At 46.2% G+C, this 56,655-nt stretch carries 56 protein-coding genes and 1 pseudogene; 27 read left to right on the plus strand and 30 right to left on the minus strand.

All coding sequences use genetic code 11. From position 1 onward, the window contains the following. Window positions 1-7 precede the first annotated feature (7 nt). The 5 genes from ACQ4M5_RS33375 to groES form a co-directional block, all read right to left on the minus strand. Window positions 8-697, minus strand: a complete 690-nt coding sequence (locus ACQ4M5_RS33375) for a hypothetical protein (RefSeq protein ID WP_430680127.1) — start codon at window positions 695-697, stop codon at window positions 8-10. A gap of 298 nt (window positions 698-995) precedes the next feature. Further along, window positions 996-1,658: a DUF3226 domain-containing protein gene (locus ACQ4M5_RS33380; protein WP_430680128.1), complete on the minus strand. Its 663-nt coding sequence runs from the start codon at window positions 1,656-1,658 to the stop codon at window positions 996-998. Window positions 1,659-1,660: 2 nt separating this feature from the next. Beyond that, entirely contained in the window at window positions 1,661-2,773 is a 1,113-nt protein-coding gene (locus ACQ4M5_RS33385) for an AAA family ATPase (RefSeq protein WP_430680129.1), read from the minus strand. A gap of 115 nt (window positions 2,774-2,888) precedes the next feature. Further along, complete coding sequence (gene groL, locus ACQ4M5_RS33390; RefSeq protein ID WP_430680130.1) at window positions 2,889-4,529, minus strand: chaperonin GroEL; 1,641 nt, start codon at window positions 4,527-4,529, stop codon at window positions 2,889-2,891. Window positions 4,530-4,572: 43 nt separating this feature from the next. Continuing rightward, complete coding sequence (groES, locus tag ACQ4M5_RS33395) at window positions 4,573-4,884, minus strand: co-chaperone GroES (RefSeq protein ID WP_430680131.1); 312 nt, start codon at window positions 4,882-4,884, stop codon at window positions 4,573-4,575. Window positions 4,885-5,154: 270 nt separating this feature from the next. Here groES and ACQ4M5_RS33400 point away from each other — a divergent pair, with 270 nt between their 5' ends. The 4 genes and pseudogenes from ACQ4M5_RS33400 to ACQ4M5_RS33415 form a co-directional block, all read left to right on the plus strand. Continuing rightward, window positions 5,155-5,799: an HNH endonuclease gene (locus tag ACQ4M5_RS33400; protein WP_430680132.1), complete on the plus strand. Its 645-nt coding sequence runs from the start codon at window positions 5,155-5,157 to the stop codon at window positions 5,797-5,799. Between the two features lie 46 nt (window positions 5,800-5,845). Next, window positions 5,846-6,346 (plus strand): GNAT family N-acetyltransferase, encoded by a 501-nt coding sequence (locus tag ACQ4M5_RS33405; RefSeq protein ID WP_430680133.1) that lies wholly within the window; start codon window positions 5,846-5,848, stop codon window positions 6,344-6,346. Between the two features lie 70 nt (window positions 6,347-6,416). Continuing rightward, window positions 6,417-6,698: a transposase gene (locus ACQ4M5_RS33410; RefSeq protein ID WP_430680186.1), complete on the plus strand. Its 282-nt coding sequence runs from the start codon at window positions 6,417-6,419 to the stop codon at window positions 6,696-6,698. Beyond that, window positions 6,659-7,156 (plus strand): annotated as a pseudogene (locus ACQ4M5_RS33415) (RNA-guided endonuclease TnpB family protein); the annotation flags it as partial. The gene ACQ4M5_RS33410 and the pseudogene ACQ4M5_RS33415, both read left to right, overlap by 40 nt. On the opposite strand, the gene ACQ4M5_RS33420 reads toward ACQ4M5_RS33415, so the two are convergent. Next, a protein-coding gene (locus tag ACQ4M5_RS33420; protein ID WP_430674732.1) for an IS5 family transposase occupies window positions 7,107-7,933 on the minus strand; the annotation gives its coding sequence in 2 pieces (ribosomal slippage) (window positions 7,107-7,546 and window positions 7,546-7,933; 828 coding nt in all). The pseudogene ACQ4M5_RS33415 and the gene ACQ4M5_RS33420 overlap by 50 nt on opposite strands. 577 nt (window positions 7,934-8,510) lie before the next feature. On the opposite strand from ACQ4M5_RS33420, the gene ACQ4M5_RS33425 reads away from it, so the two are divergent. Both ACQ4M5_RS33425 and dcd read left to right on the plus strand, forming a co-directional pair. Beyond that, on the plus strand, window positions 8,511-9,047 hold the full coding sequence (locus ACQ4M5_RS33425) for a P-loop NTPase family protein (RefSeq protein WP_430680134.1): 537 nt from the start codon (window positions 8,511-8,513) through the stop codon (window positions 9,045-9,047). A gap of 15 nt (window positions 9,048-9,062) precedes the next feature. Then, a complete protein-coding gene (gene dcd, locus ACQ4M5_RS33430) occupies window positions 9,063-9,644 on the plus strand; it encodes a dCTP deaminase (RefSeq protein ID WP_430680135.1) in 582 nt (193 codons plus the stop codon). A 41-nt stretch (window positions 9,645-9,685) separates the two neighbouring features. On the opposite strand, the gene ACQ4M5_RS33435 is transcribed toward dcd, so the two are convergent. Beyond that, window positions 9,686-10,387 carry a potassium channel family protein gene (locus tag ACQ4M5_RS33435; RefSeq protein ID WP_430680136.1) on the minus strand — a complete coding sequence of 234 codons (702 nt, stop codon included), beginning with the start codon at window positions 10,385-10,387 and terminating at the stop codon, window positions 9,686-9,688. A 51-nt stretch (window positions 10,388-10,438) separates the two neighbouring features. After that, entirely contained in the window at window positions 10,439-11,779 is a 1,341-nt protein-coding gene (locus ACQ4M5_RS33440) for a TrkH family potassium uptake protein (RefSeq protein ID WP_430680137.1), read from the minus strand. A gap of 283 nt (window positions 11,780-12,062) precedes the next feature. On the opposite strand from ACQ4M5_RS33440, the gene ACQ4M5_RS33445 reads away from it, so the two are divergent. Then, window positions 12,063-12,293, plus strand: coding sequence for a hypothetical protein (locus ACQ4M5_RS33445; protein ID WP_430680138.1), 231 nt, complete (start codon window positions 12,063-12,065; stop codon window positions 12,291-12,293). Between the two features lie 51 nt (window positions 12,294-12,344). Here ACQ4M5_RS33445 and urtE read toward each other — a convergent pair whose 3' ends face one another. The 6 genes from urtE to ureG form a co-directional block, all read right to left on the minus strand. Beyond that, entirely contained in the window at window positions 12,345-13,097 is a 753-nt protein-coding gene (urtE, locus tag ACQ4M5_RS33450; protein ID WP_430680139.1) for an urea ABC transporter ATP-binding subunit UrtE, read from the minus strand. 6 nt (window positions 13,098-13,103) lie between these two features. Further along, window positions 13,104-13,859, minus strand: a complete 756-nt coding sequence (gene urtD, locus ACQ4M5_RS33455) for an urea ABC transporter ATP-binding protein UrtD (RefSeq protein WP_430680140.1) — start codon at window positions 13,857-13,859, stop codon at window positions 13,104-13,106. Continuing rightward, window positions 13,819-14,994 carry an urea ABC transporter permease subunit UrtC gene (urtC, locus tag ACQ4M5_RS33460; protein ID WP_430680141.1) on the minus strand — a complete coding sequence of 392 codons (1,176 nt, stop codon included), beginning with the start codon at window positions 14,992-14,994 and terminating at the stop codon, window positions 13,819-13,821. The genes urtD and urtC overlap by 41 nt, the downstream gene beginning before the upstream one ends. 12 nt (window positions 14,995-15,006) lie before the next feature. Continuing rightward, window positions 15,007-16,161, minus strand: coding sequence for an urea ABC transporter permease subunit UrtB (gene urtB / locus ACQ4M5_RS33465; RefSeq protein ID WP_430680142.1), 1,155 nt, complete (start codon window positions 16,159-16,161; stop codon window positions 15,007-15,009). A gap of 98 nt (window positions 16,162-16,259) precedes the next feature. After that, window positions 16,260-17,582 carry an urea ABC transporter substrate-binding protein gene (gene urtA / locus ACQ4M5_RS33470; protein WP_430680143.1) on the minus strand — a complete coding sequence of 441 codons (1,323 nt, stop codon included), beginning with the start codon at window positions 17,580-17,582 and terminating at the stop codon, window positions 16,260-16,262. A 185-nt stretch (window positions 17,583-17,767) separates the two neighbouring features. Further along, window positions 17,768-18,400: an urease accessory protein UreG gene (gene ureG / locus ACQ4M5_RS33475; RefSeq protein WP_430680144.1), complete on the minus strand. Its 633-nt coding sequence runs from the start codon at window positions 18,398-18,400 to the stop codon at window positions 17,768-17,770. Window positions 18,401-18,485: 85 nt separating this feature from the next. Between ureG and ACQ4M5_RS33480 the strand changes: the two genes are divergently transcribed. From ACQ4M5_RS33480 to ACQ4M5_RS33490, 3 genes are all read left to right on the plus strand, one after another. Next, the gene (locus ACQ4M5_RS33480; RefSeq protein ID WP_430680145.1) at window positions 18,486-19,361 is read left to right on the plus strand and encodes a helix-turn-helix domain-containing protein; all 876 of its coding nucleotides are present in this window, start codon (window positions 18,486-18,488) and stop codon (window positions 19,359-19,361) included. Window positions 19,362-19,446: 85 nt separating this feature from the next. Next, window positions 19,447-20,631 carry an NAD(P)H-quinone oxidoreductase subunit H gene (locus tag ACQ4M5_RS33485; RefSeq protein ID WP_430680146.1) on the plus strand — a complete coding sequence of 395 codons (1,185 nt, stop codon included), beginning with the start codon at window positions 19,447-19,449 and terminating at the stop codon, window positions 20,629-20,631. 94 nt (window positions 20,632-20,725) lie between these two features. After that, on the plus strand, window positions 20,726-21,091 hold the full coding sequence (locus tag ACQ4M5_RS33490; protein ID WP_430680147.1) for a hypothetical protein: 366 nt from the start codon (window positions 20,726-20,728) through the stop codon (window positions 21,089-21,091). A gap of 448 nt (window positions 21,092-21,539) precedes the next feature. Here the strand turns inward: ACQ4M5_RS33490 and ACQ4M5_RS33495 are convergent, their stop codons facing one another. Together ACQ4M5_RS33495 and ACQ4M5_RS33500 are read right to left on the minus strand one after the other, a co-directional pair. Further along, a complete protein-coding gene (locus tag ACQ4M5_RS33495) occupies window positions 21,540-24,068 on the minus strand; it encodes a type I secretion system permease/ATPase (protein WP_430680148.1) in 2,529 nt (842 codons plus the stop codon). Window positions 24,069-24,115: 47 nt separating this feature from the next. Further along, window positions 24,116-24,877 carry a peptidylprolyl isomerase gene (locus ACQ4M5_RS33500; RefSeq protein ID WP_430680149.1) on the minus strand — a complete coding sequence of 254 codons (762 nt, stop codon included), beginning with the start codon at window positions 24,875-24,877 and terminating at the stop codon, window positions 24,116-24,118. 370 nt (window positions 24,878-25,247) lie between these two features. Here ACQ4M5_RS33500 and ACQ4M5_RS33505 point away from each other — a divergent pair, with 370 nt between their 5' ends. After that, on the plus strand, window positions 25,248-25,889 hold the full coding sequence (locus tag ACQ4M5_RS33505; protein ID WP_430680150.1) for a peroxiredoxin: 642 nt from the start codon (window positions 25,248-25,250) through the stop codon (window positions 25,887-25,889). Between the two features lie 276 nt (window positions 25,890-26,165). Here the strand turns inward: ACQ4M5_RS33505 and ACQ4M5_RS33510 are convergent, their stop codons facing one another. The 3 genes from ACQ4M5_RS33510 to ACQ4M5_RS33520 all read right to left on the minus strand — a co-directional run bounded on the left by ACQ4M5_RS33510 (window position 26,166) and on the right by ACQ4M5_RS33520 (window position 32,737). Further along, entirely contained in the window at window positions 26,166-27,755 is a 1,590-nt protein-coding gene (locus ACQ4M5_RS33510; RefSeq protein ID WP_430680151.1) for an esterase/lipase family protein, read from the minus strand. 123 nt (window positions 27,756-27,878) lie between these two features. Further along, window positions 27,879-31,403, minus strand: coding sequence for an AAA-like domain-containing protein (locus tag ACQ4M5_RS33515; protein WP_430680152.1), 3,525 nt, complete (start codon window positions 31,401-31,403; stop codon window positions 27,879-27,881). Beyond that, window positions 31,400-32,737 (minus strand): AAA-like domain-containing protein, encoded by a 1,338-nt coding sequence (locus ACQ4M5_RS33520; RefSeq protein ID WP_430680153.1) that lies wholly within the window; start codon window positions 32,735-32,737, stop codon window positions 31,400-31,402. The genes ACQ4M5_RS33515 and ACQ4M5_RS33520 overlap by 4 nt, the downstream gene beginning before the upstream one ends. Window positions 32,738-33,842: 1,105 nt before the next feature. On the opposite strand from ACQ4M5_RS33520, the gene ACQ4M5_RS33525 reads away from it, so the two are divergent. Further along, the gene (locus ACQ4M5_RS33525) at window positions 33,843-35,567 is read left to right on the plus strand and encodes an EAL domain-containing response regulator (protein WP_430680154.1); all 1,725 of its coding nucleotides are present in this window, start codon (window positions 33,843-33,845) and stop codon (window positions 35,565-35,567) included. Between the two features lie 208 nt (window positions 35,568-35,775). Here the strand turns inward: ACQ4M5_RS33525 and ACQ4M5_RS33530 are convergent, their stop codons facing one another. Then, the gene (locus ACQ4M5_RS33530; RefSeq protein ID WP_430680155.1) at window positions 35,776-37,665 is read right to left on the minus strand and encodes an ABC-F family ATP-binding cassette domain-containing protein; all 1,890 of its coding nucleotides are present in this window, start codon (window positions 37,663-37,665) and stop codon (window positions 35,776-35,778) included. A gap of 124 nt (window positions 37,666-37,789) precedes the next feature. Beyond that, window positions 37,790-38,071 carry an HU family DNA-binding protein gene (locus ACQ4M5_RS33535; protein ID WP_430680156.1) on the minus strand — a complete coding sequence of 94 codons (282 nt, stop codon included), beginning with the start codon at window positions 38,069-38,071 and terminating at the stop codon, window positions 37,790-37,792. 15 nt (window positions 38,072-38,086) lie between these two features. Between ACQ4M5_RS33535 and ACQ4M5_RS33540 the strand changes: the two genes are divergently transcribed. The 4 genes from ACQ4M5_RS33540 to ACQ4M5_RS33555 are packed head-to-tail and all read left to right on the plus strand — an operon-like array spanning window position 38,087 to window position 41,169. Beyond that, window positions 38,087-38,215 carry a hypothetical protein gene (locus ACQ4M5_RS33540; protein ID WP_430680157.1) on the plus strand — a complete coding sequence of 43 codons (129 nt, stop codon included), beginning with the start codon at window positions 38,087-38,089 and terminating at the stop codon, window positions 38,213-38,215. A 31-nt stretch (window positions 38,216-38,246) separates the two neighbouring features. Further along, a complete protein-coding gene (locus tag ACQ4M5_RS33545) occupies window positions 38,247-39,611 on the plus strand; it encodes a glycoside hydrolase family 76 protein (RefSeq protein ID WP_430680158.1) in 1,365 nt (454 codons plus the stop codon). Then, entirely contained in the window at window positions 39,608-40,288 is a 681-nt protein-coding gene (locus tag ACQ4M5_RS33550) for an SGNH/GDSL hydrolase family protein (RefSeq protein WP_430680159.1), read from the plus strand. The genes ACQ4M5_RS33545 and ACQ4M5_RS33550 overlap by 4 nt, the downstream gene beginning before the upstream one ends. After that, the gene (locus tag ACQ4M5_RS33555) at window positions 40,285-41,169 is read left to right on the plus strand and encodes a 50S ribosomal protein L11 methyltransferase (RefSeq protein WP_430680160.1); all 885 of its coding nucleotides are present in this window, start codon (window positions 40,285-40,287) and stop codon (window positions 41,167-41,169) included. Before ACQ4M5_RS33550 ends, ACQ4M5_RS33555 begins: the two co-directional genes overlap by 4 nt. Here ACQ4M5_RS33555 and ACQ4M5_RS33560 read toward each other — a convergent pair. Then, window positions 41,147-41,293 (minus strand): hypothetical protein, encoded by a 147-nt coding sequence (locus ACQ4M5_RS33560; protein WP_192843621.1) that lies wholly within the window; start codon window positions 41,291-41,293, stop codon window positions 41,147-41,149. The two genes, ACQ4M5_RS33555 and ACQ4M5_RS33560, sit on opposite strands and share 23 nt — an antisense overlap. Before the next feature lie 134 nt (window positions 41,294-41,427). On the opposite strand from ACQ4M5_RS33560, the gene ACQ4M5_RS33565 reads away from it, so the two are divergent. Both ACQ4M5_RS33565 and ACQ4M5_RS33570 read left to right on the plus strand, forming a co-directional pair. Then, window positions 41,428-42,408: an ABC transporter ATP-binding protein gene (locus ACQ4M5_RS33565; RefSeq protein ID WP_430680161.1), complete on the plus strand. Its 981-nt coding sequence runs from the start codon at window positions 41,428-41,430 to the stop codon at window positions 42,406-42,408. A 130-nt stretch (window positions 42,409-42,538) separates the two neighbouring features. After that, on the plus strand, window positions 42,539-43,696 hold the full coding sequence (locus ACQ4M5_RS33570) for a WD40 repeat domain-containing protein (protein ID WP_430680162.1): 1,158 nt from the start codon (window positions 42,539-42,541) through the stop codon (window positions 43,694-43,696). Between the two features lie 249 nt (window positions 43,697-43,945). On the opposite strand, the gene xseB is transcribed toward ACQ4M5_RS33570, so the two are convergent. Continuing rightward, complete coding sequence (xseB, locus tag ACQ4M5_RS33575; protein ID WP_430680163.1) at window positions 43,946-44,197, minus strand: exodeoxyribonuclease VII small subunit; 252 nt, start codon at window positions 44,195-44,197, stop codon at window positions 43,946-43,948. A gap of 25 nt (window positions 44,198-44,222) precedes the next feature. After that, the gene (gene xseA / locus ACQ4M5_RS33580; RefSeq protein ID WP_430680164.1) at window positions 44,223-45,473 is read right to left on the minus strand and encodes an exodeoxyribonuclease VII large subunit; all 1,251 of its coding nucleotides are present in this window, start codon (window positions 45,471-45,473) and stop codon (window positions 44,223-44,225) included. Between the two features lie 162 nt (window positions 45,474-45,635). On the opposite strand from xseA, the gene recA reads away from it, so the two are divergent. The 7 genes from recA (at window position 45,636) to ACQ4M5_RS33615 (ending at window position 50,109) form a co-directional block, all read left to right on the plus strand. After that, on the plus strand, window positions 45,636-46,715 hold the full coding sequence (recA, locus tag ACQ4M5_RS33585; RefSeq protein ID WP_430680165.1) for a recombinase RecA: 1,080 nt from the start codon (window positions 45,636-45,638) through the stop codon (window positions 46,713-46,715). A gap of 145 nt (window positions 46,716-46,860) precedes the next feature. Further along, a complete protein-coding gene (locus ACQ4M5_RS33590) occupies window positions 46,861-47,736 on the plus strand; it encodes a restriction endonuclease (protein WP_430680166.1) in 876 nt (291 codons plus the stop codon). Window positions 47,737-47,889: 153 nt separating this feature from the next. After that, a complete protein-coding gene (locus ACQ4M5_RS33595; RefSeq protein WP_430680167.1) occupies window positions 47,890-48,102 on the plus strand; it encodes a hypothetical protein in 213 nt (70 codons plus the stop codon). 8 nt (window positions 48,103-48,110) lie between these two features. Continuing rightward, window positions 48,111-48,533: a type II toxin-antitoxin system VapC family toxin gene (locus tag ACQ4M5_RS33600; RefSeq protein WP_430680168.1), complete on the plus strand. Its 423-nt coding sequence runs from the start codon at window positions 48,111-48,113 to the stop codon at window positions 48,531-48,533. Between the two features lie 119 nt (window positions 48,534-48,652). Further along, entirely contained in the window at window positions 48,653-48,901 is a 249-nt protein-coding gene (locus ACQ4M5_RS33605) for a UPF0175 family protein (protein ID WP_430680169.1), read from the plus strand. Window positions 48,902-49,055: 154 nt separating this feature from the next. Next, window positions 49,056-49,397 (plus strand): nuclear transport factor 2 family protein, encoded by a 342-nt coding sequence (locus ACQ4M5_RS33610; protein WP_430680170.1) that lies wholly within the window; start codon window positions 49,056-49,058, stop codon window positions 49,395-49,397. Window positions 49,398-49,545: 148 nt separating this feature from the next. After that, on the plus strand, window positions 49,546-50,109 hold the full coding sequence (locus tag ACQ4M5_RS33615) for a Uma2 family endonuclease (protein WP_430680171.1): 564 nt from the start codon (window positions 49,546-49,548) through the stop codon (window positions 50,107-50,109). 15 nt (window positions 50,110-50,124) lie between these two features. Here the strand turns inward: ACQ4M5_RS33615 and ACQ4M5_RS33620 are convergent, their stop codons facing one another. The 4 genes from ACQ4M5_RS33620 to ACQ4M5_RS33635 all read right to left on the minus strand — a co-directional run bounded on the left by ACQ4M5_RS33620 (window position 50,125) and on the right by ACQ4M5_RS33635 (window position 53,928). Then, window positions 50,125-51,282: an NAD(P)/FAD-dependent oxidoreductase gene (locus tag ACQ4M5_RS33620; RefSeq protein WP_430680172.1), complete on the minus strand. Its 1,158-nt coding sequence runs from the start codon at window positions 51,280-51,282 to the stop codon at window positions 50,125-50,127. Window positions 51,283-51,308: 26 nt separating this feature from the next. After that, the gene (locus ACQ4M5_RS33625; RefSeq protein WP_430680173.1) at window positions 51,309-51,668 is read right to left on the minus strand and encodes a HepT-like ribonuclease domain-containing protein; all 360 of its coding nucleotides are present in this window, start codon (window positions 51,666-51,668) and stop codon (window positions 51,309-51,311) included. Continuing rightward, complete coding sequence (locus tag ACQ4M5_RS33630; RefSeq protein ID WP_430680174.1) at window positions 51,658-51,948, minus strand: nucleotidyltransferase family protein; 291 nt, start codon at window positions 51,946-51,948, stop codon at window positions 51,658-51,660. The genes ACQ4M5_RS33625 and ACQ4M5_RS33630 overlap by 11 nt, the downstream gene beginning before the upstream one ends. Window positions 51,949-52,272: 324 nt before the next feature. Next, window positions 52,273-53,928, minus strand: coding sequence for an FAD-dependent oxidoreductase (locus ACQ4M5_RS33635; protein ID WP_430680175.1), 1,656 nt, complete (start codon window positions 53,926-53,928; stop codon window positions 52,273-52,275). An 84-nt stretch (window positions 53,929-54,012) separates the two neighbouring features. Here ACQ4M5_RS33635 and ACQ4M5_RS33640 point away from each other — a divergent pair, with 84 nt between their 5' ends. Beyond that, window positions 54,013-55,416, plus strand: coding sequence for a sensor histidine kinase (locus ACQ4M5_RS33640; protein ID WP_430680176.1), 1,404 nt, complete (start codon window positions 54,013-54,015; stop codon window positions 55,414-55,416). A 15-nt stretch (window positions 55,417-55,431) separates the two neighbouring features. Here the strand turns inward: ACQ4M5_RS33640 and ACQ4M5_RS33645 are convergent, their stop codons facing one another. Next, window positions 55,432-55,629, minus strand: coding sequence for a hypothetical protein (locus ACQ4M5_RS33645; RefSeq protein WP_430680177.1), 198 nt, complete (start codon window positions 55,627-55,629; stop codon window positions 55,432-55,434). A gap of 13 nt (window positions 55,630-55,642) precedes the next feature. Further along, a complete protein-coding gene (locus ACQ4M5_RS33650) occupies window positions 55,643-55,858 on the minus strand; it encodes a hypothetical protein (RefSeq protein WP_430680178.1) in 216 nt (71 codons plus the stop codon). A gap of 299 nt (window positions 55,859-56,157) precedes the next feature. Here ACQ4M5_RS33650 and ACQ4M5_RS33655 point away from each other — a divergent pair, with 299 nt between their 5' ends. Beyond that, entirely contained in the window at window positions 56,158-56,574 is a 417-nt protein-coding gene (locus ACQ4M5_RS33655) for a YjdF family protein (protein ID WP_430680179.1), read from the plus strand. Window positions 56,575-56,655: the final 81 nt, after the last annotated feature.

A 56,655-nucleotide genomic window follows, 5' to 3' on the forward strand; every position in this document is an offset into this window, starting at 1 on the left:
GTGGATCTCACGACTCTGAATCCCTTACAGCAACGAATTCTACAGTTGATGAACTTCCCGACGGAGATTTATACCCGCTTAGGTCCGCAATCTGACGACCCTCCCTGAAAATGAGCGAACCGTAAGTATACAGTTCCCAATTATAAACCTCTCCTCTTTCGCGGTCATTCGCGTTCATCAATCCGCACATCTCGTCTATGCCGCACAACAACTCGCGGGCATCTGTAAACAATTGCTTAAATAAAGCTTTGGAATCTACTGATATTTTAAGTTCATCAAATACAGGGTGGTTGCTATGAACGTCTTCAACCTCATTCCAGTAAGCTTCCATTTCTTTCTTAAGAAGATAGGCAATACTTAAATCAACCTCGAAAGGGTTCTCTGCAAACTGTGATTCATGCTGATATTTAATATCCTTTAAACGCTGTACAGGATATTCATCAATATTGTCGGTTTCGACATGATGTCGATGGCACAAAAATAGTAAATTGTCATATCCATTTCGTTCCTCGTCAGTTTGCTTGGAATTATATCTTTGCCCCTCAGGTGAGACAGCTTCAATATGACATAGTTGAGCCACTAAGTTGTGTTTTTCATCAATGATTGGATGCTTGCACCCAGGAAATGCACAACGATTCCCCGATTGTGCTAGGAGGGGTCTCCAAACCTTTGTTGAAATTGATTTTCGCTTTGCCATTGTATGTAAAAAGTCGGAAGAACGCTAATCGAGTCCTTTAAGAAAATTCAGTATCTTGAATCTGATTTTAGTTAAAAATTAGTTGATTTTTGCACTATCAAAATGTGAATAAGCAATAATTTCAGCGAATTCCTTAAAAAATGCGATCGCTCCTTTTCAGAAACGATCGCGCTTTCACTTTTTAGAAACTCAGATTAGTAATCGAAGTCGCCCATACCATCGCCAGCACCCGCGCCAGCAACAGCACCGTCTTTCGGTTCAGGCTTGTCCACAACGATAGTCAGAACCATTGCTGCGATCAGACGTTATACAAATCTTTAAACCAGGTGACAAATGCCTGAGCCGTTGGATGCTCTGGTTTCAAAATTCGTTCTTGGATTGCTTGATGAAGTTGTCTTCCAGGTGGAGCTTGCCAAGCAAGCCAAGTATAGAGATTGGCTTTATCTGTGTGCATTTGTTTGAAAGGAGCAGCTTTAGTTCTTGCGATGCCTGCTGCTTCTTGAGCGTATTGCCAAAGTTCTTGCTGCTCAGTTTCGATCAAATTAGCGAGAAAAGTTTCAAGCATTCCCTGTAATCGATTATCGGGCATCATCCAAATGCCGAATTTGATTGGAACATCAATAGAATTTTGTGTTTGATGAATCAATCCAGTATCTGGGAGATCATCAGGAATATCTGGAATGCTTTTACGAACAGCATTTTTGATACTTTGCCAACGAGAGTTGGGCTGTTCATCTGCATCAATCACAATTCCAAGTATTTGCAATCCAGATTTATCGATTTGTGCCTCAATGACACTTGGATCTGTAAGTTGCTCGTATCCGCCAAGGGCTTCAATTTTTACAATCGGATTGTGCCTATCTCCCCATTCAATTCCATTTTTTTCAATTAGTTCTGGAATCACTCGCTTATCTTCTTCGCCTTCCACAAGAAGCCATCTCGGAGAATATGATCTTGCCACGTTTAGCGAACCTCAATCTCTTGTTCAGCCGCAACAACCAGTTTGCGTCCACTGAATATGACTGAGCGATTGCGTCCCCGTTCAATTCGATGAATCATCATTTCGTCTTCATCACAATTTTCCAATCGTGCAACTTCAGCTAAACTTTCCCAACAATCTCGGCTGTGAGTGGTGGCGAAAACTTGTACATTAAGTCTTCTAGCTGTCATCAAGAGCATCCTCCACATATCAATCATTGTGGTGAAATGTAAGCCAGCATCGATCTCATCAACCAACAAGATACCTTTCTTTGCACTAACAATAGATAGAGCAAGTCCGAGCATTCTCCATATTCCATCGCCCATGCTGCCGATTGGCACTCGTTGATTAATTCCTGATAGCTTTACTAAGAATCCAGCCCGTGAACCAGAGCGAGAATAATCATTTTTCCTAGAGCTTTGAGGAGCAATACGTTCGATCTTAGGATCTATACTATGCAGTGCTTTATTGATGACTTCTTCTTCCGGTGTCAAAACAATGTTATCCTCAAACATCTCAATCATCTTATCTGTTGAGAGCGAGAGAGGTGTAATGAATTGGCTGTTAACTGATACGATTTTTGAATCTCTTCTTAAATGCAGAATGTCATCTGTGTGAAGTTTCAAATCAAAGGAGAGTGGAAAGCGCCGATTTTCTGCTTCTCGTTCTTCTCCTTGCCGTTTATCTATTTGCTCAATCGCTAGTACAAGTCGCCCATCATTGAAGAGTCCTGGTTGATTGTCAATGGAATTATCATATTCATGCAAGCTCATAGTAATTTTTTCATCCACTCCATCATACAAGCCTGAAAGAGTAAGACTATTACCAAGATTGGTGTTGTGATTGTAGAAAATATTATGAATATCAAGAGAAAACTGGCGTTGACGGAGATCAGCTTTATCGTCATATTCACCTCGATTAATCATGATTTCGACTAATGGATCGAGGTTTGTGCCAGCACAGAGAAGCTGAATTGCTTCTAGGATAGAAGTCTTGCCACTATTATTTAGACCAACAAACAGATTGATTCTGCCAAGTTGCTGAAGCTCGAAGGATTTAAAGCCCCGGAAGTTTTCAATTTTTAATGACTTCAGCATAGTTCAACAGTGAGTTTCTATTGTTATCAGGATAAGCGATCGTACAATTTTCCGCTAAAAAAGCGCGATCGCTCCTTTTCGGAAACGATCGCGCTTTCAATTTTAGAGACTCAGATTAGTAATCGAAGTCACCCATACCGCCGCCAGCACCCGCGCCAGCCGCAGCACCATCTTTCGGTTCAGGCTTGTCCACAACGATACACTCGGTGGTCAGAACCATTGCTGCGATCGATGCCGCATTCTGAAGTGCAGAACGAGTCACTTTCGCAGGGTCAACGATTCCAGCTTCGAGCATATCAACGAATTCGCCCGTAGCTGCGTTGTAGCCCACGTTGAATTCTTTCTCTTTCACGCGCTCAGCAATCACCGCACCGTTTTGACCTGCATTTTCAGCAATTCTCTTCAGAGGAGCCGTCAACGCACGAGCTACGATTTGTGCTCCGATCAGTTCTTCACCGCTGAGATTGCTAGAAGCCCAAGATTCGAGTTCGGGAGCTAAGTGAGCCAAGGTTGTGCCACCACCCGGAACGATACCTTCTTCAACAGCAGCTTTGGTTGCGTTGATCGCATCTTCCAGACGGAGCTTACGATCCTTCATTTCGGTTTCGGTTGCAGCACCGACTTTGATCACTGCAACACCACCAGCCAATTTAGCCAAGCGCTCTTGCAGCTTTTCCTTGTCATAGGAAGAATCGGTTTCATCCATTTGACGGCGGATTTGCTCAACGCGGCTCTTCACCTGCGCTTCATTGCCTTCTGCAACGATCGTCGTGCTGTCCTTGGTGATTGTGACGCGACGCGCTTTGCCTAATGAATCAAGCTTAGCAGTATCGAGCTTCAGACCTGCATCTTCGGTGATCAACTGTCCACCTGTCAGAACTGCGATGTCTTCAAGCATTGCCTTACGACGATCGCCAAATCCAGGAGCTTTCACCGCAGCAACGTTGAGAACGCCACGCAGACGGTTCACAACCAAGGTCGCGAGAGCTTCTTTCTCGATGTCTTCTGCAATGATGATCAGCGGACGACCTGCACGAGCGACTTGTTCGAGAACCGGAACGAGGTCTTGAACCAAGTTGATCTTCTTGTCGGTAATGAGGATGAAAGGCTCTTCCATAACCGCTTCCATACGCTCGGTATCGGTTGCGAAGTAGGGCGAGATGTAACCTTTATCAAAGCGCATCCCTTCGGTGACTTCGAGTTCGGTCGTCATCGACTTGCCTTCTTCCAGCGAGATTACGCCCTCTTTGCCGACTTTATCCATTGCAGAAGCGATCATTTGACCGACTTCTTCATCGTTTCCAGCCGAAATGGTTCCAACTTGTGCGATCGCTTTCGAGTCTTCAACTTGACGAGCGTGAGCCGCAATCTTCTCTACCAAGAAGTTCGTCGCTTTGTCCATTCCGCGCTTCAGAAGAATCGCGTTTGCACCAGCGGCAACGTTCCGCATTCCTTCTTTGACGATCGCGTGTGCCAAAACGGTTGCAGTCGTGGTTCCGTCTCCAGCAGCGTCATTCGTTTTAGAAGCGGCTTGACGAATCAAAGCAACGCCTGTGTTTTCGACGTGGTCTTCGAGTTCGATTTCTTTTGCGATCGTCACTCCGTCATTGACGATCTGAGGAGCGCCGAACTTCTTCTCTAGCACCACGTTGCGACCTTTCGGACCCAAAGTAACTGCAACTGCTTCAGCCAGGATGTCCATACCGCGCTCTAGAGCACGACGGGCATTTTCGTTGTAAATGATGCGCTTAGCCATAGTGTGTTGAAAGCTTTGTGAGGTTTACAGAGAGTTGAGAGAGCTATGAGACGACTGCGAGAATGTCTTTTTCAGACAGCAATACATAATCGTCGCCACCAAGTTTGATATCGGTTCCTGCGTACTTCGAGTACAGAACCTTGTTACCGATTTGAACTTCCATCGGTTGACGATCGCCTTTTTCGTTGAGCTTGCCGGAACCAACCGAGACGATTTCGCCAACTTGAGGCTTTTCTTTCGCGTTGTCGGGCAAAATGATGCCGCCTGCGGTTTTTTCTTCAGCTTCGCTGACTTTCACAAATACGCGATCGCCCAACGGTTTCACGGTGGACACGGTAAGAGAGATGGCTGCCATTTACAAATCCTCCAACAATCTAGATAAGCAAGAAACGATCAAATACTTGCGGCTGGAATGGGGTTCCAACCGGATCGCCTGCTGGTATTTTTTCAACGTTTACCAGTCTACAGGCTTTTGGAGCGTTAAGTTAGCACTCTCGTCTCCTGAGTGCTAATTTAACGGAGTCAGCGGCTGAATGCAACTTTAGAAAGAGTACGGCTTACCGAACGGGGGACTTGCGGAGAAAAGTGCTGGGCATCTTAAGGCTGAAAATCATACCGCGCCACTATGAGTTTAGAAGCAGAATTGCATGAGGAAATGATCGCCGTTTACGATCGCGTCGGTCGAGAAACAGGCTATTGGGCAAATCGTTATCTGCAAAAAGTAAAGCAAGTGGGTGGTTTACAAGCCGCGAAAGATTGGCTTAAACCTGAAAGTGAGCCAACAAAAGGGCTACAGAAGTTGACAGAAATCGATCGACTTGATTTATCTTTAGAGGCTTTAGTTCTGGAAGCGCGTTGGTCTTCTCTTTTCACTCGCGAAGAATTGCAGGTTGCTCAAACTCACATCAATGTTGCCTCTAGTTCTCGCCTATCTGAGGAAGTTGTGAGCAATCAAAAGCTGATCGAAGGTTCGGTTCATCAAGTGATGCTTAATGCTTATGAGCGTAACTCTGAAGCTCGTAGACGCTGTATCGAGCATCATGGCGCAATTTGTGGAGTGTGTAAATTCAATTTTGAGAAAAAGTACGGATTAGTTGCTCAAGGATTTATTCATGTACATCATCTGAAACCACTTTCAAAAATTCAGGAAGAGTACGAAGTTGACCCAATTACTGATCTTCTTCCTGTTTGTCCTAACTGCCATGCGGTCATTCATCTGGGTGGGAAAACTAGAAATATTGAAGAGGTGAAATCATACCTACGGAGTTGAAAATCTGCGATCGCGCTATCCTGATATCGCCGCAATTCTCAAGGTCATGGAAATTCGAGCCGAGAAGCCAGAAGATATCGAAACTGTACGTAGAGTTAATACTGCGGCATTTGGTCGATCGAGTGAAGCTCATTTAGTCGATCGATTACGCAACACTCCTTCAACACTTTCTCTCGTTGCAGTTTCATTGGATCAAATTGTTGGACATCTCTTCTTTAGTCCAGTGACGATCGATAACTGCTCACTATTCATGCTCGGACTTGCACCTGTCGCAGTTCTTCCTAACTATCAGCGACAAGGAATCGGAAGTTTACTTATTCAGCAAGGTTTGAAAGAGTGCGATCGACAAGGCTGCAAAGCGGTTGTTGTGCTAGGTTCGCCCGAATACTATTCGCGCTTTAGGTTTATTACCGCTAAGACGAAGGGATTGAAATGTGAGTACACAGTGCCCGATGAGGCATTTATGGTGCTGGAGTTGGAAAGCGGTACGTTGGATGGCTGTAGCGGGATTGTGAAATATCGATCGGAGTTTAATGATCTAGAATAAGCTGGGGACTGTGAAGGCGAAAATCCATCGGGACTGTGTTGGGAAACTAAAAACTGTCACCGTATCGAGAATGTCGGATGGTCGGTACTTTGCCTCATTGCTGCTCGATGATGGCGTTGAAAAGCCTGAGTCAATCAGTCAGGGCAAAGCGGTCGGGATTGATTTGGGATTGATTGATTTTGCGGTCACGTCTGACGGCTCCAAATTCAACAACCCGAAACATCTTAAGAAGCACGAACGCAACTTGAAACGCAAGCAAAGAAAGCTTTCTCGCAAGAAAGACAAAAGACCCACAAGCGGCGTAAAGCCAAGCTTGCACTGGCAAGAGTACATAGCAAGATTTCCAGAGTAAGAGAAGATTTTCTACACAAGCTATCCCGCAAGATAGTGAACGAGAACCAAGTGATTGTCGTAGAAGATCTAGCAGTCAAAAACATGGTGAAGAATCACAACCTAGCTAAGTCAATCTCTGACGCAGGTTGGGGAATGTTTCAAACCCTGCTGAAGTACAAAGCAGAGCAGGAAGGAAAGATCTACCTTGAAATCGGTCGGTTCTTCCCATCGTCGCATCTGTGCAATACAACACTGCTACCGATGCCAAAGATGGATCTCTCCGTCCGTTCTTTTCTCTGCCCTCACTGCCAGAAGCATCACGATAGAGATGTGAATGCGGCATTGAACATCCGAGATGAAGGCTTGCGGATTTTGGCGTTGGGAACCAGCGCTACTGCCCTTGGAGGCAATAGACCTCCTGCACGAATCAAATTGGATGAGCAAGCTCATAGTTCAGCAAGCCTGCGATCAAGTTGAACCGTAGCCCAAATCGCCTGCGACGGTTACGGTAGCGCTCCGATAAGATGCGAAAAATCTTCAACTTGCGAAAGGTATGCTCCACCGTGATACGAACTTGCGCTAATTGTCGATTAAACTGACGTTCTTGCTTGGAGAGCGGACGCTTGCGCGATTTTTTGTAGGGCGTACAACTGTAAGCATGAAGTCTGGCGATGCCTTGATAGCCTCGGTCTGCCACCCAGAGTTGCTCAAGTTGGGTCGGCAACTGCGAGTCCTTGAACAAGCGGAAATCATGCTTGCGCCCTTTGCCAAATGCGGTGCAGACAATTTGACCGCTGAAATAGTCTACGACGACTTGCGCTTTTAGTGTGTGCCATTTTTGCTTACCACTGTAGTAAGGTCGCTGTTTTTTTTTGGACGTTCAATCGGACTTTCGCTGACATCAACTAACAGGAGGTTCCACCCTGCATCAGGCGAGTGCAGCGCCTTCTTGCCCGGAAGCCGAAATTCGCCCGACCGAATCAAACTGTTCTCAACTTTCCGCACAATGCGCCCCACGGTCGTTTCATGAATCCCCCAACTTTGTCCGATGTGGAACTGAGTCCGATACTCGCGCCAATATTCCATCGCAATCAAGAGTTGATCTTCGACTCCAAACTTGCCTTGTCCGCCTCGTTTGCCTTTTCGGATCAGCTTGGGTTTGAGAATTTCAACCATTTTCTCGAAGGTTTCACGCTTCACTCCGCACTTGCGTTTGAACGATTTTGGTGGCAGGTGTTGAATGCGATCGTACATTTGATCAGTCTCCTGAGTGGCATCTAGTCCTCTTTTCAGGAGTTCAAATCTGTGATCAGGATTCGTGCAGGAGGTCTAATGTAAGACCAAAGCGGTATGGGCGCAAGTCTACGACCGCAGAGGCAATTGCTGATGAATTGGGAAGCCTACACCATACTGCGTAGCGGTTGGTGTAGGTAGTTCACGGATGGTTTGCCCGTCGCAGAATTTACACATCATGCAGTCTTTATTTTGTCTTGGGTATGAGAAGAAAGATAGCGAGCGCGATCGTGGATCTTCTTCCGAATTTGCTCAATGCTTACTATTCCAACTTCTTGCACTGCCTCAGTAGTAACAGGATACATGCTTCACGATCGACAAACTCTAATAATTTTCTCCTCAGAACACCTGTACTTTTGAGCAGTTCTTTTGTATCGTATTGGCATTCAGGGAAAAATCATTTGCTAGTCAGAGGCAAGATCTAGCGCGATTCGCCAAAATGATCTTGACGCTTTTCTACATCTAGTGTTTCATAGTGAAGCGACTCAAACAGAGACGCTACATCTAAACAGTGAATTGCCCTATCTGAGACAGTCCTATGGTTTCGCAAGTTGAAACGCCTGTGTTTGATGCTCCCCGCTCTCGTAATCTCAGCGTAGAAGGATTAGTGCAGGTGTTTACCTCGTTCCACCGCAGTTTCTTCACAGGTGTGATGGCTCAGGCGATGCGGATTGCGGCACAAGGAACACCCGTTTTAGTGGTGCAGTTCCTCAAAGGCGGGATTGGTCAAGGATACGATCGACCCATGCAACTGAGCCAAAATCTCGATTGGATTCGGTGCAGTATCGATCGCTGTATTGATACGCCAGAGATCAGTGAAGAAGAAGCTCGATCGTTGTTGGCTCTCTGGCAACATACGCGCCGTGTGGTCGAGCAGAATCGATACGATCTGGTCGTGCTGGACGAACTGAGTTTGGCGATTCACTGGGGATTGATTCCGGAGGTGGAAGTGTTGGAATTTCTGCGATCGCGTCCGCGTCATGTGGATGTGATTCTTACAGGTCCCGATATGCCTGAAGCGATCTTAGATGTAGCGGATCAAATTACGGAACTTCGTCGCACTCACCAACCCTAAAACACGCAAAACATCATGATCAAGAACGATACCTGGATTACGCAGATGGCACAGCAGGGCATGGTTGCGCCATTTGAGCCTCAGCTTGTACGCCGGATTCATGGTTTGCCTGTGATCTCGTATGGGTTGAGCAGTTATGGTTACGATTTGCGCCTGTCTCCTTCTGAGTTTCGCATCTTCAAACACATTCCTGGAACAGTGGTTGACCCGAAAAACTTTAGCGATGCAAACTTAGAACCTGCCCCGTTACATCAAGATGACAACGGCAGCTTTTTCATTTTGCCTGCTCATTCTTATGGCTTGGGAGTTGCATTAGAGCGCTTGGAAGTTCCAGACAATGTGACGGTGATTTGTATCGGGAAATCGACCTATGCGCGGATCGGGTTGATCGCGAATTTGACTCCAGCCGAAGCAGGTTGGCGGGGACATTTGACGCTTGAGTTCTCGAATTCGTCGAGCGCAGACTGTCGGATTTATGCCAATGAAGGGATTGTGCAGTTGTTGTTCCTCGAAGGTGCGCCTTGTGCAGTGAGTTACGACGATCGACGCGGCAAGTATCAAGATCAAACGGAGCGAGTCACACTAGCGCGGGTTTAGGGAGAAAAGCGATCGCACTCCGCAGCACGATCGCTTTTCTCCTAAATTGGTAGTCGATCGATATCTCGATTTGCACCAATTACCACGATCGCGGTTCCTTTCCTTAGATACGTATTTGGATCAGGATTAATCACGAACTTACCGTTGTGGCTGAAGGCAAGTAGATTTAATCCATAGTGCGATCGCAATCTGAGTTCTGTGATCGTTTTCCCGTGGAAACTTTCGGGAGCAATCATCTCGACGATGCTGTTTTCTGGATCGAGATCGAAGCGTTCTAGAATTCCAGGTTTTGTTAGTGATCGAGCCAATGTGCAGCCCATCTCATGTTCTGGGAAAACAACATGATCTGCACCGACTTTTTTGAGCAGTTTTTCATGGATCTCTGACGAAGCTTTGGCGACGACATGCCGCACACCGCCTTCTTTTACATTCATGGTGGTGATGATACTTTCTTGAACGTAATTCCCGATCGCGACAATTACCGTATCTTGCTCGAATATTCCCGCTTCTCGTAGTGCAGCAGGTTGCGTCGAATCGATTTGACGGGCGTGAGTCGCAATCCGATCGTTCAAGGCTTGATCGACCTTATTCCTATCTGAATCGACAGCTAGAACCTCGTAACCGGAATTGTGCATACTGGAGCAGACTGCGCGACCGAATCGACCTAAGCCGATCACCGCAAACTGCCGATTTTTGTGGTCTGATCGTAAACTGTGAAAGAATCCCAACGAAGATAAATTCACGATCTGTTGTGCCTCTTAAATGTCTCGATCGTTCATGATAGTTTGAAAATGTTATCCAACGAGTAAATTTTCTTCAGGATAATTCACAAAACTCGGTTTCGGGTCGCCTAAAAGTGCGCTCATTAACATCAGAATCCCCACCCGTCCGATGTACATGACCACGACGATTAAGAGTTGACCTGCGACGGATAAATTTCCTGTTCCAAAAGCAGTCAATCCGACCGTTGCAAAAGCGGAAACAACTTCAAACAAGATATTGATGAAATTAAGCTCAGGATCGGTTGTAGCAATCAAAACTGTTGCGGTAATCACTGTCGCGATCGAGCCAATCAAAACACCCATTGCTTTCAAAATTAACGCCATCGGAATCTGACGCTTAGAGGACAAAACAACTTCTTTTCCTTGCAGTACGGCTTTTGTACAGTCGAGTAAAACTCTTAACGTTGTCGTTTTTATTCCACCGCCTGTACTGCCCGGACTTGCACCGATAAACATAAACGCGATCGTGATAAACAATCCCGCTGTGGTCATTTTGGTAATATCGATCGTATTAAATCCAGCAGTTCGAGGCGTGACCGATTGAAACCAAGCCGCCATTAATTTTTGAGGCAAATTCAACGGTCCCAATGTTGCAGGATTGCGAAATTCGGTTGCGAAAAATGCGAACGTTCCTACAAGTAACAGCACGATCGTGGTACTGGTTGCGACTCGGAAATTAAGTGAGAATGTGTGTTTTCTGGGGTTTCGACTCATGCGATCGCGTCCCCAAAAATACAATTCCATGATGACCTGGTAGCCAATGCCACCGAAAATGATTAAACCCGTAACCGTGAAATTGACGATCGGATTCGTGACATATTGCACCAAATTATCTGAGAACAAGCCGAAGCCAGCATTATTAAAAGCATTGACGCTGTGGAAAACTGATTGCCAAAGTGCAACAAGCGGTTGATCGCGAAATTGTGGAACAAAAACCGTCATCAGCAGAATCACGCCTGTGAGTTCAAATACAAGCGTGGTCGCGATGATCGATTGCAATAAACCTGTTAGTCCTGATAGTTCCTGCACATCGAGCGATTGTTGTACAGCGATTTTGTCTCTCAGTCCCAAACGCTTACCGAGTAGCAACAAGAGAACTGTCGTCGCGGTCATATAACCCAGTCCACCGACTTGTACCAGCAGCATAATAAAAAGCTGCCCCCAGAATGAATAAAACTTGCCGACATCAACCACAGATAACCCAGTCACGCATACGGCAGAAGTCGCAGTAAACAAAGCAGTAACAGGACTATTCCAATCTCCGGTTGCAGTTGAAAAAGGCAACATTAGAAGGCAAGTTCCAACAAAAATTACGGCAAGAAAGCCAAGACAAATGGTGCGGGAGACAGTCATAGAATCTGGAACAGAAAAGGGACGATCGGGCTAATGATTTAACCCATTGTGCTCTAAAACAGCACAGTGGATTGATCTAAAAGCGCCGAGCGATCGACCTTTACTTCTCGATCGCGATCCATATTGACATTCTTTGGGGCATTGGTGTCTCAACCTAATGGCTGAAACCCTTCTATAAAGCCGTGCGTTAAATAAACCTAACAGCAGACGAGAGATTGAGATCTGGGTGGCAAAATAAAGACTTCAATTTTAACAAAGCGGTTTTTCTGTTGAAAATCTACCCATGCGTCCCAATATTCAGACGATTCAATCCATTCAAATTTCGACCTCGATCGCGACCACTCCGATCGATAATGACACTGCTTTACTTTCAGAAGGGCTGATTGCGATCGCGCTTCCGCTTGGACTATTTCTCGGAGTTCTCACCCGAAAAACCCAGAAGCGCCGTTTGTTGAAACGACAGATTGCCCTACTTGAACGACTTTGGCAGTTGAGCATCGATCGGGTGCAATAGATTTTTAGAAGCAAAAATTTTATTACGATCGCGTTCCCGTTTCGTAATAAGCTAAACCGCTAAGAATCGCTGAACAACCTCATTGCTCAATTCCTGCGTTGAACCAGATGCTACAATTCCACCTTTTTGCATCGCATAGTACCAATCCGCTTGGCGCACAAAATGTAAGTGTTGCTCTACTAACAAGACTGAGATCCCAGTCGTTTCGATGATTCGACGGACAGCAGCTTCAATTTCGAGAATGATCGAGGGTTGAATTCCCTCAGTCGGTTCATCAAGGACTAATAAGCGAGGCTGACCCATAAGAGCGCGAGCGATCGCGAGTTGTTGCTGTTGTCCACCACTCAAGTCTCCACCCATCCGAGGCAGCATCGTTTTGAGTACCGGAAATAACTCGAAAATTTCATCGGGAATTTCAGCGCTCTTGTTCCGTTTCGGTAGTGCTTCAAGTCCGAGGATTAGATTCTCTTTAACGGTTAAACGCGGAATCACTTCGCGTCCTTGGGGAACGTAACCGATACCAAGACGGGCACGTTGATCAGGAGATTTCATCGTGATAGGTTCACCTGCAAGAGAGATAGAACCCGATCGAGGTTTTAACAATCCCATGATCGACTTGAGCAACGTGGTTTTACCGACACCATTTCGCCCGATCAAACAGACCATTTTGCCCGGATGAACAGTCATATCAACCCCTCGAAGAATATGACTTTCTCCATAATAGACATTCAGCCCGGAGACTTCTAGCATTGGGGCTGATGTACTTGATCCCATTGGTTCTAGCGTGGTGTTGGTATAGCTCATAATATTCTACGCTGCGTGTTCTTCTTGTTGTCCCAGATATACTTCAATGACTCGCGGATCGTTTTGAACTTCGTCCATTGAGCCTTCACACAAAACGCTTCCCTGGTGAAGCACAGTGACTTGTCTTGCGATTTGCCGAACGAATTCCATGTCGTGTTCGATCACGATAATCGAATGACTTTCCGCCAATGCTAAAAGTAGATCTCCGACTTTCTCAGTTTCTTCATCGGTCAATCCCGCGACAGGCTCATCGACTAAGAGCAAATCAGGAGATTGAGCCACTAACATGCCAATTTCTAAGCGCTGTTTTTCGCCATGAGACAGCAAATCGGCTTTGATATCGGCTTTGAGATCTAGCCCGATCGTTTCGAGCAATCCCGCGACGGTTCGCTGTTCTGCCGCAGGACGTTTTCCAACGATCGCATTCCAAACATTCTTATGCCGATTGCAAGAGAGTTCTAAATTCTCTCGTGGGGTGAGATTGAGATAAACTCGCGGCGTTTGGAACTTTCGCCCCACGCCCAATCGAGCAATTTGATGCTCTTTCAAGCCCTTGGTATTGCGACCTTTGAAATACACATTTCCGATCGTCGGTTGTGTTTTGCCTGTGATCGTATCGAGAAAGGTTGTTTTTCCGGCTCCATTTGGACCAATAATCACTCGTAATTCACCTTCATTCAGGTCAAAATTGAGATTGTTAATCGCCTTGAAGCCATCAAAACTAACCGTCAGATTTTCGATTTGCAAGATTTTCCCGCTCATATTGCACTTCCGGATCTTCTTCTAAGCTTGGATACGTGGATAACTGACGCTTGCCGAGGAACTTCGATCGCACAAAGTCTAGTCCTTCGTTGCGAATCCATCCCACAATTCCACCCGGCAGCACTGTTACAACTGTTAAGAACAATGCACCTTGGAAAAAGTACCAGATCTCTGGATACTGTTCACTCAGAATGCTTCTTGCAAAGTTCACAAGCAAAGCTCCAAGAACCGCACCGACTAAGCTTGCTCTGCCACCAACTGCAACCCAGATCACCATCTCGATCGAGAAAGCAATATCCATCGTTTTTGGTGAAACAATCCCAGATTGAACGGTGTACAATGCTCCTGCAATCCCCGCAAGCGCCGCCGACACAGCAAACACCAGCACTTTGAAGCCAGTCGGGTTGTATCCCGAAAATCTTAGTCGAGGTTCATCATCTCGCACTGCAACTAAAAGCTTTCCAAGCTTGCCACTCGTGAGCCAACGGCACAGTGCATACGCTCCAACCAACAACCAAATTGTAGTGATGTAGAACATCCACTGCATCTGAGCATCACCGACGGTTTGACCAAAAAAGGTCGTCGTATCGGTTTTCAATCCATTCGTTCCATTGATCAGTTTCTGCTGACCATTAAAGAAGTTGAAAAAGACAATGAGTGCAGCTTGCGTCAGGATCGAGAAATAAACGCCTCGAATGCGATTACGGAAGACTAAGTAACCCAGAACCGCTCCGACGATCGCGGGCAAAAACACGATCGCAAACAGCGTAAACGGAAACGAATAGAACGGAAGCCAAAACGCTGGCAACTCGTTCACACCATACAGCGTAAAGAAATCGGGCAACTGTCCAGCAGGAATTTGCAACTGAAGGAACATTGCGATCGCATATCCACCCAATGCAAAGAACAATCCATGTCCTAAGCTCAAAATTCCGGTGTAGCCCCAAATCAAATCAATTCCCAGAGCCACGATCGCGAGTGCTAGAAAACGCCCCAGCAAATTGACTCGAAACGCTTGACCCATTGCGATCAATAGATTCGGCACAATCAAAATTAGAGCAAGCGCGATCGCGACGACGATAGCAGCTTCGATCAGGATCGATTTCTGCTTGTACCAAGGCGTGTCTTTGTTCACGTTAACTTCTCCCTAAGCATCCACAGTTCGTCCTTTCTGCGGGAACAGTCCAGCCGGACGGAATTGCAGAAAGACAATAATCAGAGCAAATACCATCACTTTTGCCATGCTGATCGTCGAGAAAAACTTGAAGAATTCAGACAATGGCGGAAAGAAGCTAAACGCATCAACTAACACATTTGATCCAATAATGTAGCTGGCAGTCCCGATCGCGAGTGCTGCAATAATGCTACCGACCAGTTTTCCAACTCCACCGACCACCACGATCATGAACGTATCTACGATGTAGTTCTGTCCCGTATTCGGTCCGACTGATCCAAGTAAGCTCACTGCACAGCCAGCAATTCCCGCCAGTCCAGACCCGATCGCAAACGCCAAAGCATCCACTTTCTGAGTCGGAATTCCCAAACAAGCGCTCATATTCCGGTTCTGTGTCACGGCTCGAATCCGTAAGCCCCAAGGCGTTTTATTCAAGAACCAGAACACGCCACACACCGCAGCGATCGTTAAAAAGATGATAAAAATCCGAGCATACGAGAACTGTGTTCCAGCGATCGACAATCCGCCTCGCAGCCATCTTGGAGCCGTCACATCGACGTTTTGCGCTCCGAACCAAGGCTTTGTCGCCACTAATCCGTAAAGTTGCCCAACTGTATTGCTAACGGTGAGTGCAACTGCCGCAGACAGTGGTAGAAGAATCGCGATCGACCAACCTCGAATTTGCTCATAGTTCGGACGACGCGCCAAAATCCACATCGCACCAAAGAACAATGCACAGAAGACCGCAATCAGAGTTACTAACTGCCAACTGACACTGCGAACGAACTGTTGCAAAATCAAGCTTACGCCCCAAGTTGCCAGCAATGTTTCCAAGGGTCGCCCATACAGGTATCGAATCACGCCGCGCTCTAGAATGATCCCGAATATCGCAGTCACAATAAAGGCTGCAATCAACGCAATGAAGAAGTAGATACCAAACAGAGGAGTGTCTTTCAGCACATTTTGTACTACATACGTTGTATAAGCGCCGAGCATCATCAACTCACCGTGAGCCATGTTGATCACGCCCATGAGACCAAAGACGATCGCAAGTCCCAATGCTGCCAGTAACAACACTGATCCAACGCTGACACCGCTAAAAATTCCGTTTATAAGTCCTGATAGCAAAGCTTTCTCCGTTGTCAAGTCGCTGAACAAACCGATCTCGTAGAGCTTCTTTCCATTGGAAAATTAGCTCTACGAGATCGAGTACGAACAAGTTGAATCTAGGTGGTCTTGAACTTACCGCCCTTCGCAGGATCAGACCAGTCGCAAGAGAAGCCTTTCGTTTCTGCCACGAATTGGTTCCAAGGCACGGGCTTCACAGCTTCCTTGGATTCGGACACGATCTTGAAGAGACCGTCTGCTGCCACTTCACCGATGCGAACATACTTGGACAAGTGATGATTTGAGTTCATGGTCACTTTACCTTCCGGTGCATCGAAGGTCTGACCGTAAGCCGCTGCTTTCACTTTATCGAGATCATCCGCAGTACCCGCTTTTTCAACCGATTGCTTCCACAAGTACACCATGATGTAAGCGGCTTCCATCGGGTCATTCACGACTCGATCGTTACCATATTTCGCTTTGAATGCTTCAACGAACTTCTTACTTGCAGCAGTATCAACCGTTTGGAAATAGTTCCATGCAGCAAAGTGACCTTTGAGATAGTCAACCCCGATCGCTTTGACTTCTTCTTCTGCAATACTCACCGACATCGATGGATACTTGTCAGGACTCAAGCCCGATGCTTGCAATTCCTTGAAGAATGCCACGTTGGTGTCACCGTTCAAGCTGTTGTAGATCACGCCGCCATTCGGCATGGCTTGTTTGATCTTGTCAACGACAGGCTTGACTTCGGTGTTGCCCAGAGGAATATAGTCTTCCCCTTTCGTAGTTCCACCTTGTGCCGCCAGTTGCGCTTTGATGATGGTGTTTGCAGTACGCGGGAAAACGTAGTCCGATCCAACGAGGTAGAAATCTTTGCCTTTGTTCTTCAGCAACCATTCTACAGATGGCTCAATCTGTTGGTTTGGAGCCGCGCCTGTGTAAAAGACATTGTTCGAGCATTCTTGTCCTTCGTACTGCACCGGATACCAGAGCAGATGTTTCTTCGACTCGAACACTGGCAGAACAGCTTTACGGCTTGCAGAAGTCCAGCAGCCGAACACCGTTGCAACTTTGTCTTGGTCGATCAATTTCTTCGCTTTTTCAGCAAAGGTGGGCCAATCGGAGTTGCCATCTTCAACAACCGCTTCGATTTGTCTGCCTAACACGCCGCCTGCTTTGTTAATTTCTTCGATCGCTAATTGTTCCGCATCGACGACGCTCTTTTCAGAGATAGCCATCGTGCCAGACAGCGAGTGCAGAATGCCGACTTTAATCGTGTTGCCAGAAGCAGTAGTGGTGTTTGCTGCGGGAGAAGCAGCCGGGGCGCTACTCGTCGATCCGGTCGTTCCTGTTGGAGCCGCACAGGATTTTAGAAGAATGCTCCCCGCAGCAGTGGAGCCAAGGATAATAAATTCGCGCCGTCCAAATGATTTTGTCATGTCCAAAAGGTGTAGTGACGTGTTGAACCAAGCCAAAGCGATCGACAATCTCTGGGAAAGACTGTCTCTGCAAAGGAGCGGTTCGCAGAGTTATCGCAGTTTTGAGCTTCAGTAATAACTCTGAAATACTAGGGCTTGGGTTTTCAGCGAATTGTATAGTGGACTACATTTTTAGGATAGTTTTGTTATTTTTGCTTCAGGTTTAGTCCTGCGTAGGTTGACACAAAATCAATAATTTTATCTAAACCTGTCTGAGTTTTGAGGTTTGTAAATACAAAGGGTTTTTCTTTTCTCATCAGCTTTGCATCCCGCTCCATCACTTGCAAATCTGCACCGACATAAGGGGCTAAATCGATTTTATTGATGACCAAAAGATCTGACTTTGTGATACCAGGTCCCCCTTTACGCGGAATTTTATCGCCCCCTGCAACATCAATCACATAGATGTTGAGATCTACCAGTTCCGGACTAAAAGTTGCTGCTAAGTTATCACCACCACTCTCAACAAAAATTAACTCTAGATTCTGAAATCGATGTTCAAGTTGATCGATCGCGGCTAAGTTCATCGAAGCATCTTCCCGAATGGCAGTATGCGGACAGCCTCCCGTTTCTACACCGAGAATGCGATCGGGATCAAGTGCTTGCGATCGCACTAAAAATTTCGCATCTTCCTGAGTGTAAATATCATTGGTGACAACCGCGACCTGGTATCGATCGCGCATTGCTTTACAGAGTGCATCGACTAGAGCAGTTTTACCGGAGCCAACTGGACCTGCGATCCCGACTCGAAAAGCAGTAGAAACCAGAGTTTGTGTCATGAGAGGGTGATAAAATTTCGCTGATTTTAATGAGATATCACGGGATCGATCGTTTACCGTGAAAGAAAATCTTGACTTTAGAATTATGTTGCTTGACTTTGCCAAAGAAGGAGTCGGCGGATATCAACGAGTGTTTGATCGATCGCCTCAATTAACCAGTGTTGCAACAGGTTGGGATGGAATTGGGTTTGGATACGACTATATGCCACCTGGAGAAACTTCTGAAGTGGTCTCTGTGCAACATACGCTGGCTATTTTTACGCATACGAGCAACTCTCAACTTGCAGAGCGATCGATTGATGGCAAGTTCCACCGCGAACAAGTTGCGAACGGCAATATGGTGCTAGTTCCGTCACGAGTGGGCTGTCAAAGTCGCTGGTTCGAGTGGGGTGGTGTCATCTTTTTTAGCTTCGATCCTCCGAAACTAAGTGAAGCGATCGAACAACCTTACATCGATTTGATCCCCCAATTTGCACTTCATGATCCGTTAGTGCATCAAATTGGACTCTCTCTCAAAGTGGTTCTAGAACGGAATGAATTTGCAAGTCGGCTCTACGGTGAATCATTGACGAATACGTTGATGGTTCATTTAGCAGAGCATTACTCAAATCGAAAAGTTTTGATTCAAGAATATGCTAACGGGTTATCTCAATCTCGATTACGTTGCGTTGTTGATTACATTGAGGCTCATTTAGATCAGGATTTGGGACTGAGTGAATTAGCAGCGATCGCGAAAATGAGTCCACACTATTTTTCTCAATTGTTCAAGCAAGCGACCGGAGTGACACCACATCAGTTTGTCATCCGATCGCGGGTGGAACGAGCGAAGCAATTGTTAATGAAAGGTGAATTGTCGATCGCAGAAGTCGCGAAACAAGTGGGATTCGTGGATCAAAGTCACTTAAATCGACATTGCAAAAAGCTTCTGGGAGTTACACCCAAAACGATTCAAAAATCGTAGGAAGAATCTACAAAAAACGGACGAATTTACAAGACTCGCCTGAGTGAATTTCTGATAGTGGAAGTAAACATCAGGAGTTCAACTCATGGGCTGGATCGAAACCAAAACAGAACCGATGGTGATCAATATGGGACCTCATCACCCTGCGATGCACGGCTGTTTTCGGATCATTGTGACTTTAGATGGCGAAGATGTAATCGACTGTGAACCTGTGATTGGCTATTTGCATCGAGGCATGGAAAAGATCGCTGAAAATCGCACTACGACTATGTTTATTCCCTATACAAGTCGGTGGGACTACTACGGCGGAATGTTTAACGAAGCGGTTACAGTCAATGCAGTTGAAAAATTAGCTCAGATTGAAGTTCCAAAACGGGCTAAATACATTCGGATGATTCTGTTAGAACTCACCCGGATTGTGAATCACTTGCTGTGGTTAGGTCCGTTTGTCGGAGATGTCGGAACACAGGCATTATTTTTTCCAACATTGCGCGATCGAGAACTCATCCTCGATTTATTTGAAGCCGTTTCTGGCTACCGCATGATCAATCACAACTATTTCCGTGTGGGAGGAGTCGCAGCGGATTTACCTTACGGCTGGGTCGATAAATGTGCAGACTTATGCAACTATCTACCCCCAACATTCGATGAATACGAGCAATTGATGAGCGACAATCCGATCTTTCGTCGTCGCACTGAAGGGGTTGGAATTCTCGATCGAGAAACTGCGATCAATTGGGGTGTCACTGGACCGATGCTTCGAGCATCAGGCGTGAAATGGGACTTACGCAAAGTCGATCACTACGAATGCTATGACGAACTCGACTGGGATATTCAGTGGGAAACTGCTGGTGATTGTTATGCGCGTTACATTGTCCGAATTCGAGAAATGCGAGAGTCCGTTAAAATCATTCAGCAAGCTTTGAAAGCGCTTCCAGGTGGAGCTTACGAGAATTTAGAAGCTAAGAGAATTGAATCAGGTCCAAAATCCGAATGGAATGCCTTTGACTATCAATTCATTGCTAAAAAAATCGCGCCCACCTTCAAAATTCCAAAAGGCGAACATTATGTCAGAGTTGAATCCGGTCGTGGCGAACTTGGAATCTTTATCATTGGCGATGACAACGTATTTCCGTGGCGCTGGAAAATTCGTCCTGGAGACTACAACAATCTGCAATTACTTCCCCAACTGATTCACGGAACCAAAGTTGCAGATATTTTTGTGATTTTGGCAAGTATTGATTTAGTCATGGGGTCAGTCGATCGCTAAAAAACCCGCCATAATAAGACCAATCAGCGAAATCGATCGACATCGACCCGAATTTCGCTGTATCCTCAAAAAGACTTCTAGGGAATCAGCGATCGTGGCTCCAACAAAAGGACAACCAGTTTCTAAAGGCTTTGGGGTCGGGCTGCAAATTTGGCTCTTGTTCCTAATCAGTCTCTATGGATTGGGCTATCCCGCCCTCTACAGTATTGCGCTTGGTGCAATCGGTGGAATTGCCAGCGGCTTTATTGTGGATTGGTGGCTGAGCAAAGAAGACAGCACTGAGCCGACCCGCAAGCCTGCTCATGAGGAAGGCGTAGAAGAAAGAACGCGATCGCGCAAACGCCGATCGAATTCTGCTCTGCATCACCGCAAACGCCGCCGAGAGCGAGAACCTGTAACAGTAAAAACCTTTACCAAATTTTTCCAGCGTCCCCAAGAAAAGCGCAACGAGGAGAGTTAACTGAGATCTGGCACCACTCTCAGTTAGCGTATTTTCAAGCCTTTCGTTCAGTCCACCGCCCCACCCGGAGATTGGTGCAAGATTTGAGCTATGGCAGTAGAAGTTTAGATTAGGACACATCTCGGAAGCCCCCAGCCCCCAGGGTCTACGGTGTATACATCAGTCTCTTGCACTTCGTTGTGGTTAGATCGTGCCCCCCAAATTCCCCATTCTGGGGGACTTTGAGCCGAGAAATTTCTAGAATTCCAAAGCGTTTTCTATCTTCAAAGTCCCCCAAATTTGGGGAATTTAGGGGGCTGAAGCCGATTCAACCGCAGCAAAAACGACTTGTGTATACACAGCCCCCAAGTTTGGGGAAGCAAGAGTCTTAAGCCCCCAGAATCGGGGGATTGGGGACAACTCTGAACGTGCCCTAATCTAAACTTCTACTGCCACATAAGAACACCCCCTAAACCGAAGCTTGCTGCCGTTGATACAGCGACCAATATAAGCCCTTCTTCCGCAACAATTCCTCGTGAGTGCCCTTCTCAGCAATCACACCTTTCTCCATCACCAAAATCAGATCAGCACGTTTCAAAGGTGCAAATCGGTGAGCAATCAAAAACACAGTCCGATTTGCCGAAATCGACTGCAAACTCTGTAAAACTTGCTGCTCAGTTTCACTGTCTAAAGCACTTGTCGCTTCGTCTAATACCAAAATCGGATTATTCGAGAGGAACAACCGTGCTAGCGCAATTCGCTGTCTCTGTCCTCCAGAAAGTGCTGTTCCACGCTCTCCAACATTCGTTTCATAACCGTGAGCCATCTCACTAATAAAGTCGTGAGCCGCTGCCATTCGTGCCGCTTCAACCACTTGTTCCGCAGTAATATCCGGGCGACCCAGACTGATGTTATCGACAATATTGCCATTGAAGATAAAGTCTTCCTGCAACACCACACCCATCTGACTCCTCAATGAGTGCAGATCCGCGCTCTTAATGTCAAATCCATCAACCGTGATCCGTCCTGATTCTGGTAAGTACAATCGCTGCAATAGTTTCGATAAGGTACTTTTACCCGATCCACTCCGTCCGACGACACCGACTAACATTCCAGGCTCAACCTCGAACGAAATTCCTTTCAGTACGGGTTCTTGGTTGGGACTATAGCGGAAAAAGACTTGATCAAATGAAACTTGTCCTTTCAGGGGTGGCAGTACCAAACCTGATCCAGGTTCCGCTTCGGGTGCAACGTTGAGAATGTCACCAATCCGATCGACGGATAGCAATACTTGCTGTAAGTTCTGCCACAGTTGCACCAACCGCAACAATGGACCCGTCACTCGTCCCGAAAGCATCTGGAACGCGACCAACTGACCCACTGTTAATTCTTGCCTAATCACTAAATGTGCGCCGACCCAGAGAATCAATAGATAAGAGAAATTCGTCAGAAAGTCTCCTAAGTTATTGCTGATATTGGAAGTCGTCGAAGCTTTGAAACTGGTGCGAATGTATCGAGCGAACAATCCTTCCCAGCGATCGCGTGACGGTTTCTCTGCACTATGCGCTTTTACAGAGTGAATCCCTGTCACCGTTTCCACTAAAAACGATTGACTATCTGCACTCCGGTTAAACGTCTCATTCAACCAATTTCTGAGAATTGGTGTCGTTGTCAACGTTAATGCTGCATACAAAGGTAGAACTGCTAAAGCAACTCCCGTGAGCGGAATGCTATAGAAGAACATCAGCGCAAGATAGACGACTGCAAAAATCGAATCGAGTACAACCGTTAGAGCCGTTCCTGTCAAGAACTGTCGAATGTTCTCTAGCTCTTGAACTCGTGCAACCGTATCTCCCACCCGTCGCGATTCAAAATAAGCTAACGGCAGTCGCATCAAGTGACGGAACAATTGAGCCGATAGACTCAGATCCAATCTCCGAGCAGTATGGGTAAAGATAAACAATCGCAAAATTCCAAGAACCGCCTCGAAAATGGCAACTCCTAGAAGCGCGATCGCCATTACATCGAGCGTCGGAATACTGCCCTGCACCATTACCCGATCGATCACGACCTGTGTGATCAACGGTGTGGCTAATCCCAACAGTTGCAGCGTGAATGAAGCAAAGAGCACTTCACCGAGCAACCCTCGATACTTCCAAACCGCAGGCAGAAACCAGGTTAGATTAAATCTTTCTTGCTTCTGAACGGTTTCGGCTTGCCAAAGTTGACGATCCCAAAGCTGTTCTACCGTCGATCGATGAACCGCTTGTGGAGTCATCATTGGATTATGCGGATCGGAGATAATTAAGCGATCGCCTCTGATCGCATACGCCACAACCCAATGCGGCTCTTCCGTATCTCCCCAAAGCATCAAGGCTGGAAACGTCAACAACCGCGCATTCTGCCAAGTCGTTTCAACTCGTCTTAGTTGCAATCCCAACTTTTCCGCCGCATCCACCACATTCGTCGGGCGTTGTCCTCTCAATTGCCGCTGTACCCAATCCATCTGAACTGGATTCTGCAAATGATTTGCGACCATTGTGAGACAAGCTGCTGCACTGTTCATTCCTGGAACAAACGGAAAGCCCGTTACAGACTGTGGCGATTGATCCGTCTGGGGAAGATACTTCGATCGAGCAATTGCCCAATATCGATCGATATCTGGAGAATTTAATCCTGCCCACATCTCGCTGCGCCATTGAACCGCTTCAACATCACTACTCGCGGCTCTCGCCTTCCATCCCGGCAACTCGATCAAATCCCCGATCCATTCTCCGGGCTGCAACACACGGGAACTGTTGTCCTCTCCGACCAGTCGAACCTTTCCAGAGAGAACAATCAACTGAACACCCGTATCTTCACTCGACCACAGCACCTCGCCCAGCTTGTAGCGACGCACTTCGGCTTTGGTTTTGAACTGCACCTGTTGTTCAGGATTGAGAAAACAGAGAGGCGCTGATTCCCAAGGTAAGTTGGCAGCGAGATCGTTCGTTAGCATGAGGGCAATCTTAAAAATGAGGGAGCTGAAATCAAAGGTTCTTCAGTCTAATCGTTAACTTGAAGCTTCACCGTCATTTTTTGAATTTTGTCGGCGATCCAACGATCGAATAACTCCGTCGTTAACATCTGCTTCAATTGAGGATTATCTAAGGTTGCAGGTAGAACATCCTCGATCCGGAAAAGCGCCCATCGACCTTCCAATTCAATTGGACCGACAATATCGCCCGAATTGGCAGAATCAATCACCGCTCTTACCGTATCGGGCATTGTACCCCGACTGACCGGACCCATCATGCCATTTGCAATACGATCGTCAGAGATTGAATGCTCTCGCGCTAACGCTTCAAAACTTTCACCTTCACTAATTTGCAGCTTCAATTCGTCGGCTAATTCCTGACTCTCAACGATAATCCGCGACAGTACGACTCGATCGAGAAATACTTTGCGTTCGATGAAATACTCTTGCAGTTTCGGTTCGGTTGCAACGATCTTTAATTTTTCGTTTTTAAAGTTCGTTGCAATCTGCTGATGGAATGTGGTGTAATCGAGTCCGTTACGATTCAGCCATTCTTGGAACACTTTCGGATCGGTTAACTGTTGCTGAAGTCGAAAGTCCACGACCGCCTGTTCGATCACGGCTGGATTAATATCGAGGTCTTCGCGAGTTTTGATCTCGGTTTCGAGTACGTGCTGCCGCAAGATATCACCAATAAAGCCTTGCAGTTTTCCAGAGGTTTGCAAATAACGAAGACAATCCCGGAGACTGAGAGAATTGTCATCGATCGTCAGAAAAGCGTTTGTGTCCATGAAGGTAATCTGTGCGATGTCCAAATCGATGTTAACGTGCCGAATCTACTGAGATCTTGTGAGGTCTTGTGAGATCTTGCCATGAGTTCGAGCACGATCGAGATCGATCATTGTGATTAAACTGGAATCTGATGCACTCAGAGTCCGCAATTTCAACCAATTCGCCTCCGAACTTCTCCGGATTTTCAAACTGAATACGGAGAACCGAACCTTTTCCCGGCGCGACTCTCATTTTCTGCTTAGGAAACTTTACGGAATTCTTCATCAATTATAGAATCGTTAAAAGATCTAAACTCCGACCGGGAAACCGGGATTTGTGGCATGATCGATAAGTAATGCGATCGACAGAATAAAGAGGAAATTACGCGATATGGCTCTTCGACTTGGTGATACCGTTCCCAACTTTACGCAGGATTCGTCCGAAGGAACGATCGATTTTTATGACTGGGCTGGCGATAGCTGGGTCGTGTTGTTCTCGCACCCCGCAGACTATACCCCAGTGTGTACGACCGAATTAGGTCAAGTGGCAAAAATCAAGCCCGAATTCGACAAGCGCAACGTGAAAGTGATCGCGCTGAGTGTCGATGATGCAGAATCGCACAAGGGCTGGATTAGCGACATCAATGAAACCCAAAGTTGCAGCGTCAACTATCCGATCTTGGCAGATGGCGACAAGAAGGTTTCGGAACTGTACGATATGATTCACCCGAATTCCAGCACAGGTCCCGCTTTGACGGTGCGATCGGTGTTCATTATCGATAACAACAAGAAGCTGCGTCTGACCTTCACCTATCCTGCCAGCACTGGACGGAACTTTGATGAGTTGCTGCGGGTGATTGACTCGCTGCAATTGACCGACAACTACAGTGTTGCAACTCCGGCGAACTGGACGGATGGCGGCGATTGTGTGGTTGTGCCTTCGATCCCGACTGAGCAAGCCCGTGAGAAATTCCCGAAAGGCTTGACTGAGGTGAAACCCTACCTCCGGATGACTCCGCAACCGAATAAGTAAGAGCAGGTTTGAAAAGTATAAAAAGCTTCCTCGCTCCGTTCCATTTCGCCCCGGACTGGAAGTCGGGGCTATCGGTGCGAAGTCCTTTGAAAAGGACTGAGGAGCCGACGTAGCTGAGTTGTCAGTCCCCTTCAGTGGACTTCGTTCTGTTAGCCCCGACTTCCAGTCCGGGGCGGATCATGTAATCAACGATACTTTTCAAACACCCTCTAAGGTTTCTTTTGCTGTGATTTGATGGACTGGGTGGGATTGTCTCACCCAGTTTTTTTCGTGCCATTAACCCGCGAGACTTTGAGGCGCTCCGGTTTCGGGAATTCGATCGAGTTCGATTCGATACGTTCCAGAGAATCCTGTCCCGATCGCATCGAATTCCCAACCCCCCGCAACTTTTCTCATGGGAATTGCATTTCGCATCGGATCATCGCCCATGAAATCCTCGCTGTTATACGCATACAATTGCAGCGAAGGTTGCAAAACGGCACGGACATAATATTGTTTTGAGAATACGATGTTATCGGAAAAGCCAACGCCAAACACATCGCGTTCACCCACATAAAATTCAAGCCGCATGACGAAATCCGTTTTGGACAAACTCGCGCCCGTATTGAGATAGCCCTCCCAAATTAGTTTTTGACCGTCTGCCCAGGGAAAGGTCAAATTTGGATCGCTAAAATCTCCGGTGCGGAATGGACCATAACAGTTTTCGGCTTCTTTACTTTGGTGGAAAAGTTCAAAATCAACTCCGCGTGGTTTGACAGATACGCCGAGAAAGAACTCACTTTTGCCAAAAAAGTCGAATCCACGTTTGACTTGTGCTCGAACTTGTCTCAGTCGCGTTCTGACATCACCGCAAAAGAATCGAGTGGCAATTTCATACGATTCACGGGAGGTAATGATTGAATCAAAACCGCCGTGAGACTTGTGAATAAAAGTACGGGGTGCACCATCGATTTGGGCGCAGGCTTGTTTGACTAAACCATCACTGCGGTTGTAGTTCAGACCTAATTCACCAGAGAGCGGAGAGAGACGATTAAGTAAAGATGCGGCTTGATTGTTATAGGCTTTGTAGTTCGTACCCACCACACAAAGCAAGCGATCGACGGGAAAATGCTCGGCAAAATTCACAGCGGAGACCGGATTTGCTGGATCAGCTTGATTCTGCGGATTGAAATGTTCGAGTTCATTCGCGGACTCGATCGGCAACCAGCGAAGATCTCTCAACAGTTGGAATGCGACTCCTTTATGCGGAGTTCCTAAAGTCACGATCTTGTTAATTGATTCATCGGCTGCGGTTGCACTGCGTTGTGGATAAGTTCGCTGAATTGCTTCTCGCACCACTAAACCGCCCATTGAATGAGCAATGATATTCACTTTCGGTTTTGCGCCTTGATTTTTCATCGCACAGAGCGCCCGAATGAACTCAATTAAGCGGACTAAAGCTTCACCATAGATTGGGAAAGTTCGATCGCATAAATCGTAGTAGCGAAACACCCAAAGGCTCTTACAAGGATCTTCTGACTTGAGAAAATAGAGCGCCATTGCTGGATCAATGATCACTCGACCATTAAAAAAGCTTTGATCGAAGTCCTTTAATTCATCGGGAATGACGGGCGGACTCGCCATCTGACTCGGATAGTATCCAACGACATTGGTGGCATCGTTATAGCGCCAATCCGACTTCATAAACCGTAGAATCATCCCTTCATAGATGTAGTTCTCGCCGCGTTTTCGCGGGTAGACACTGCCATCATTAAACCCCTGATACGTTAATCGTCGTTCATCTGCACTATCACCCGTAGCAAATCCGCGCACTAGAATAATCGGCAAGGCTTGACGAGTTGGGGCAGACCACATCAAATTAGACATAAACAATCACCTGTCTATCTTTCTCAACATGGGTAGAGCTTGTGATAGTTTATGATTTCTCGTAGATGTCACACCCATTTAGACAGATTTATCTACAAAAGAAGGACGATCGTTACAGATTTGCTACTGAACCCCTTTACAAAGAGATCGATCAAATTCCTCAAGCGTATCGTTCGTTGAAAGATAGTCTGAGAGCCAGCGACAGGCGGCGATCGTCGGATTCGTTTTCATCACTTGACTGAGGTTCCAGACCATCACAGTATGATCGCGACTTGCAGAAGCTAACAGTGCCCCATCGGGACTAAAGGCAACACTGCGTACTCCATCTGTATGACCGCTTAACGTTGTGATTAATCTGCCATCTGCTGACCAAAGCTTAATCGTTTTGTCTAAACTCGCTGAGGCAAATTGCGTTCCATCGGGACTAAAGGCAATGCTGTAAATCTGATCTTGATGTCCCTCTAGCGTTTTCAAAGGTGTGCCATCAAGTTTCCAAAGCTTAATGGTTCGATCGAGACTTCCTGTGGCAATCATCGATTTAGAAATCGCGATCGCACGAACTTCTCCTCCGTGTCCGACTAAGGGCGCGATCAATTCCCCCGTACTCGCTTGCCAGAGCTTCACGGCTCCATCCAGAGCGGAGGACGCAATCCGTAGACCGTCGGAACTGAATACGACTTTTTGAACCGGAGCATCGTGGGCTGACCAAGCGCGAATCAGCTTACCTTCCGCATCCCATAACCGCAATTGCTTATCCTGTCCTCCAGTCACGAGATTCCCCTCAACTGGACTATACGCCAAGGTCTCAATCGCACTGCCAGCCGGATCTTGTAGCGGTTTGAGCGAAGTTCCATCAAGTTTCCAGCGCTGAATCATTCCATTTGTGCCATTGCTGGCAATGATTTCACCGTCGGGGCTAAACTCAGCATCAAATTTCCAACTGCGATCGCTCTTCAATTCCCGCACAAAATTGCCCCCTTGTGACCAGAGCCGAATCGATCGATCTTTACTGGCAGAAACGATCCAGTCACCATCAGGACTAAACACAACTTGGTTCACATCGCTGGTATGTCCCTCTAACCGGATCATCCAATCATTGTTTAATCGCCAGAGTCGAGCCGTTTTGTCTGCACTTCCGGTCACGATCGATTGCCTGTCCGGATTAAAAGCGACTGACCAAGCTGTGTTCTGATGTCCTTGCAGCGATCGTAATAAGGTTCCATCTCGTCGCCACAGTTTCAGCGCTTTATCAAATCCAACAGTCGCGATCGTTTGTCCATTCGGACTCCAAGCCAAACTGGTGACACCATCGCTCTGAGTGTCAATTTTGCGAATCAGCTTGCCCTCTGAATCCCAAAGCGCGATCGTGTCATCTAAACCCGCAGAGGCGAACCCGGTTCCATCTGGATTAAATGCGATCGCTTGAATCGCATCGTCGTGTCCGGTCAGGAGTTTGAGCATCGTGCCATCGATCGACCAGAGTCTAATGTTGCGATTGGCGCAACCGGATGCGATCGTTTTTCCGTCTGGACTAAAGGCAACCGAATTGACGACTTGCTGATGTCCGCTCAAGGTGCGAAGCAGTTTACCCTCACGTGACCAGAGTTTGATCGTTGTATCACCGCTTCCAGTGGCGATCGTTTGTCCGTCTGGGCTAAAAGCAATGCTGTAAATTGTGCCTGTATGTCCTTCAAGTCTTGCCATTGACCAACCATCATGGCTCCACAAGCGAACAGAATTATCCGCACCGCCTGTCGCAATTAGCTCTCCATCGGGACTAAACGCGGTTGCAAAAATACTCCCAGCATGACCTTTTAGCGTTGCGATTTGAGACCCATCTGTGCGCCAAATTTTTACTGTTTGGTCTTCGGAACAAGTGGCAACGAAATCTCCATCTGGGCTGAAACTGACACAGCGAACGCCGCCTGTATGACCAGAAAAGCGATTGGCTTCGGCTGCGGTGTAAACGGTTTGCCCTAGAACTCGATCGACTTGTGCCAGCGTTTTCGGATCTTGAATCTGAAGTGCTTCGACTTTGGCATGGGCACGCATCGCTTCGATCATTGCATCCATCCCATGACCCAGCGAGTAGAGCAGTTCAGAATTGCTCACGATCGCATTCACACTACTCCGAGTCGCACCGCGATACTGAGAAAATGCAACTAATCCGAGCAGAATTGCAACCACCAAGACCAAGCTTAGTAGAGCAAGCAATCGTCGCTGCAATTTTGTACTTCTACGCTCTAAGGCAAGTCGGGCAGCAATGACCTGAGCACGATCGGCTTCTAAATCTCGGAGTTTGCTTTGTTCTTCAGCGGTTTGACTAGCCGTGAGAAATCGATAGTCTTCGTCGCTGAGTTGCTTGCCCATCGACCATTTTTGAGCATCAATTAAGGCTTGTCCGCGCAACAATCGCGATTCATCTTCATAGCCCGATCGCTTCCATTGATTCAATGCTTCGGAATACGGACGCAGTTTGGCAAATTGTCGATCGATCCAATTCAAATCAAATACGGCTTGATACACCGGATTTTTCACCCGCAAATATCCATCCGATTTCTCGACCAATCCTGAGAGCAAAAGCGCAATTTGTTCGACGCTGCTATCAATTTCAATTCCTTGATGGCGGTATTGAAAAATTGGATAGTTCTGATCTAATTCGAGTTTTGGCGATCGCAGAATTTGCTGATACAGTTCCAATAATCGTCCGGTCTGAGCTTGATTGCCGAGGACACGATCGCGAATTGTTCTCAGATGTTCAGGGCGATCTTGAGCTTCCCAGTTCTCAATCACCCGAAGTTGAAAGAGGTACTCTAACGTCAGGGCGGAAATATTGACAGGATCAAATTCTTCAGAGGTAGTCTGCTCATGCACTTCACGCACGACAATATCGCAAAACTTCTGAGTCAGGAACGGCTGTCCTCCTGTCCAATTCAGAACGTATTTCAGTACCGTTTCTGGATTTTTGACAACACGCCTCAAGCCCGCCAGCAAAGGAGCCGATTCTGAAAATCGAAAGCCAGACAGTTCGATCGCACGTCCGATATTAAACGGAGTTCGCTGCTTATCGCTGATTAATTCTGCTGGAGTTGTCACGCCGAGTAAGGCGAAACTGAGTCGTTGAAACACGGACTTCTCCGATCGCTGGTCGTAACACGATCGAATTAAGGCAAAGAAATCATCCGCTGGAAACTTCAGTGCGAGCACACTATCAATCTCGTCGATAAAAATTACGACATTTTGCGGAATTTGTGCCAGGAGAATAGTTTCGAGAAAAAGTTCCAATCGACTCACAAACGTGAGATGAGCGCGATCGCGCCACCACTGCCCGAATTGAACCTTCAAGCCAAAACTACTCACGATCGAAGCCGCGATCGAGGCATACCATTGTTCCGCACTCACCTGTTGCACCCCGATTGCAGTCATATCGATCGTGCAGCACTGAACTCCGGTCTCGCGCAGACGTAACATCGATCGCACTCGCAAGCTCGACTTGCCCATTTGCCGCGAATTGAAGACGTAGCAAAATTCCCCTGCTAAAAGAGCGCGGTACAGATCCTCATCTGCTTTTCGTTCAACGTAGGAGGTTGCATCTGGCGGTAAACTTCCGCCAACTTGATACCGCGAATTCAGGAGTTGGGAGGTCACGTTGAAGAAAGAGATTGCTGAAAGTACTTGCGATACAGTTGACAGCTTGGCGAAATCTGAGTGTCTTTGACGCGCACTAAGCCTTTGCTCTGAAGCTTGAAGGCTTGGATCGGTTCGAGTTCAACGGGAGCCACTGAAAGAACCACGCGCTTTAAAGCAGCGATCAACTCCGGATATTTTTGCAGATCCCAGAGCAAGTTGCGTAAATGATTTCCGTATACTCCGTCACTGGTAGCTGCCGTTCGCAAGAGTTCGTCAATGCTAATCGTCTGAGCGCTGAGGTGATGCAGTCCGACTTGGACTAGATACGGATTGCCTCCAGTTAGTTCTAAAAGCGTATCGGCAGACGTTTCTAAATCGTCTACTCCGTAGCGCTGAGCCAAATCTAACACCTGTTCTGCGTTCAGGGTTGGAAGCTCGATCGAGAGTCCTGCATTAAACGGGGACTGATTCAAATTCAACGGCACATACACTTCGGTTGAATGCACCAGAATCAATCTCAGTTTTTGCCACAGTTCGCTTTTGGCATCGCCGTATCGCGATTTCTCGTACCAAGCCCGCAGCATTCCAAAGAAATCGGTGGCAATTTCAGGATGCTCAAACACTGCATCGACTTCATCAAGTGCAAGAACGATCGGATATTCGATCTCGGTCAAAATGTAATTCTCGAAATAATTTGTGCAGTTGTAGCTATTTCCGAACAAATCATCCCAATATCGATCGACTTGATTCGGCAGTCCTAAATTCTGAGAAACGATCGCACAAAACCATTGCAGAAATCGCTGTAAATCTGTGAACACAGACGCATCTGCGAGTTGCAAACTGGTAATTGTCGTCTGGTACTGTTGATCTCTTAGCTGAGACATCGTTCTCGCCACCAGTGAGGTTTTACCCATTTGGCGGGGCGCTTTCACTCGAATCAATGCTCCAGGTTGTAACAGCGCTTCGTAACACGTATTCTCGGTCGGTGGACGGTAGACATAAAAAGGCGAATCTACCGGAAGCTGACCACTGAGGAGAATCGATTGCCGATTGCTAAAGGTCGCACTATCTGAATCGGTATAGTCCTCTGAAGTCAGAGTCAGGTCAAATGCCCGAAAGTAGTTCTCTAGCGTTTGTTGGTCAACTGGAACCTTACGGCTGCGAACTCGTGCGAGGGTATTCGGACTCAGCGCCGTTCGATCGCTTAATTCTTGTAATGTATAAGGCTTGCCAAAATTATGTTGATTCGTCGATCGTTGTTCAGCAGCTTGAAGGCGTTGCCACCCACGAGTGCTCAGAATGATTCCTCGTTTTCGTTTCGCTGGCGATCGGGGAGGCTGGGAGTAAGACATGGATATCATTAGCGTGACAAAGATAGGTTCTCAAAAAACACAGGCTGTTGATAGTGAATAGAGACAGAAGCACAACCACTTTTTTTCAATAAAGACTAAATACCTTACATCAAAAAGTCTTCTAAAGATTCTATCGGTAAAACTTCGTAGAAACGAATTCTCTTTACAATGAATGATGGCGTTGAAGACTCAAAAAATCCGCTGAATGGCTTAGGGAAACGGTAATTTGCGATTTAACTCAATCGTTATCAATTTAGAGAATGAAATGTAATTTATCCGTAGATTCTCGGAGTTCATCTTGAGAAACCTTACAGATTTCGCACTGTTTAATGTTAGGAGAGCCTCAGTTATTTCTAGATAGAGTTGCAAGCCCTCATTTGCATCATGCGAGTCGATTGAGTTTCCGATCCTTGTCATAGTGGAGAAAATCCTACGAATCTGAATGTTCGTAAAAAGTTCGGGCTTGCTTTCGGATTTGCCGATCGGGCATACTACGGAGTCATCCGCGACTAGTTCACTTAACTGGTGATCTTAATTTGTGATCTTTCGTAGTCAATTCTTCCGTTGCGGGGCACACTGAACAGAGATAGTCGGCAATTCGCATCAGCAATTTTACGAATTCCGTCAAACCCCGCGATACCATGATTCTCAGAAATATCTCTGAAAGAATTCTAGTGTCGCTACGATTTTGCAAAGACGAGATACAAGTGTTAGAGGGTTCCAACTTCGATCGACTTCCCAATTGACAGATTCAGGGTGCTTGAGGCGTGAGTTTATGATACTGACTCAATTTGTTACAGCGAGAACACTTTCAAACAGAGCGCGACTGTATAAAAAGAATTTTGGAGCATCTGAAATAGGAGTCTTGCTGGAGAGATTCTTGTTGCTCCCGAAGTAGCTGCATACAGTGAACAGTAGACCCGATTCTGTGTGCAATGCCGCTTGGGAAACTATAGTATTCAAGTCTGGCTTCGTTCGCAACTTTTAATAAGCAGATTTTTCATCTTTTGTCTATTAATCTACTGGGTGTTGCCCAATTACATTTTTTCTACGGTAATATTCTTTACTTGCTCAGTTGATGATTCGCTTAGCCTGCTCTACCCCAATGAAGACGATTCTTGTAGTTGAAGACGATGAATTGATCCGGCAAAATCTGCTGGAGATCCTGGAACTCGAAGGGTTTCGAGCGATCGAGGCAGAAAATGGTCAAGTCGGAATCCAGAAAGCTCGTTGCTTTCTGCCGGATCTAGTGCTATGCGACATCTGTATGCCCGAATTGGATGGATATGCGGTTTTAGAATCCCTGCGATCGACTCCTCAAACTTCAACAATTCCAGTGGTCTTTCTCACCGCAAAAAGCGATCAAAGCGATCTGCGACGGGGAATGAATCTAGGCGCAGACGATTATCTTGTGAAACCTTGTTCGGTGAATGAATTAATCGGTGCAATTACTTCACGGCTAAAGAAACAGGCGGCATATCTGCAGCGATTTGCTCAACAACAACAGCAAGCTACCGCAGCGTTTCGACGAGGAGCAATGCTTGATCCGCTGACAAATTTACCCACTCGCGGTTTACTGTATCAGCATCTCCACAATTTGCTGACGGGTCAAACCGAGTCGAATATCGCAGTGTTGTGCCTGAATCTGAGGCGATTCCACGCGATAAATTCGAGTTTTGGGCATACAACAGGCGATATTGTGCTGCAAATGGTCGCAAATCGTTTGAGTAAAGTGGTGCAGTCAAATGGCTTTTTGGCGCGGCTGAACGGCGACCAGTTTGGGATTGTGCTGGCGAATCTGGCTGAATCTGAGGTTGAGTCTTTCGCACAAGAAGTTCTCGATCGAGTCACTTTGCCCTGTGTAGTGGATGGTCATGAGATTCGATTTCATGTCAGTGTTGGTATCACTTGGACGAATGAACTGAAGGGAACACCGCAAGATTTGTTAACTCAGGCAGAAACGGCGCAGCACTGGTGTCAACAGCCCGGAGTGACGGGATATCGCCGCTATGATGCGGAACTGGATGCGATGGAAATGGAGCGGCGCTTGATCGAGATGGATTTGACCAAAGCGATCGATCGAGCAGAATTCCAAGTGTATTATCAGCCGCAAGTTGATCTGCAAACGGGTCAGATTGTGGGAATGGAATCGCTAGTCCGCTGGCATCATCCGATTCGAGGGATGGTGTCGCCTGCTACGTTTATTCCGATCGCGGAAGAGTTAGGTTTGATTGTGCCGTTGGGGGAATGGGTGCTAAAAACGGCGTGTCAGCAGGCAAAACGCTGGCAGAGTGTCTACTTGGAGCCGTTGAGAGTTTCCGTGAATCTGTCCATGCGCCAGTTCCAGCAGCCGGATTTACCGAAACGAGTTGAAGCGATTTTAAATGAGACGGGACTTAATCCGAAGTTGTTAATTTTAGAGCTAACTGAAAGCTGTTTGATGCAGGATGTTCAGGCGACAATTGTGGCTCTAGAGGCGTTAAAGAGGTTAGGCATTGAGATTTCGATCGATGATTTTGGTACAGGACACTCATCGCTATACTGTCTGGATAAATTGCCGATCGATGCGCTGAAAATTGATCGATCGTTCTCAAAACAAATCAATATCAACGAACGCGCCACAGCGATTTCTAACGCGATTATTACAATGGCGAAAGGCTTGAAATTGCATATCGTAGCGGAAGGAATCGAAGACGAGAATCAACTGGAATTTTTCCGCGATCGGGGCTGTGATGCAATTCAAGGATTCCTTTACAGTCCCCCTATTCCACCCGATGAAATGCAGACCTTATTGATTAGCGATCGACGACTTCGATTAGTTGCCGCTTAGAGGGTGTTTGAGAAGGATAAAAAGCAGCTTTACTTCGTTGCCAGTCCGCCCGGAAATAAATCTCCGGGCTAATGGAAGAAACCCCGCTGAAGCGGGCTGGGAGAATCATTCGGAGTTCTTAGCCCAGTTGAGTGGGCTTCCCTGATTAGCCCGGAGATTCATTTCCGGGCGGGTGAATGCGATGAACGATTACTTCTCAAACACCCTCTTAATTCGAGTCTATTTCAGACAGTTCCATCCATCGAATTGTGGACGTTTCAATCTGCTCCTCTAGGTTGGCTAATTGTTCTGAAAGCTTTTGAACTTCGGTGAAACCAGTGGGTGGATTTTTGTAGAGTTTTTGCTCGATCGAGGCTTTTTCCGCTTCCAATTCTGGGATCTTTGTCTCTAACATTTCTAATTCGCGCTTTTCCTTAAACGATAATTTTCGCGGTTTATTAGAAACTGATTTCGCTGTAACAGATTTCGATTCTGCTGGCTTTTCTACGACAATTTCTTCATCTTTTTTGTAATCGAGATAGACCGAGTAATTGCCAGGATACTCGCGAACATTTCCGCCTTCTTCGAGTGCGAAGATCTTATCAACGGTACGATCGAGAAAATAGCGATCGTGTGACACGACAATCACACAGCCATTAAACTCTTCTAAATATTCCTCTAAGACTGCCAACGTTTGCACGTCCAAGTCATTCGTCGGTTCGTCCAAAATCAGAACATTTGGCGCGCTCATCAACACGCGAAGCAAAAACAATCGTCGTCTTTCTCCACCCGATAATTTGCTGATTGGCGCATACTGCTGATTCGGTGAAAATAGAAATCGTTCCAGCATTTGAGAAGCAGTAATCACTTCACCGTCTGCTGTTTTAACCAGTTCTGCAACATCTTTCAAGTATTCGATCACGCGCTGATTTTCGTTGACTTGAAGATCTTCAGAATGTTGATCAAAATAGCCGAAATGAATCGTACTACCTGTGTCGATCGTGCCAGAATCCGGCTCTAATCTTCCGGTGATTAGATTTAGTAAAGTCGATTTTCCTGCGCCATTTTCACCGATAATTCCGACTCGATCTTCAGGATTGAAATTGTAGGTAAAATCTTTGATTAAAGTGCGATCGCCAAATCCTTTCGTCACATGAGCTAATTCAACGACTTTCTTTCCAATTCGTCGTCCTGCGGTTGAGATTTGCACCTTAGCCTGAGCTTGTTTAAACTCAGTTTCTTGCATCTCATGAACTCGATCGATTCTTGCTTTCTGCTTGGTACTCCGCGCCTTTGCCCCTCGTTTGAGCCATTCTAATTCGCGTCTCAATACGCCTTGATGTTTCCGCTGCGTACTCGCTTCAGATGCTTCTTGAGCCGCTTTCTTTTCCAGATAATACGAATAATTGCCGTTGTAGCTGAACAAATCGCCGCGATCGAGTTCAATAATCCGATTTGTGACTCGATCGAGAAAATATCGATCGTGCGTCACCAACAACAACGCGCCTCGGAATCGGCTGAGATAACTTTGCAACCATTCGATCGAGAGAGCATCCAAATGGTTTGTCGGCTCATCCATTAATAAAACATCTGGTTCCGCGAGTAATGCGGTTGCCAGTGCAATTCGCTTTCGATAGCCACCGGATAGCTGTTGAATCTTGGCGTTAAGGTCTTGAATTCCTAACTTTGTCAGCACAATCTTGGCTTGCGTCTCCAATTCCCAGGCATTGAATGAATCCATCTTCTGCGTGACCTGGGACAATCGCGCCATCACCGCATCAGAATTTCCGTGAGCTAACTGATCGGATAGCTGCTCGTATTCTCGAACCAATGCCATCTGTTCGCCGCTATCTGCAAAAACTTGCTCTAAGACAGTTCGTTCTGGATCAAGATCGGGGTCTTGTGGCAGGTAGATAATCCGACTACCAGAAGCTTTCGTGAGGTCGCCACCATCGATCGATTCCAGTCCGCCGATCATTTTCAGCAAAGTCGATTTGCCTGAACCATTTGTGCCAATCAGTCCAACTTTCTCGCCTGCTTCTAGCGTGAAACTGGCATCGCGCACAATTTCCTTAATGCCGAAATCTTTTTTTACCGATCGTAGCGTTAGAACACTCATAGCTGATGAAACGAAACCCGCTCATCAACGGTAACACTGAATTGGGAGTGGGGAGTGGGGAGTGGGGAGTGGGGAAAATGATCGAAGTTAGCGTTCTACTCCCTACCCCCTACTCCCTACCTTCTTACTCTTGCGGTGCAACTCGATCTTTGAATCCTTTTCCTGGCGCAAACACAGGAACGCGCGTTGCCGGAATTTGGATCGCTGCGCCAGTCGCAGGGTTACGACCTTCACGGGCTTGACGTTCCCGCGCTTCAAAGCTACCAAATCCAACGATCGTTACTTTGTCTCCAGTTGCCACCGTTTCCAAAATCGTATCGACCATCGCAGTCAGGATAGCATCTGCTTCTTTCTTGGTGACGCTTGCCTTTTGAGCGATCGCGTCTACTAATTCACCTTTGTTCATCTGTGTGTCCTCACAATGATTCGCTGCATTGTAGTGCAAGATTTTCCAAAGTTCAATCGTACTATGCAAATTTCTGACACAACGTATGATTCTGGTGAGGATGTTTTGCCCGGATTTGTGTTGAATTTGTCGATCGTTTGGTAGTGTCGATCCTGGAACATTCAAGGATTGAAAGATGGTACTACCCGCGACTTGTGCTCCAGGCATTGCGGCAGGCATGGCAGCGCTACAGATGTTTTACAACACAGGAACGGGGCTTTGGAATACCTCGAACTGGTGGAATGCGGCGAACGCGCTCGAAGCTACGATCGAGTATTCACGCATTACGGATTCGCTCACGTATCGCAGCAATATTTACAATACGTTTTACCAAAAGCCGAGATACAAGAATTTTATTAACCCGTGGTTTCGGGATGATGATGGTTGGTGGGCGATCGCCTGGATTCGAGCTTACGATCTCACGGGCGAACAGAAGTATTTAGATCAAGCTAAAGTGATCTTCTGGGATATGACGACAGGTTGGGATGATGTTTGCAACGGTGGTCTTTATTGGCACAAACGAGAATTGAATTATAAGAACGCAATCACGAATGGTTTGTTAATGTCGGTTGCGGCAAAATTGAATCTGCGTGAACCGAATGATAAACGGTATTTAGAATGGACGCAAAAGATTTGGGAATGGTATCAGCAGAGTGGAATGATCAATGCTGATAACCTGGTGAATGATGGTTTAGATAGCAACTGTCGTAATAACGGGAAGACCACTTGGACATATAATCAGGGCGTTTTGATTGGGGCACTTGTGGATCTGTATCGTGGCACAAAAGATGCTGAATTATTGAAACAAGCGGAAGCGATCGCAGATGCGTCGATCGTCAAACTTTCCCGCAATGGCATTCTGCGCGAACCTTGTGAAGATAACAATGATTGTGGCAATGATGGTCCGCAGTTCAAAGGGATTTTTATGCGGAATTTGGCAGATTTATATCAAGTTAGACCTAAGCCCACTTACCGCGAATTTATTCAAAGAAATGCAGAATCGATTTGGGCGAATCGCAATGAGCAAAATCAGTTTGGACTAAATTGGGCGAGTTCGGTTGATAAAGCGGATGCGACTCGTCAGACCAGTGCGATCGATGCGTTGAATGCTGCGATCGCGCTTTCGACTGCAAACACCTTTACTGCCTCCACTGAGTTCATCAAGCCAGTGCCTTCTTCAATGACTCGAATTACTCAGAGCAACGAGGATTTTACTCGATATACCGTCTCGGTTGGGTGTTCAGGTCGATATGATTTGGTGTTTCGATATGCGTCTCCGACTGGGGCAAGTCGGTACATCCATGTAAATGGTCGGAAATTGGCTGATCAAGAGGCGTTTCCGGCAACGGGCAATTGGGAAGAGCAGCGATCGCTAAAAATCGAAAATGTCTGGCTAAATGCAGGGGAAAATTCGGTTTCTGTGATTTTTAATTCGAGTAAAGGCAGCAGAAATCCTTTATCACTGGATACTTTATCAATCGATGTTTCGCGCAAAAGATGAATGTAATTAAAAAGCTTGGAAAACGTTTGGATCAATTCAAATCACTCAGCATCTACGGGTTTGATTTGATTCAGGAACGAATGACCGATTGGGCACAGTTACAGCATTATCATCAAGCGAATACTGAGTTGAAAGAAGATCTCGATCGCGTTATTTTCTTCGGTGATTCAATCACTGATTTTTGGGGTTTATCCACTTATTTTCCTGATCAACCCTACATCAATCGTGGAATTGCTGGTCAGACAACGCCTCAAATGCTGGTTCGATTTCGTCCAGATGCGATCGCGATTCGTCCAAAAGTTGTAATTCTGTTAGCTGGAACGAATGATATTGCAGGGAATACAGGCAGAATGACGATCGAAGAAATTCAGAGCAATCTAATGTCGATCGTTGAATTGGCAAAATATCATCAAATTCGCATGATTCTATGTTCAATTCTGCCAGTTAGCGAAGTGATGTCTGTAACTCGATCGCCTAAAAAAATTCAAACGTTGAATGCTTGGATTGAGCAATATTGTGCAGAAAATGACTGCATTTATTTGGATTATTACAGTCACATGGTAGACGATCGAGGATTTCTACAATCGCATTTATCGATCGATGGTTTGCATCCAAATGACGCAGGTTATAAGATCATGAGTCCACTTGCAGAAGCCGCAATTCAAAAAGCCAGATGATAGAACTGAGTTTAGATGCCACGACTGAAGCGATCGATTGGATTCGATCTTTATTAGCCACCGTCAATTTTACGGATAATCTTCAAGTCGAAGAAGCAAAATCACCTTGGGCGTATCAGGTTCGATTCTATCTACCAGAGGGCGATCGAGCCAGAATTGATCAAATTGAATCGGCGTTGTCATCGCTTCATCGAACTGGAATGACAAGCGAATTAGAAATGTCGATCGTTGAGGAGAAACTAAATTATTCCAATGCAATTCATCGAGTCGGTAATTTTGTAATTTCAGATGAAAACTATCAAATTAAACCGAAGGAAATTTCGCTTAATATTCAAGAAAGTCTCGCATTTGGTAGCGGTTTTCATCCTGCAACAATTCTTAGTTTGCAGTTAATTGAACGACACATTACGCCAGATTTAGAAATTCTCGATCTAGGCTGCGGATCTGGAATTTTAAGTATTGCAATGGCGAAATTAGGAGCGCAAGTTTACGCAGTCGATAATGATGCGATCGCAGTCGAAGCAACTCGATCTGCAATTGATCAAAATTCAGTCAGCGATCGCGTCCGAGTCGATCAAGCTAGTCTCGGCAAAGGAAGTGATTTAGGGCATTGGATGGGCGGTGAAGTTGGAGAAATTCGATCAATTTCAACCACTGAAACTTTCGATGTTATCGTCTTCAATGTGTTTGCTCGAATCATTATTGATTTAAGCGACGATTTAACCAAAGCACTTCGACCAAACGGACGCTTAATTCTCGCAGGATTTACGATCGAATACGAACAAGAACTGATCGAAACGCTTTCAGAATTTGAACTGATCGATCGAGAACAAACCGGAGATTGGATCGCATTGGTTTTTAAAAAAACAGCGGCGGAATAACTTCGATCGGAGCCGGGAGCATTTCTCCCCGAAAATCGAGCAATTGAACCAGGAGCAAATACCCCAAACCCAATGCGAGAGAGATAATTCCGGTCAAGATAGCAACAAATTTTGAGCGAGTCATAAGTGAGAAAACATAAAGCGCCTAACCAAAGTTTACAAAATTTCGGGAAGGGCGAGAGACGCGATCGCAAAAAATGCTGATGCGGGAATCGTAAGGAGTGATTAAATGGCTACTCAGTAGAGATCGAGGTACTTATGGATTCTGCTGTTGCATCTCGCCTTCAACTTCCGACATTTGAACGTTCGATCGCGCTCCAAACTTACGAACTCGGTAAAACGTATCGCACTGGGTTCTGGATGAATAAAAAAGTCGCTTCCCTCAATTCGGTTAGTCTCACCGTATACGAGGGCGAAACGTTTGGCTTACTTGGACAAAATGGAGCCGGAAAAACGACTTTGCTCAAAACTTTGCTCGGAATTGTTCGTCTAACTGCTGGACGAGCTACTGTTTTGGGTGAACCTTTGGGCGATCGCTCCGTGAAACAACGGATCGGATACTTACCTGAAAATCCCTACTTTTACGATTACCTCACAGGTTGGGAAGTGCTGAATTTTACGGGAGATTTGTTTGGAATTGAGCGATCGCAACAACGAAAACGCATTCCTGAACTGCTCGATCTCGTTGGTTTGGCTCAATCTGCTGCCAAGAAGAAACAACTGCGGCAATACTCGAAAGGAATGCTGCAACGAATTGGACTAGCACAAGCATTGATCAACGATCCGGATCTCGTTTTTCTAGATGAGCCGATGTCAGGACTTGATCCGCTCGGTCGCTACCAAATGCGAGAAATCATTCTGTCGCTCAAGTCGCAAGGCAAAACGATTTTCTTTAATAGTCACGTTTTGTCTGATGTTGAAAAAATCTGCGATCGCGTTGCCCTTCTTGCCAAAGGTGAATTAATCGCGATCGGCTCAATGCAAGATCTCCTGGGAACCGCTGAAAATTACCAAGTGACCGTGAAAGGTGGAAGACCGGAAATGCTGAATCAGTGGATTCCGAATCTCGACCTCCAAGACGGATTATGGACAGGACAACTGAAGGGACAACCAGAGGATTTTCTCGGAAGTTTGCGCTTGATGAATGCTCAACTGATCTCGATCGAGCTTGCCCGTCCGTCGCTTGAAGAGTTCTTCGTGCGCCAATTAAGAGAGCGTGGAATCCAATCAAGTAGCTAATTCTCGATTACCTCAGTAAATCCAAGGAGCATTCATAGAAACTTCATCTAGAGATCATCAAGAACACCGTAGAGCAATTGAAGCACAGGGTGAACACTGGCAGTGATCCCCACTGGTGAGGGCAAGCGCCATGTTTCAAGATGCCTCGATCGATGAACTGCCTTTATTGTTGGATCGCCTTCCAGATTCAGCCCCCGACTCGTTCCACGATGCTCACGATTGGCTCGATGATGAAATTCCTCCTTTAGAAAAATCTTTAGATACGGATTGGGTTGTTCAGCCCCTTTCTACCATTCAAACACCTGTATTTTCTTGCCTTCAAACCCTCAAGTTTGATCACGCTGTCCGCCGAATTTTGATCCATCCGAATCAAGAGATTCTTTTCACAGTCGGTTCTCCGACGCGCAACAGTTCACCCGAATCGACTCATACGATTCAGGCTTGGAACTGGCGATCGAGCAATCGTATTCTTACTTTCAAAGGTCACACGGCTCCGATTCGCACAATTGCGCTGAGTCAAGATGGGAAAATTCTGGTCAGTGGCAGCGACGATCGCACCATTAAAGTTTGGAATGCGCTCACAGGTGAAGAACTTTCTACACTCAATCAAGAGAGTTCTGTAACAGCGATCGCACTCAGTCCAGACGGCAAAACGCTAGTCAGTAGCGGCTGTGATAATTATCAAATTTGCGATCGTCAATTGCAGATTACAAAGCGCGATCGCGTTCTCAGAATTTGGAATCTTTCCGAAGGCAAAATCATTCATACCTTGCCTTGTCTCACAGATGTGCCGATGTTGTTGATGGGAACTAGCGGAAAAGTGTTGCTGAAATACGAGCAGCAATTAGAAGCGGTGAACTTAGAAACTGGGCGAATTATTCCAAACTTGGGTTGGTTAAATGATTGCGAACAAGTCTTAGCGATCTCGTCAGATTGGGAAGATGCAGCAACATTGGTCGATCGACAAGTTACCATTCGCAAAGTCACAACAGGCGAAGTGCAATGTCGAATTGGGTTAGATTTGTTCGATCGAGCCATTCAAGTCTCTGCCCTCAGTTCTGATGGCAAATGGTTTGCGGCTGGATTTCAACGAACTGAGCTTCATCCGAGACATCATCACTATGTCACTCGGCGAAATGTCTTGAGAATTTGGAATGCACAGACTGGAAAACAGGTTGAATGTATTTCTGAATTAGGAGAAGGAATTTGGCAATCGATCGAGTTTAGTTCGCAAGGTCGATCGATCATTACCAGTGTTGGAAATTCTGTGAAAATTTGGCAATTCTAAGAGGGTGTTTGAGAAGCAATCGTTTATCGCATTCACCCGCCCGGAAATGAATCTCCGGGCTAATCGTGGGAAGCCCACTAAACTGGGCTAAGAACTCCGAATGATGCTCCCAGCCCGCTTCAGCGGGGTTTCCTTCATTAGCCCGGAGATTCATTTCCGGGCGGACTCGCAACGCAGCAAAGCCGCTTTTTATACTTCTCAAACATCCTCCAACTCTGATTATTGTGCGGAATTTTGGTACAAAAACGGCTAGAATTCCGCTTCATCGTTCAGGGTTTCAATTAATAAATCGACCTGCTTTTGCCGCTCTGCCAAAAACGATTCACATTGGCGTAGACATTCAACCGCAGCAGAAAACTCTTCAAACACATCCGCTAACTCCAATTCACCTGATTCAATCCGCGTCAAAATTCGCTCGACTTTCGCGACTGTCTCTTCGTAGTTCCAAGATTCAGTAGAAAGACGATTTAATTTCTCAGGTTTCGCAGAAGAGTGATTCATTCAAAAAAGCCGATCGCTAATTCATTTATACCGTCTCATCCTCGGACTGGACTGATACGCTGGTCACAGTCACACCAATCTGCCCTTTTCCAAGCTGAATCGTTAAGTTTTCACCCCTCTGGACATCATTGGTCGATCGAACAATTCCCGATTCTGCTCGTACTACAGCATATCCTCGTTGCAGAACAGCTTGCGGATCAAGTGTGGTTAACTTTTCTTGAAGCATCTGACAATGCTGCGTTGCCGTTTGAAAGCGTCTTTGCGTGGATTGGATTAATCGTTGACGCAGCCATGATACAACCTGCGCTTCTTGTTTCAATGCTCGATCGAGCTTTAATCGAGAAATTCGATCGCGTAGTCCACTCAATCGATCGTGCTCCACGCTCATATATTGCAACACCGCCAAATTAAGCGCTTCTAACCGATTGTGGTGCAACTCATACAAATCCGATAAACATGGGACTGCCTGTTCTGCCGCCGCCGTTGGAGTGTGCGCCATCACATCCGCCGCCAAATCAGAAAGCGATTCATCTCGCTGGTGTCCAATGCCTGCAATCACTGGGATCGAGCAATTCGCGATCGCTCTCACCACATTTTCATCATTAAAACAGACCATATCTTCGATCGCACCGCCTCCTCGTGATAGAATTAGTACATCTGCTCTTCCATCCCGTTCGACTCGTTCGATCGCAGACACGATCGATTGTGGTGCTTGATCTCCTTGCACTAATGCAGGCGAAAACAGCACCCGTAGACCTGGATACCGTCGCTTCAGCGTTCTTTGAATGTCTCCCCAAGCAGCGGCTTGCGGTGAAGTTACGACCGCCACGGTTTGCGGATGAGTGGGAATCGGGCGTTTACGATCGACATCAAACAGTCCCTCGGCTTCGAGGCGGTCTTTTAATTGACGCGATCGCAAAGCGCGTAAGCCTTCCCCTGCTGGAAGCGCTTGCCAGACAATCAACTGATAGCTGCCTCGATGCGGCTGGACATGGACACGACCGAGCAAAATCAACTGTTCACCCGGAGCGGGTAACGTCGTCAACTTATGCAACTGACTATTCCAGACCACACACTGAATCGTCGCCTTGGCATCGGGATCTTGCAGCGTGAAAAACAAGCCGCTGCGATACCGCGTCGCACTCGACACTTCTCCGGTGAGCCAGACTTGGCGCAGTTGATCATCCTGCTCGATCAGCGACTGAATATATGCCGTAAGACCCGCCACCGTCAGGGCGGTATCCGGCACCAACAAATTCGGCAGTTTCGAGGTCATACTCGTTACCCTAGAAGAAGAAATACGACTTGTGCGGAGAGCGGTTTCCTCTCTATGCTACAAAGTTTGGCAATTGGGTGTTAGTTCGATCGTAATTCGGCTACAATTGCCCATCCCGTTCCGTCCCCCCTCTCTTTTTTCACATCACTTTCTGAGGCGCTAATGGCAGCTAAAACTACAACTGAAACAAACGATAAGCAAAAAGCCCTAAGTCTCGTTCTCACCCAGATCGAGCGCAACTTCGGGAAAGGCAGCATCATGCGCCTGGGCGATGCCACCCGAATGAAAGTCGAAACGATTCCGACGGGAGCCTTGACGCTAGATTTGGCGCTGGGTGGCGGTTTGCCAAAAGGTCGGGTGATCGAAATCTACGGTCCCGAAAGTTCGGGTAAAACGACGCTGGCGCTTCATGCGGTCGCAGAAGTGCAAAAGGCGGGCGGAATTGCGGCATACGTAGACGCAGAACACGCACTTGATCCGAGCTACTCAGCGGCGTTGGGCGTAGATATTGCGAACCTGCTGATTTCGCAACCGGATACAGGAGAATCGGCACTGGAAATCGTGGATCAATTAGTTCGATCGACCGCCGTAGATGTCGTGGTTGTGGACTCGGTTGCTGCACTGGTTCCCCGCGCTGAAATCGAAGGCGAAATGGGCGACTCTCACATGGGTCTGCAAGCGCGATTAATGAGCCAAGCGCTGCGGAAGATCACAGGCAACATCGGTAAATCAGGCTGTACGGTGATTTTCATCAACCAGTTGCGGCAGAAGATTGGTGTCACCTACGGTAGTCCGGAAACCACCACAGGCGGTCAAGCGCTGAAGTATTACGCTTCGGTGCGGCTCGATATTCGCCGGATTCAAACGCTGAAGAAGGGAACCGAAGAGTTTGGAACCCGCGCAAAAGTGAAGGTCGCGAAGAATAAAGTCGCGCCTCCGTTCCGAATTGCAGAGTTTGACATCATCTTCGGTAAGGGGATTTCGACTTTGGGCTGTCTGGTTGACCTTGCTGAAGAAACGAGCGTGATTGTTCGCAAGGGTGCGTGGTACAGCTACAAGGGCGAGAATATTAGCCAGGGTCGCGATAATGCGATCAAGTATATGGAAGAACGTCCAGAGCTTGCGAAGGAACTTGAGATTCAAGTGCGCGAGAAGTTGGAAATGGGCGCTCAGGTGTCGGCGAATTCGGTTGGTCAGGTGGATGAACACGAAGACCAGGAAGAACTGGACGACGAAGAATAGGAAGAAGTGCGATCGTTCTGGATTGATGGATCGCCCAGTTCTCTAAACCTTTAGGCAGGCTCTACGCCTGCTTTTTTATTGGCTAGTATCTGAAACTTGGATGTAGCATAGTTCAAGCGGCTTTTAATATCAGTGAGCATCGGTGATGAGTGGTCCCAAATTTATTCGATTCTTCTCTCCCGTTCTACAAGCGTTAAAAGGGCTAGGCGGATCGGGTCGCCCCTCAGAAGTCCGTGATTTTATTGCGAAGCAGCTTGACCTTTCTGAAGCGGAAAGAACCGAACTACTAGAAGGTGGCGCACCCCGATTTGATAATCAGGTCGCATGGGCACGATTTTATTTAGTTAAAGCGGGTCTGGTTGATTCATCCAAACGAGGTGTGTGGAGTTTAAGCGATCAAGGTCGAGAAATTGAAACACTCACGCCTGATCAATCGCTGCTTCTGTTTAAGCAAATTCATTCGGAATTCGAGAGCGATCGAGCTTCAACCAACATCATTGAAGAAGACGAGGCTGTAGAAGAAAGTATTGCTCCAAACGATACCGAAGTAAGCGATGATTCTTCGTACCGCAGAAAACTTTTAGACATGATGTTATCTCTTCCTCCTGATGGCTTTGAGCGATTGTGTCAGCGGTTATTAAGAGAATCAGGATTTGAGCAGGTCACAGTTACGGGACGATCTGGAGATGGCGGAATTGATGGGCATGGAATTCTACAAGTCAATCCGTTCGTTAGTTTCAAAGTTCTATTTCAGTGCAAGCGTTACTCTGGGTCAGTATCTTCTCCACAAGTTCGGGATTTTCGAGGGGCAATGATGGGTCGAGCAGATAAAGGAATCATTTTGACAACTGGAACCTTTACGCCTGATGCTCAGAAAGAGGCTGTGAGAGACGGCGTTCCACCGCTTGAGCTTGTTCATGGAGAAAAGCTTTTAGATATGTTTGAAAGCTTAGAACTAGGCTTAATTCCACGCAAAACATATGATGTTGATCTGCATTTCTTTAAAGAGTTTCAATCTTGATAGCTATTCAGATGCCAGAGTCATTTTAGGAAGCTTGCCGAAGCGAATTTGTGCTGCGATCGCCATTCATACTACTGAAATCAAACCTACGATCGCTTCGTAGCGATTGTGATTGCTATAATGCTTGCACAACTCTAGCTTCTGTGGATTTCTATGACTTCTCAGCAACTTGAAGAACGCTCTCAACAACTCGAAGCGCGGGTTGCAGCTTTAGAGACAGAACTCGCACAGATGAAGCAACTTTTATTAGGCGCAACACAGAAAAAATCCCCCTGGTGGGAACAAGTGGCAGGCAGCTTTGAGAACGACCCGAACTTTGATGAGGCAATTCGCTTTGGTCAAGAATGGCGAAAATCTGCTGAATAGGTCACAGGATGTACATTCTTGACACTGATCATCTTAGTTTGATTCAGCGAAACGGGCAGCAGGGAAAACGAATTCTGATAAGACTAGCCACCGTTCCAGAAAGCGATGTTGCGGTCACTGTGATTACTTACGAAGAACAAGTACGAGGGCGGTTGAACGTTGTTTCTAGATTGAAAACTCCAGAAGAGCAGGCTTTAGCATATCAAGGGTTACAACAACTCGCGATCGACTATCAATCGATCGTGATTCTTCCATTTAGCCTGACCACCACTTTAGAACACCAGCGTTTGCGGAAAGCCTATCCGCGTTTAGGCAATATGGATCTGAAAATTGCTGCGATTTGTCTCGTCAGTAATGCAACTTTACTTACTCGCAACCTGTCAGATTTTGGGCAAATCGTAGGATTGCGAACTGAGGATTGGTCAGCTTAGATCGAATTCGCGCCGCGATCGCGATTCGTGCAAATCAAAAATGAGCGATCGCGAAGCAATCCATCAATATCAAGGATTTAAGCTACCCTGAGAGTGTCATCCATGTATAACCAAGTTATATGAGTGTCGTTATCTCAGATGAAATTCTACAAGCCTCTCAGCTTTCGCCCAGCGAGTTTCGCCAAGAGATTGCAATTCACTTATTCCAAACGGGTCGTCTAACCTTGGGCTATGCAAGCAAACTCGCAGATCTCCCAGTCGATTCTTTTCGTCAGCTTCTCAATCAGCACAACATTCCGCTCTATTCATATGATGTTGAGGATTTTGAATTGGATTTGAAGAATCTGAAAGAGCTAGGTCGGTTGTGATTGTTATTAGCGATACGTCAGTTATTACAAATTTGGCAGCGATCGCCATTCGTACTGCTCAAATCGAATCTACAATCGGAGTTGATCGTCTAAGTTCTTTAATCTTCAGGTAAGCGAATTGCCTGCTTTTCTAGTTAATTTTTGGAAAGCAATTATGCAATCAATCAACAACTACATCGCCGCTTGGAACGCAAAGACTCCAGAAGAAAGACAGAATCTGCTGGTAGATTGTTTAGCAGAAGAGATTGTTTACCTTGATCCGCACGTCTCGGAACCAATTCAGGGAATTGAAGGAATGCAAGCTTTAATTGAGCGGTTTCGGGGACGCTTTGACCATAAGTTAGAGCCAGATGGAGAGATTGATACCCATCATCAAGTATTTCGTTTGCGGTGGCGCTTGCAACGTGAAACGGGCGAAGTTCTGTCACGTGGTTTGATGGTTGGGGATTTATCCACTTCCGGCGTTCTTCAACGGATTGTGCATTTTGTAGATTAATCTTCAAAGAACGAAACGATGCTTATCCTTACTACAACGCCTTGCTAAATCGCCTTGATAGCTTTTGTAATGCACTCGAACAAACCATGAGTTTAAGGAGACTTTAGCGATCGCATACAATATATTTATTCTCTAACTTCCTGTCCCTATGTCTCAAGCCACGAATCGAGTCTATTGGACAACTGAAGATCTGAAGCTTTTGCCCGAAAGCAGCAATCGCTACGAAATTATTGATGGACATTTGCTCATGACTCGTGCGCCACACTGGAAGCATCAAAAAGCGATCGTTAAAGCTTCCAGAATTCTCGATACTTGGTCGGAGACGAGTCAATTAGGGGAAACAGTCGCGACTCCGGGCGTGATTTTTGATGATGCAGATAATGTAATTCCTGATGTGATTTGGATTAGCAATGAGCGATTAGCAGTAGGAGTCGATGAAGAAGGGCACTTTACGATCGCGCCAGAATTGATCATCGAAGTGCTTTCACCGGGAACGCAGAATGAAAAACGCGATCGAGAAACAAAGCTCAAACTTTACGCAGAACGTGGAGTGCAAGAATATTGGATTTTAGACTGGCGAACTCAGCAATTAGAAGTGTATCGCCGCCAAGATGCACTTCTAAAGCTGGTTCTAACGCTCTTTGCTCAAGACAAACTAACCTCTCCACTGTTACCTGAATTTGAATGTGCAGTTGGTAAATTTTTTCGCTAGGCTATTCATCCTGCCTCAGCCAGTTACAAATCGATCGAGCGAAACTTGTTGCAGTAGCGAATCAGGTTCACCTTTCACTTGAATTGCAAATCTTCGAGCTAAAGGCGGCACAAGCGCTAATGGGTTACTAAAGCCAGAAAAAATATAGACTCCTTCAGCACCCGGAACGGCTCCGACTAGCGGTAAGCGATCGCGACTAAATGCAATTAGACAATGCTGCCAAGTTCCCGCTAATTCACCTACTTTCGGCATCACTTGACTGATCTTTTTACGTAAATCAGCTTCACTTTGAACTTTGTCGATCGCAGCATTCGGATCAGTCAATGTTCGGCTGACTTGCCCGATCAGGATTCGACTATTTTGAAACTGAACGGCTCCCGCATCAAGAATCGCAGGGGCAGGCTCTTGTCCAGGTTGATCCCAGATAGCATCATCGCGGGTCGCTTCAGCTTCGAGTTTGAATCGTTCTGCTTCCGCAGGCATGACTAAGGTATTGAGGCGTAGATTGCTTTGGGGAATTTCAATGATTTCGGCATGGGTGAAATATTGAGCGATCGACAATCCCGACTGTTTCAAAAATTGCCGCGTTAATGCTCCAATACATACGACAGTATTTGCTGCAAAGCAGTCTCCTTCTGTGGTGCTAACTCCACCTTCAATTAAGCCTGTCACGGTTGCGATTTTGTAAGTTCCGGTCGATCGTTGCATTGCTGAACTGTAAGCTCGTGCAGTTTTTTCAGCATCAATGTGTCCATGCTTAACGGTTAATGCTCCAGCAATTCCATTTGGATTGAGCAAGGGTTCAAGTTCACAAGCTGCTTCAACGGTGAGAAATTGTGGGGGATTTGCAAAGTGGGAATAGTTCTGAATTAGCGTTTCGGGATTCGATTCGGGTGCGATCGTTAACAATAAATCGATTTCCCGAAACTCAGTATTTGCATCTAATTCAGCAGAGAGATTTTGATGAATTGTCTTACTTTCTGCACAGAGTTGACGAGTGAGATCGGTTGTTCCTGACCAGTAAGCAATGCCGCCATAACTAAAACGAGTTGCAGAAGGAGGATTGGGATCACAATCGAGCAGAAGAACAGAGAAGCCTTGTCGGGTGAGTTCGTAACTGAGCGATGCACCCGTAATACCTGCACCAATCACAATCCAATCGTAAGTTTGCATAAGAAGAAACAAAAAAAGAATACGGCTTATTGTCGATCGCTCAATTCACGATCTAATAGGTCTTCTAATTGTGTGGCTAAACCTGGCAAATCATTCTGAATCGTATTCCACAGAATCGCCATATTGACTTGAAAATATTCATGAGCCACAACGTTTCGAGTTCCGGCAATGCGTCTCCACGGGATATGAGGGTATCGCTGTTGAAGTGAATCGGGAACGTTTCTAATCGCTTCGCCAATAATGACAAAGTTGTATAAAACTGCCTGAGTCACCATATCATCTACGGCTTGAAATTCTTCTATTGTCAAGTTCGTTGTATAGCGCTGAATTTTCGCGATCGCATCCAAAATGTCTTGAATTCTTAACCACCATTCCCTAGAAGACACGAATCACATCCTTCATCACAGGTTCACGCAAGCTTTCTCTAAGCGCGTCTAAACTTCCTAAGTCTACATCACGCCCTAAAATATCTTCTAGATATAACTTAATCCCAACAAAATCAAAGAGTCCCATGGGTCGGTTTAATTCCACCAAAAAATCAACATCGCTGTCTGGAGTCGCTTCATTTCGCGCAACTGAGCCAAACAACTCTAAAGATTCAACTCCCATCGATCGAAGTTTCTCTTCGTGTGCAGTAACGATCGCGATTACTTCATCTCGTCGCATTGTTCTTTGAAATCCAGTTTGTTTTGTATTTTAAGTGGAAGCTCGATCGGGTCATTGCAGCAGCGAAATCTCATGATGTCGATCGTTTTAGTGACAAATTCGCTCTGAGAGATAACGCAAATGTAATTCGATATAATATTCTAATAAGCGCATTTTATTGTTCAGACCGTTTTGATGATAAAAACGCTTTGAAAGATAACACTATCGAAATTCGACATGATATCTCGATAAGCATATTTTATTATTCATACCGTTTTTGTCATATTTTCGATCGATCTCATGACAATTTCGCTGGAACACAACACAAGATCATCGCTTTCCGTCTCACAAAACTTTGCTGAGATATTGATGCACAAACTGAACACAGATTGATCCTTCCCCAACACCAGAAGCGACTCGCTTGACGGAATTGTGCCGCACATCTCCGACCGCAAACACACCTGGAATATTCGTTTCGAGCAAATACGGATCACGATCGAGCATCCATCCTTTTGGACGCTTTGCTAGATCTGCACCTGTGTGAATAAAACCGCGATCGTCTCGATCGATTACGCCATCTAACCATTTTGTTCTTGGCTCTGCACCAATAAAGATAAAGAGTGACGTAGCTGGAATCGTATCTAGTTCTCCAGTGGTTGCATTCTCGATCGTAATCGCTTCTAAACTGCTTTCACCTTTCACTTCCACAACACTCGAAAAAGTCTTTACTGTAATATTCGGTGTGGAATCAATCTGATCGATTAGATATTGAGACATACTTTTCGTCAGTGATTCTCCGCGTACTAACATCGTGACTTGTCGAGCATATTTCGAGAAATACATTGCTGCTTGTCCCGCAGAGTTCGCGCCACCGACAATGTACACATCTTCATCCCGACAAGCGATCGCTTCAGTTTGTGCGGCTCCGTAGTACACTCCTGCTCCCGTTAATCGATCGATGCCTGGAATGTTCAATCGTCGCCACGACACACCCAAAGCCAGAATCAACGCATGACAACTAATCTCACTCCCATCTGCTAAAGTCACAATCCGATAAGCATCCTGAATCCGAATTCCTGTGACTTCTTGTGGAGTTAAGATCTCAACTCCAAATCGTTTTGCTTGCGTGACTGCTCGACGTGCTAAATCACTGCCACTCAGTCCAACCGGAAACCCCAAGTAATTCTCAATTCTCGAACTGGTTCCTGCTTGTCCGCCCGGTGCTTCTCGCTCGATCATCACTGTATCCAAACCTTCAGAAGCCCCATAAACTGCTGCTGCAAGTCCGGCAGGACCTCCTCCCACAATCACCAAATCATAAAAAGGATTTCCCGCTTGTGTATGCAGACCAATACGATCGGCAATTTGCGCTGGAGTAGGTTGCAACACACTCGATCCATCGGGAAACAACACTAGCGGCAACTGTAAGCGATCGCATTGAGCATACTCGACTAATTGCTGCGCCTCTTCTGAAAGCTCAACATCAAACCATTCATACGGCACTTGATTTCGAGCTAAAAAATCTTTGACTTGATGCGATTGAGGCGACCAACGATTTCCAATCACCCGAATCCCTTCAAAGGGCGGACGATACGCAGACATCCAATCTTCTAACAAGTCATCCAACACCGGATAAAGCCGTTCTTCTGGAGGGTTCCAAGGCTTGAGTAAGTAATAGTCGATTTGGGTACTGTTAATTGCCTCGATCGCAGCATCCGTATCCGCATACGCCGTTAACAATGCCCGTTTTGCTGTCGGAAACGTCTTCAATGCTTCTGTCAGAAACTCCACACCGCTCATGTTCGGCATTCGTTGATCCACGAGAAACAGTGCAATCACTTCATTTTTCAACTTCGCCTGTTGCACAACCTCGATCGCACTCATGCCCGAATCGGCTCTAACAATCCGAAAGCGATCGCCATAGTGTTTTCTCAAATCTCGTGCGATCGCGCTCAAGACATCAATATCATCATCAACGGTAAGAATAATGGGTTTTACCATAACCAGAACCCAAGTGAAGAGACATTTAAGCGTAATCTATCTTGTTACTCGTTACAATGCCGAAACCGATCGTTTCGTTAAGGAATGATAGCTGTGTTGTGTATCAAAGATTTACAAGCACTTGAATTGTTTCAAACGCTACCAGAATCAAGATTGAAATGGATTTGCGATCGCGCTGAAGAACTCCATCTTGACCCCGGTGAAGTCCTGATTCATGAAGGGGAAGCTGGAAAAGGCTACTTTGTTTTATCGGCTGGACGACTTGCGATTCTTCGATCGACTGAAGGAATCGAAATGCCCCTTGGACAACATGAAGCCCCCATTTCCTTTGGCGAAGTTCCGATTCTGACCGATGAACCCGTCCTAGTCACGATTCGAGCCATGACTGCCTGTCGGCTACATCGATTAACGTGCGAAGATTTTCTAGAAGTCCTACATTCCTGTCGCCACTTTGAACGCTTAGTCTTCAAAACCGTTCAACAACGAGTCGAAGGGTTAACGACCTTTATTCGCCAACGTGAAAAGATGGCAGCCCTTGGAACTCTTTCCGCTGGACTCGCTCATGAGTTAAACAATCCCGCTGCTGCTGTCGTTCGAGCGCTTGAAGATGTGATCCCCGCTTTAATCGAACTTCAACGCATGACCTTAGTTTCTGGACAAAATCAATTAAATGAAGCCCATACGAAACAATGGATTCAAGCAAGAGATCAAGGATATGACACGCTGTTGAATCATCCGATCGATCTTGTAACTTTGCGCGATCGAGAAGATGAACTCTTAACCTGGCTCGAAGACTACGGAATCGAGGATGCTTGGCAACTTTCAGAACCATTAGCCTCTGCGGGAATCACGATCGACCAACTCGAACAATTAATCGAACCTTGGCGCGACAATCAAACCGAGATGCACGATTTAGGTTTCCGTTGGTTAGCTCTCTCATTTGAAGTTGTGAGCATGATTTCCAGTGGCTTACACGGTGCAAAGCGAATGTCCGAACTTGTGCAGGCGATGAAATCTTACTCACATCTCGATCAAGGTGTGCAGCAAGTTGTTGATATCCATGAAGGGATCGAAGACACCTTACGATTGTTTGCTTTCAAGCTGAAGAAAGGCATTGAGATTCGCCGCCACTACGATTGCAACACCCCAAAGATTCTGGCGTATGGAAGTGAACTCAATCAGGTTTGGACGAATTTAATTGATAATGCGATCGATGCAATTGGCGATCATGGCGTTTTAGAAATCATTACCAATTGCTGCCATGATCATCTCGAAGTCCAGATTATCGATTCGGGATCGGGCATTTCTGAAGAAGTTCGATCGAGAATCTTCGAGCCATTTTTCACCACCAAACCCGTTGGCAAAGGCACAGGTTTAGGTCTCGAACTCTGTCGCCGCATTGTTGAAAACCGTCATCAAGGCGCACTCACCTATGATTCTATTCCGGGTCGAACCCGCTTTACCGTTTGTTTGCCTGTGAAGCACTAATTGGGTCGCCCACAATTAATTCTGTTCACATTTTTTCTGATCGGCTGCGATCGTGTCTTGAACTTCATCAGATTGCTCAAAGATTTCGTTCCAAAGTTCTGAGAGCGGAAAAGTTTGCCCTAATTCTGATTGACGAAAAGACTCTTTCAAATCAGCGAGAATCTGTTCTTTTGAATCAGTCGTCGGATCAAATTCATCAATTTCGTCTATCACTTCTAATCAAACCTCACCGCGTTTCGGAATACTGTTGCTCATCGTCAGCCTCAAATTCATCCAGGCTCAAGAATAACGCTTCTGCATTCAGGATTAATGCCTCATCTGATAACTCTGGAATCTCTTGAATGAGCGTCCATCGAAGAATCTCAGTTGCGACTTGCTGCTTTTCTAAGTCCGGTAGCTGTTCAAAAGCATTTAATAACTGCTCCGCTGCGTTGTTCATCATGATTCTTCAACCCTGCATAAATCTACGTTAGACTGCTACACCTCGGAGGAGGTGTAGTTGCAGGATAACTTGTGGGAATTTAGTCGATTAACTATGAAATCAGTTGAGTTTGTTGAAATAGAAGTTAATCTAATTACAAAATTCATTACATTGCTCTGATGGAATCTATGGATAGAATTGAGGGGCAAGGCACAAAAACACGATTCGGTTGGTAGTCCGAATACACTACATTGAGGTAGTGCAGTAACCTTCCCCCTTCGGGATGTCCAGTGCCGTCCACTGCAACAAGAAGGGGAATGATGAAACTAACCATTTTTTTCAACGGTCAATTTTGGGAGGGCGTTGTAGAGCTTTATGCTGACAACGAACTGAAAGTTGGGCGACATATTTTTGGTGTTGAGCCTCAAGATGTCGAAGTTTTAGCCTTTATTGTTAATAACGTCTTTCTAAGTCTACTGACACAAGCAAGTGCCTCCGTAGAAGTTACTCCGATTTTCTTGAAAAGAGTCAACCCCAAGCGGATGGCGCGTCAAGTAAGCCAAGAAATGGCAAATCAAGGCGTGTCTACATTTGCTCAGGAAGTGATGCGACAAAACTTAGAGGAGCGTAAGCAGGCTTCTAAGCAACGCTCAAAAGCGATGAGAGAAGCTGAGGAAGAGGAAAAATGGCAACGCTCTCGTCAAAAGGCAAAGGCGAGACATCGAGGAAAAGCTTGAACAGCAATGTATGTTGATCGCAGTCGAACAATCCCGTTGCACACCGACCGTACTAGAGTCTCTTCATTAAGTTCGAGAGGT

Source organism: Leptolyngbya sp. AN10 (assembly GCF_050565645.1).
In the GTDB taxonomy this organism is placed as follows: domain Bacteria; phylum Cyanobacteriota; class Cyanobacteriia; order Leptolyngbyales; family Leptolyngbyaceae; genus Leptolyngbya.

What these genes read in the sequence shown, in the direction of transcription:
- ACQ4M5_RS33375 (WP_430680127.1), bottom strand. Translation starts at nt 697, where the DNA reads ATGGCAAAGCGAAAATCAATTTCAACAAAGGTTTGGAGACCCCTCCTA.
- ACQ4M5_RS33385 (WP_430680129.1), bottom strand. Translation starts at nt 2,773, where the DNA reads ATGCTGAAGTCATTAAAAATTGAAAACTTCCGGGGCTTTAAATCCTTC.
- groL (WP_430680130.1), bottom strand. Translation starts at nt 4,529, where the DNA reads ATGGCTAAGCGCATCATTTACAACGAAAATGCCCGTCGTGCTCTAGAG.
- groES (WP_430680131.1), bottom strand. Translation starts at nt 4,884, where the DNA reads ATGGCAGCCATCTCTCTTACCGTGTCCACCGTGAAACCGTTGGGCGAT.
- ACQ4M5_RS33400 (WP_430680132.1), top strand. Translation starts at nt 5,155, where the DNA reads ATGAGTTTAGAAGCAGAATTGCATGAGGAAATGATCGCCGTTTACGAT.
- ACQ4M5_RS33405 (WP_430680133.1), top strand. Translation starts at nt 5,846, where the DNA reads ATGGAAATTCGAGCCGAGAAGCCAGAAGATATCGAAACTGTACGTAGA.
- ACQ4M5_RS33410 (WP_430680186.1), top strand. Translation starts at nt 6,417, where the DNA reads ATGTCGGATGGTCGGTACTTTGCCTCATTGCTGCTCGATGATGGCGTT.
- ACQ4M5_RS33425 (WP_430680134.1), top strand. Translation starts at nt 8,511, where the DNA reads ATGGTTTCGCAAGTTGAAACGCCTGTGTTTGATGCTCCCCGCTCTCGT.
- dcd (WP_430680135.1), top strand. Translation starts at nt 9,063, where the DNA reads ATGATCAAGAACGATACCTGGATTACGCAGATGGCACAGCAGGGCATG.
- ACQ4M5_RS33440 (WP_430680137.1), bottom strand. Translation starts at nt 11,779, where the DNA reads ATGACTGTCTCCCGCACCATTTGTCTTGGCTTTCTTGCCGTAATTTTT.
- ACQ4M5_RS33445 (WP_430680138.1), top strand. Translation starts at nt 12,063, where the DNA reads ATGCGTCCCAATATTCAGACGATTCAATCCATTCAAATTTCGACCTCG.
- urtE (WP_430680139.1), bottom strand. Translation starts at nt 13,097, where the DNA reads ATGAGCTATACCAACACCACGCTAGAACCAATGGGATCAAGTACATCA.
- urtD (WP_430680140.1), bottom strand. Translation starts at nt 13,859, where the DNA reads ATGAGCGGGAAAATCTTGCAAATCGAAAATCTGACGGTTAGTTTTGAT.
- urtA (WP_430680143.1), bottom strand. Translation starts at nt 17,582, where the DNA reads ATGACAAAATCATTTGGACGGCGCGAATTTATTATCCTTGGCTCCACT.
- ureG (WP_430680144.1), bottom strand. Translation starts at nt 18,400, where the DNA reads ATGACACAAACTCTGGTTTCTACTGCTTTTCGAGTCGGGATCGCAGGT.
- ACQ4M5_RS33480 (WP_430680145.1), top strand. Translation starts at nt 18,486, where the DNA reads ATGTTGCTTGACTTTGCCAAAGAAGGAGTCGGCGGATATCAACGAGTG.
- ACQ4M5_RS33485 (WP_430680146.1), top strand. Translation starts at nt 19,447, where the DNA reads ATGGGCTGGATCGAAACCAAAACAGAACCGATGGTGATCAATATGGGA.
- ACQ4M5_RS33495 (WP_430680148.1), bottom strand. Translation starts at nt 24,068, where the DNA reads ATGCTAACGAACGATCTCGCTGCCAACTTACCTTGGGAATCAGCGCCT.
- ACQ4M5_RS33500 (WP_430680149.1), bottom strand. Translation starts at nt 24,877, where the DNA reads ATGGACACAAACGCTTTTCTGACGATCGATGACAATTCTCTCAGTCTC.
- ACQ4M5_RS33505 (WP_430680150.1), top strand. Translation starts at nt 25,248, where the DNA reads ATGGCTCTTCGACTTGGTGATACCGTTCCCAACTTTACGCAGGATTCG.
- ACQ4M5_RS33510 (WP_430680151.1), bottom strand. Translation starts at nt 27,755, where the DNA reads ATGTCTAATTTGATGTGGTCTGCCCCAACTCGTCAAGCCTTGCCGATT.
- ACQ4M5_RS33520 (WP_430680153.1), bottom strand. Translation starts at nt 32,737, where the DNA reads ATGTCTTACTCCCAGCCTCCCCGATCGCCAGCGAAACGAAAACGAGGA.
- ACQ4M5_RS33525 (WP_430680154.1), top strand. Translation starts at nt 33,843, where the DNA reads ATGAAGACGATTCTTGTAGTTGAAGACGATGAATTGATCCGGCAAAAT.
- ACQ4M5_RS33530 (WP_430680155.1), bottom strand. Translation starts at nt 37,665, where the DNA reads ATGAGTGTTCTAACGCTACGATCGGTAAAAAAAGATTTCGGCATTAAG.
- ACQ4M5_RS33535 (WP_430680156.1), bottom strand. Translation starts at nt 38,071, where the DNA reads ATGAACAAAGGTGAATTAGTAGACGCGATCGCTCAAAAGGCAAGCGTC.
- ACQ4M5_RS33540 (WP_430680157.1), top strand. Translation starts at nt 38,087, where the DNA reads ATGATTCGCTGCATTGTAGTGCAAGATTTTCCAAAGTTCAATCGTACT.
- ACQ4M5_RS33545 (WP_430680158.1), top strand. Translation starts at nt 38,247, where the DNA reads ATGGTACTACCCGCGACTTGTGCTCCAGGCATTGCGGCAGGCATGGCA.
- ACQ4M5_RS33550 (WP_430680159.1), top strand. Translation starts at nt 39,608, where the DNA reads ATGAATGTAATTAAAAAGCTTGGAAAACGTTTGGATCAATTCAAATCA.
- ACQ4M5_RS33555 (WP_430680160.1), top strand. Translation starts at nt 40,285, where the DNA reads ATGATAGAACTGAGTTTAGATGCCACGACTGAAGCGATCGATTGGATT.
- ACQ4M5_RS33560 (WP_192843621.1), bottom strand. Translation starts at nt 41,293, where the DNA reads ATGACTCGCTCAAAATTTGTTGCTATCTTGACCGGAATTATCTCTCTC.
- ACQ4M5_RS33565 (WP_430680161.1), top strand. Translation starts at nt 41,428, where the DNA reads ATGGATTCTGCTGTTGCATCTCGCCTTCAACTTCCGACATTTGAACGT.
- ACQ4M5_RS33570 (WP_430680162.1), top strand. Translation starts at nt 42,539, where the DNA reads ATGTTTCAAGATGCCTCGATCGATGAACTGCCTTTATTGTTGGATCGC.
- xseB (WP_430680163.1), bottom strand. Translation starts at nt 44,197, where the DNA reads ATGAATCACTCTTCTGCGAAACCTGAGAAATTAAATCGTCTTTCTACT.
- xseA (WP_430680164.1), bottom strand. Translation starts at nt 45,473, where the DNA reads ATGACCTCGAAACTGCCGAATTTGTTGGTGCCGGATACCGCCCTGACG.
- recA (WP_430680165.1), top strand. Translation starts at nt 45,636, where the DNA reads ATGGCAGCTAAAACTACAACTGAAACAAACGATAAGCAAAAAGCCCTA.
- ACQ4M5_RS33590 (WP_430680166.1), top strand. Translation starts at nt 46,861, where the DNA reads ATGAGTGGTCCCAAATTTATTCGATTCTTCTCTCCCGTTCTACAAGCG.
- ACQ4M5_RS33595 (WP_430680167.1), top strand. Translation starts at nt 47,890, where the DNA reads ATGACTTCTCAGCAACTTGAAGAACGCTCTCAACAACTCGAAGCGCGG.
- ACQ4M5_RS33600 (WP_430680168.1), top strand. Translation starts at nt 48,111, where the DNA reads ATGTACATTCTTGACACTGATCATCTTAGTTTGATTCAGCGAAACGGG.
- ACQ4M5_RS33605 (WP_430680169.1), top strand. Translation starts at nt 48,653, where the DNA reads ATGAGTGTCGTTATCTCAGATGAAATTCTACAAGCCTCTCAGCTTTCG.
- ACQ4M5_RS33610 (WP_430680170.1), top strand. Translation starts at nt 49,056, where the DNA reads ATGCAATCAATCAACAACTACATCGCCGCTTGGAACGCAAAGACTCCA.
- ACQ4M5_RS33615 (WP_430680171.1), top strand. Translation starts at nt 49,546, where the DNA reads ATGTCTCAAGCCACGAATCGAGTCTATTGGACAACTGAAGATCTGAAG.
- ACQ4M5_RS33620 (WP_430680172.1), bottom strand. Translation starts at nt 51,282, where the DNA reads ATGCAAACTTACGATTGGATTGTGATTGGTGCAGGTATTACGGGTGCA.
- ACQ4M5_RS33630 (WP_430680174.1), bottom strand. Translation starts at nt 51,948, where the DNA reads ATGCGACGAGATGAAGTAATCGCGATCGTTACTGCACACGAAGAGAAA.
- ACQ4M5_RS33635 (WP_430680175.1), bottom strand. Translation starts at nt 53,928, where the DNA reads ATGGTAAAACCCATTATTCTTACCGTTGATGATGATATTGATGTCTTG.
- ACQ4M5_RS33640 (WP_430680176.1), top strand. Translation starts at nt 54,013, where the DNA reads ATGATAGCTGTGTTGTGTATCAAAGATTTACAAGCACTTGAATTGTTT.
- ACQ4M5_RS33650 (WP_430680178.1), bottom strand. Translation starts at nt 55,858, where the DNA reads ATGATGAACAACGCAGCGGAGCAGTTATTAAATGCTTTTGAACAGCTA.
- ACQ4M5_RS33655 (WP_430680179.1), top strand. Translation starts at nt 56,158, where the DNA reads ATGAAACTAACCATTTTTTTCAACGGTCAATTTTGGGAGGGCGTTGTA.